The organism is Mucilaginibacter sp. Bleaf8, assembly GCF_018390515.1.
Classification (GTDB): Bacteria; Bacteroidota; Bacteroidia; order Sphingobacteriales; family Sphingobacteriaceae; genus Mucilaginibacter.
On the sequence record NZ_JAHBBK010000001.1, the window covers coordinates 1,960,834 to 2,018,504 of the forward strand.

The window sequence follows — 57,671 nt, forward strand, 5'->3', positions numbered from 1 at the left end:
ACTGTGCTTACCAGCATATTGCGTGGCGACATCTGGCCAGCCTTCGATGTGCTACCTACAGCCCTTACGGTAGTATCTTCGGCACAGTACATACTTTTGCCGGTAGCCTGCACAATAAAATCATTCCCTGCAATACCATGTATAGCCGGTACCGAACCGGTATAAATACAGGTGTGCCCGGCTGCGGTTACGGTTGGAATGTAATCAATATTGGTGTTTTCGCAGGTAAAGCCCTCGTTAAGCATACGCTTAAAGCCGCCCGTTTGGTAGCGATCATAATAACGGTACAGATAATCCCACCGCATTTGATCTACCACAATACCCACCACCAATTTAGGCCGGGGCAAAGCAGTGCTGCTTGCTACTGTTGTTGTTTTTACTTTTTGTGCTGATGACAATAAAGGTACGATAGCTATACCTATCGAAATCCAATTCCTTAATTTCATTCTACTGATTTTAAAGTGCCAAATATCAGCAATGTAAATCAGAGGTTATGTGATTTTTTTGTTATCTAAAACCTAAAAAGCAGCATTACTGCTGCTTTTTAGGTTTTAGGGCCGTGGTATCTTGCACGGGTTTTGCTTTTACCGAATCTTTAGCAGCTGGTTTTACTGCAATAGAATCCTTTACTGCCGGGGCTTTTGTTGCTGTTGAATCTTTAAGTGCAGGCTTACCCTTTGTTTGGGCTGGAGGTTTAACAACCGGCAACTTACCTTTAGGGGTAGCTTTTTTCACCACAGGCTTTTGCGGCTTAGGATGAATAACCTCCTCTTTAGATGCCGGCCGCTCTTTTGGCTTCCACTTAAAGTTTTTGAGCAACTTATCCTCATCCTTCACTTTGGGTATTGGTATTACGTGATCTTCTACCTTGGTATACTTGGTTACGTTAATGGCCTTATTATCCCTAAAGTTTACGCGTATGCGGCTACTTACAGATCTCGTCAGGTGATTGATCTGTATACTGTCCCGGTCATAATATATAGTTTCGGCATTGCCGTCCACAAACATGCGCTGCAATTTACTATCCACAAAAAAGCCGCGCATCTTTTTACCAGCTACCTGGTTAAAGTTCACCGAGTCGGCTTTATCAATATTCACAATCAGTGCCGACGGGAATATATCCATATTGTCGAGCTTTTTATTTTTTAGCTGCAAGTAAATAGTATCTCCCGATAGCTGCGAGTTCTGTGTCCAGAACATGGGCTCCACATAGCAACGCATAGTCGAATCACTGTAGCTGTAAAACATCGAATCGGACTTGGCCTGCAAATCTGACTTGAAAATTTTAACATGATGATATGCACTCAGTATACGTATCCGTGAAGTATCGCTCAATTCAAACTTGCGCGTCATGTAAACTGAATCGGGCTTTAAGTTTTTAGGCGGTGCTTTTACAGCCGGCTTTTTAGCCGCTAAGGCAGCTTTAGCTTTTTGGGTTGTATCAACCGGCTTAGGTTTAGGCGCACCAAAAAAGTTGCGCCGCAAAAAGCTGGTATCTTTAGGTATACCTGCAAAAGGTGCCATAATCAGATGCTTTGAGGTTGACATCGGTACCTTTTTAAGTTCGGCAGCCCGGGCAATGGCAGCTGTATCCTTAATATGTGCGGTACGCATGCGCTCCTGCAGTTCTTTTAGTTTTTTATATACCAGTATCTGGGTTTCCAGTGTATCGGCGGCAATAAATATCGAGTCGCGCTTTACTTTTTGCGGCTTTTCTGCAGGTACATTAACTTTAGCGCTATCCGTAGCAGCCATAATGGGCTTATCAGCATTATCAGGCACCTTTTTTAAGGGCACAGTATTAGGTGGTGCATTTTTAATCGTCACCTTCTTTTCTTTCTTCGCTTTTGGAGCCGGCGTAGCTTCAGCAGTATCTTTTTTAGTCGTGTCGCGGTTTTCGGTTACTATTATTACGTAGGCATTTTGGGTAACAACGGCCCGCTCCTCACTCTTATAATAGGTACCCAAATCACCTTTCAGGGTAATTTTCTGTTCTTCATCGTTAAAAGTGATATTCTTTACAGCGCGACCATAACCTTTCAGGCGGTCATAAAACAAGCTATCACCTTTAAGCGATTTGGTGCCTTGGGTATACAAGTTCTTCTTTCCGAAAAATGCCTGCTCTGTAATTGTGTTATAATTACCGTTTTCCGTATACAGCGTGTCTTTATCCGTTTTACCCAAAATGCGCGTTGGGCCATAAAAGAAAGCTATGCGCGAGCCGGAGTTATACCGCAATGTATCTGTTTTAATAACAGCATCGTTAGTAGTAAGCACTACATTGTAACGAAAATAGGAATCGCGGGAGTTGGCAAAGTAATATCCGTTTTGACTTACCAGCGTATTGGTTTTATTAATAAGCTTACCACCGCCGGTATACGTACCTATACGGGTTGCCGTATTATAGGTAAGATAATTGGTTGACAAGGTCGCATCTTTATCCACCATACGTACATTGTCTGTAAGTATGGCAAGGTGTGTATTGCCATTATAATTTAACTTATCAGCGTATACATTTAAGGTATCGCCTTGGTTGATGGTTACATGCCCAAAAGCATCGCACGTATTTTGTGCTTTGTACAAGTAACCACTGTCACAGGTAAGCACGGTGTTTTCATGCTTAAAAACACCTTTATATATTTTAATTATATTAACACCATTACGTGTAAAACCCTGACTACCTTTTGAGCTTAATATTTCAAGCTGGCTCTTTTTCTGGCCAAAAACGGTCAGTACGTTTAACAACAAAATACAGAATACGAGACATTTCCTCACGCTGCAAAATTAGTTTTTTGGTTGCGGTTATTAAATTAAATAATTTTGGCCATGCTGCCGGTTGATCGCTTTAACAGTTTTATACAACAACACCAATTGCTTGACCAGCAAAGCCGCATACTGGCCGCCGTTAGCGGCGGTATGGATTCGGTATTAATGGTCCACTTGCTTAGAGCGGCCGGATATACCTTTGGTTTAGCCCACTGTAATTTTCAGTTACGGGGAAGCGAAGCCGATGCCGACCAGCAGTTTTGCCGGCAACTGGCCGAAACCATGCAGGTGCCGTTTTATACTGTTAACTTTGATACTGGCGCTTATGCCCGCGAACATCGCATATCTATCCAGATGGCTGCGCGCGAATTGCGCTACCAATGGTTTGAACAGACAAGGCAACTACATCAGTATGATGCCATTACGCTGGCTCATCACCAAAACGATACAATTGAAACTATATTGCTGAATCTTACCCGTGGCACCGGTATTGCCGGTTTGCATGGTATTATGCCTAAAAACGGCAACCTGGTAAGGCCCCTCCTGTTTTTAACACGGCAAGAGGTAGCAGATATGATCGCACAGAATGCATTACCTTACGTTGAGGACAGCTCAAACGCCTCTACCAAGTATGCCCGCAATAAAATACGGCATGACGTAGTTCCGAAGCTGCGTGAACTTAACCCTAATCTGGAAGCTACTTTTCAACGCAATCTGAATCATTTCAAGGAGTTGGAAGTATTGCTGAATGCACAGTTAGTTACCCTACGCAATAAGCTACTCTTACCAATTGGCAACGAAATTCATATTGCAATTAACGAGGTAAAGCAACTGCACCCACAACATTTGCTGCTGCATGGCTTGCTTAAAGCCTATGGCTTTAATGAAACAACAGTTGATGATGTGATCAGCGCCCTTTCCAAACATGCCGGACGGCGTTTTGAATCACTGCACTATAGTTTACTGCTGGACAGGGAATCATTAATACTGGCTCCAAAAACACCTCCCCAAGTCGCAGCTGTATCTTTAAGCGAAAGCACCCAAGAAGTAATTTTTCATAATTACACCTTACGCATCAGCACCAGTATTGATACTGTGCTAAAGCCTGACCCAATGGTGGCAATGGTTGATGCCGGCCTGCTCACTTACCCGCTTACTTTGCGTACATGGCAACAAGGCGATTATTTTATCCCTCTGGGCATGCCGCACCGCAAGAAATTGAGCGACTTTTTCGTTAATCAAAAAATCCCCTTACTACACAAATCGCAGGTTCCGTTGTTGGTAAACGGCAACGGCGATGTGATATGGGTGGGCGGCTACCGGCTTGATAACCGTTACAAGGTAACGCCGCAAACTAAAAAAGTTGCTATATTCGAACTATTAAAATCATGACAGCTACTAAACCGGTGTTTACCGAGAAACAATATTTAGGCCGCGAATGGATTCCGGTAACCATCAGGCTTGTACTGGCCATGATTTGCTTTGCGCTCTATTTTTTCACAGATTATGAGATTGATCGCAACGCAGATTTGCTGGCTGTAGCAGGTTTCGGTATCATTATTATTTCCATCATAATGGGCTTCTTGCTGCATTTCAGAACGCGGGTAATGAATAAAAGCATTTTACTAGATGGCTTATGGACAACCCGCCTGGTAAAAATTGACTTGAACAGCATTGTTAAAGTTGAAAAAGGCGACTACAGCCGCTACTTTTTTAACAATCCGGTATACAACCTGCACCGCAAGGGCACCATCCGGTTTTTTACTGCAGGTAACTGCGCCGTTCACCTTACTGATCGCGACGGCCTGGTATACATCATTGGCTCGCAACGCATGGAGGAGCTGATGCGGGCTATAGAAAGTGAAATGAACAGCTAAATCTTGTTCTTGATATACTAAACCGTTATATGGAACCGGCATAAATACTGGTAATAAAAAAGCCGCTTTATTTACAAAGCGGCTTTTTTATTAAAACAATTATTTAGTATATGGAAAGTTCCTGGCTAACTTTCTCATTTGTCTTTCCATTATATCATCTGTGGAAGACATTAAACTTTCATTCATTCTTTTGGTATAACGCCATAATAGCTCCCCGTCTGCGCCGTCTGCAATCTGGATAGTAATGCCACCCTCACCGGTTTTTCCGCCTAAGCCTCCGAATAATGCTGCGGTTACAATTGCGCCAGCCTCTGTTTTGGTACTTTGTTGTTCATAATTACCAAATATTACCGCATCAACACCTAATGCTTTGGCAATTTCATCTTTGGTATGTACATCTAAACTATCCATAATTTTATTTTTTTTCAGAAGCACATTCGTTTTTTCCACATCCTGGAAACTAACACTGTAATTATCTGCTTTACGCAACAGGTAGGTAAACATTCCGGATTGTACTGCCTTTCCTAATTGCAATTCCTGGTCTTTGTTAGCGGCAGCATCAAAATTTTTAGGTGGCCTTTTATAAGTAATCCGTGCGGTAAAAGGCAAAATAGCTACAAGCTTATGCTTTTTAATAGCTTCAACAAGTTTAGGGCTTTCAAAGATCTGCTTGGTAGTTTCAAACTGTGCAGAAGCACTTAGCGCAATAAAACAAATTGTGATAATAAGTAAGGTTTTCTTCATATTATTTTTTTTGCAAAAATAACATTTTCTTACTCTTTGATATTATGCGATGGTGTAATAATACCTGTATTATAAAGAAAACGGGCTGTATTCTATATTCAATACAGCCCGTTTTCTTTATGAGAAATACTACTACTTATTATAAGTTAATCATAAGCTTATTTCTTCAAACCTATCTCGCGCAGGCGCTCATCCAGATACTCGCCGGCAGTCATGTCGCTGTACAATTTTGGATGCTGCTCATCAATGCATGATTCCAAACTGGTCAGATCCATAGCTGATTTTGGGTGCAGGAAGAAAGGTACCGAGAAACGCGACTCTTTCATCAGCTCACGCGGCGGGTTTACCACACGGTGTGTAGTTGATTTCAGTTTGTTGTTGGTTAAACGCTGCAGCATATCACCAACGTTTACCACCACATCTTCGCCATGTGCTTTGATAGGGAACCACTCGTTTTCGCGGGTTAATACTTCCAAACCATCGGCGCTGGCACCAATTAGTAAGGTAATCAGATTGATGTCCTCATGTGCACCGGCACGTACCGCATCAGCCGGAACTGAATCCGGATCCTGGATAGGGAAATAATGCAGGGTGCGCAAAATAGAATTACCATTGTGAACCTTATCATCAAAATAGTTTTGAGGCAGGTTCAGGTAAACAGCAATCGCTTCCAATAATAATTTACCGGCAGCTTCCAGCTTTTGATAAATTTCGCGGGTTACGGTATTAAATTCAGGCAGTTCATCAACATATACGTTTTCGGGATACTGATCTTTAACCGGGTCATTGTCGGTTACGGTTTGGCCAATTTGCCAAAACTCTTTCAAATCGGGCACCTTAAACCCTTTTGCAGTTTCTTTACCCTTGCTGGTATAGCCACGCTGACCCGCCAGTTCAGGCTTTTCGTATTTGAGTTTTACATCCTCGGGCAGGGCAAACAAGGCTTTTACCTGCTCATACAACTTATCAATCAACTCCTTGCTTAAACCATGGTTGGTGATGGTTACAAAGCCCGTTTCATTGAAGGCCTTACCAATATCGTCCGAAAACTTTTTACGGCTTTCGGCATCACCATTTACATAGGTATTTAAATCGAGCCGTGGAATATTTACAGTACTCATAAAAAATGCTTTTTATAAAATTGGGTAAAATTATTTAATTCAGGATACATCATGGCAGAGATGCAGAAAATTTCTTTTCTGATACACCGTTCTAAATAACAAATCTGCGATAAAACAATTAACTGATATTAAACGATTTTGCTTGGCGCAAGTCTGAATAATATATAACCAATAATAATGAAACCTATATTCAATATACTTAAACTATACAGCCTGGCATTACTGATGCTGCTGGCCGTACAGCACAAAGCCGCCGCTCAGGATTATGACGATGGCGGACCGGTAACTTTCCAGGAGTTTTACGATGCCCTGGAACCCTACGGTGTATGGGTTGATGACCCGCAATACGGCAGCGTATGGGTACCCGATGTAGATGAAGACTTTAAACCTTACGCCACCAATGGGCATTGGGTAGTAACCGATTATGGCAATACCTGGGTATCTGACTATGATTGGGGCTGGGCGCCTTTCCATTACGGCCGCTGGCGCTTTGATGATTACTATGGATGGGAATGGATACCCGATTATGAATGGGGACCAGCCTGGGTAAACTGGCGAGAAGGTGATGGCTACTACGGCTGGGCGCCGCTTGAACCAGGTATAAGCATTAACGCCTCATTTGGCGGCGGGTATAACGCGCCCGACTTTTACTGGGTGTTTGCCCCACAAGCCTACATTACCAGTCCGCAGATCTATAATTATTATGTACCAACACCGCGGGTGGTTAACTTTATACACCGCACTACCATCATCAACAACGTATACGTGAACAATAACCGCCGTTATTACAGTGGGCCACGCGTAGTTGATATTGAACGCTTTACCCGTAACCGGGTACCTGTTTACCGTATTAATAACAGCGGCAGACCAGGTGGTACCCGCATTTATAACAACCAGGTAAACATTTACCGTCCGGCAATTATTCGCAGCAACAATGCCCGCCCAAGCAGGATTGTAAACGGTATGGCTTACCGTCAGGCTAATCCGGGCTTGAGGATTGGCGACCGTAACAACTTTGGCCGGTACAACCGTGACAATGCCAATCGTCTGGCCCAGATTTACCGGAACAACGATAGCAACAACGGTAATTTTGTACGGGTAAACAACGGGAACGACCGCAGCCGCGACAACAACAGATGGAATAATAATGGCAATAACCGTCCGCAGCGCGGTAACCAGCCTGTTCCAAATAACAATAGCAATTCAAATAATAACAACTGGCCGCAACGAGGCAACGCGGACAACAACCAGCCCGACCGCCCCGACAGGAATAATAATAATAATAATACCCCGGGCCGCAGGCCAGGCTGGCGTCAGCAGGATCCTGCTATCCGCATCCCCGACAACAATAACAATCCTAACAACACACAGCAGCCAACCGACGAACAACGCAGGCAACGTGCTGATCAATGGCGTCAACAACAGGAACAAAACCGTCGTCAGGAGCAAAACTGGCCGCAACGAAATGAACAACAGCCCGGCAGACAACCTCAGCAGCCGCAAAGTAATCAGCCTGTTAACGATCAATCAAGACCACAGCGACCATCCGGCATGGGTGGCTGGGCACAACGGCAACAGCCGGGCGGCCAGCAGCCAACCGATCAGCAACGCCAGCAATGGGCCGAGCAAATGCAACAGCACCGCCAGCAGATGGAGCAACAGAGGCAACAACAACAGGTTCAGCAACAGCAACGCCAGCAAGCCGATCAGCAAAGGCAAGAGCAGCAACGTTCACAACAGCAAGAACAACAGCGGCAGCAAATGATGCAACAACGTCAGCAACAGGCCGACCAACAACGCCAACAGCAAGAGCAGCAACGCCAGCAAATGATGCAGCAGCGCCAGCAACAAATGGAACAGCAGCGGCAACAGCAAGAGCAACAGCGTGCACAACAAGACCAGCAACGTCAGCAGCAGGAGCAGCAACGCCGCCAGCAAATGCAGCAGGAACAACAGCGGCAACAGCAAGAGCAGCAAAGACAGCAACAGGACATGCAACGCCAGCAACAAGAACAACAACGCCGCCAGCAGATGGAGCAGCAAAGACAGCAACAGGATCAACAACGCCAGCAACAAATGGAACAACAGCGCCAGCAAAGAGATCAGCAACGGCAGCAGATGGAACAGCAACGCCAACAGCGCCAACAGGATCAGCAGCAACAGCAACGTCCTCAACGCGCGCAGCGCCCATAAACTTATAGCGTTGCCTTTGCACAGCAACATATCATTTACAATAGCACCTTCGTATAAGGTGCTATTTTTATATAAGCACTAAAAACAATTATTTTTTATGATAAAGCATATATGCACGCTGGCTTTAGCCCTATGCCTTTTTATTACAGTAAAAGCGCAAACCAACAACAAACAAATTAATTTTATTGAAGACTCCTGGACGACGGCCCTTAAGCAAGCAGCGGCACAAAACAAATATATTTTTGTAGATGCCTATGCTACCTGGTGCGGCCCGTGCAAAATGCTTAAAGCAACCACTTTTAAAAACAACAAAGCGGCCGAGTTTTTTAACCGCAACTTTGTTAATGTAGCCATTGACATGGAAAAAGGACAAGGCCCCCAACTGGCCAGGCAATGGCGCATGCAGGCGTACCCCACTTTGCTGGTATTTGACGCTAAAGGAAACTTTGTATCAGGAACGGTAGGTTATATAGGTGCAAAAGACCTAATCAGGTTTGGCGAAGATGCTTTGCAGAAATAGGTAAAATAAAAAAAGGTCGGAAAACACTCTCGCAGTAATTCCGACCCTACATCTACCTATGAAAAACAGCCCTTTGAGTAGGGCAATAATATATAGACAAATGTTGTACCAATAGTTAAAAACGGCCCTACAGCTTAAAATAATTGCTTTTTAAGCCGTGCCGAAATAAACTTGTAGAAAAATTTTCTGCGATTTGTGGAAAATACGGCGAATTATTTCCACGTTTTGAAACCGGGGAAGTAAAATTATTCCCTTTCAGTACGGGTACCGATAGAGGATGTATCGCGTTGGGAAGCTGCGGTATCTTTGGCTTCGGTAGGGCCGCCAAACGTGTTATGTGGATTTTCGCCACAAGCATTTAACAGCAATACAACAAGTCCGGTAATTATTATTCTTCCTGCACATTTCATACAAACAAAAACAGCAGGTAGCAGCTTATTGTTTTTACCTGTTTCGTACTTTAGCTAAAGTATCAAACAAATATTTTTACCAATATTAAACCATCTGCAACACACAACGTTTTAGTTTTATGGACCACAATGTGTATTTATTAGCTACCGATCCGAATGACGCTTGCCGTGATGTAATACACTCGCGTGACACTACTCTGAAAGTAAAGGTATTTTGCGTAAGCGAAGAGACCTTTATACCCAATTCCAACGAAATTCAGCTCTATGGCTATGCGGGTAAAAAACTTTATGCGTTTGAAACTATCAACATAACTCCAGACGATGCTTTGGATGTGATTGGCGCCATACAGTGGTATGCCGAATATATTGATTGCCCTGATATGGAAATACTACCTGAAGACCCTCGCCTTGATGAAAGCGTAGCCATGTAAACCGCTTTGCAGCTGCAATATACCCTGTTTAAACATTTTTTAACGCCCAATTGTATGATTAAGAATAAAACAATGTCTTAATCATACAATGTTATGGCAAACGTTACCGAACAGGATATTATAGATCACTTAGAAGAGAAAATCAAATTCCACCAAAAGGAAGCCAAACGGCTGGAAAATTTATTGAGCGCTTTTGTGAGCGACGGCTCTACGCCGCGCGTGCGCAAAGCCAAACTGGAAGCGGTAGATGAGGCTATTGACCCACTACCGGTTAAGCAAACCAAGCCGGTAGCACGTAAAGGCAAGGCAGCCGAACAAGCGGCACCTGAAGCCCAAACGGCCAGCACATTAGAGATACCGGCCAAATACACCGATAACTTATCGCCGGAAGCAAAAATAGCTTTTGCACTTAATGAAATAGGCGGCTCGGGCTTTGTTGAGGATATAGCCAATGCTATGGCGCAGTACGAACCAAAATCGGACGCTAAAAAGATAAGCAGGCAAATAGCGGGAACACTAACCGACTTAAAAGAGCAAGGATTAATCAAAGCCGAAAAATCAGGACGCAAGGAGCAGTATTCTCTGGTTGTTTAAACCAACAGATCATTAATCTTTACTGCTAACTGGCCTTACAGCTATTGTTACTCGTAAATCCGGAGCTTATTTCTTAGTGCCTGTACCTCTTGCTGGGTACGTTGTAGCCGCCGCAACAGATGGGTTATAGCCTCAATACCGGCTACATTAATGTTCAGATCTTGATGCAGCCTTATCATACGCTCTAAATCAGGCAGTTGGTTCTGCGAAATATAGTGAGTTTGGTTAACGATGGTAATTTCTACCAAACCGGCATTAGCCAGATCCTGAACAAAGGCATATTCAACCTGGTGATAGCCGCAAAATACCTGCGCTTCGGTTAAGTTTTCTGTTTGCATCATGTTATCAGGAATTAGCTAATTGTTTAAATAAATCTTTTTGTTGCTCGGTTAAGTTAGTTGGCAGCTGCACATCAAAAGTGAGGTACAGGTCGCCAAATTCGCCATCCTTCTTATATACCGGAAAACCCTTACCCTTCAGTTTTACTTTGGTATTATTTTGTGTTTCGGGCTTCACTTTTAGCTTAACCTGGCCAGTTAAGGTATCAACAGTAATTTCGCCACCTAAAACAGCTGTGTAAAGGTCAATTTTAGTAGTTGCTATTAAATCGCTGCCATTTCGCTTAAAGCGCAGATCGTCAGCAATTAAGAAAGTAATATACAGATCGCCATTAGGGCCACCGTTTGCACCGGGTGCGCCATGACCTGAAATTTTAATGGTTTGTCCGTTTTCAACACCGGCAGGTATGGTGATGCGAATACTTTTGCCATTAACCGTAAGCGTTTGCTTGTGGGTTGTGGCTGCTTCTTGCAGGGTAAGCTGTAACTCGGCATTGTAATCTTGCCCGCGGTAACGGGCCTGCCTGCGGCCACCTCCGCCGCCGGCACCGCCAAACATCGACTGGAAGAAATCTGAAAAATCTCCACCCTCATTACCGAACGATTCAAAGTTAAAGCCGCCACTACCAGGCTCGCTGCCCGAATAGCCACTGTAAGTACGGCTTTGCTGTTGCTGCTGTCTGGCTTGCTCGTAGGCGTCGGCATGCTGCCAGTTTTCACCGTACTGATCGTACTTTTTACGCTTTTCGGGATCGGTAAGTACTTCATTAGCCTCATTTATCTCCTGAAACTTGCGGTTGGCTTCCGGGTCGTTTGGATTTAAGTCGGGATGATACTTACGCGCCAGTTTGCGGTAAGCATTTTTAATATCCTTTTCGGTTGCGTTTTTATCAACCTCCAATATTTTATAGTAATCAACAAAAGCCATATGCTAATCTGCGTATATAGAGCCGTTTATTATATGATTAACATCATTAATTACCGTATGGTTGTGAAACAGTTTGTAATTATTAAGAAATACCTTTTGTTACAAACTAATAGTTAAAGCTCTTGTTTAAAAGTTAGTTACAGATTAAACGAACACATGGCAGAAGAAAGCGAAGAGCAGAAGCTCACCGAGATATACCGGGTAAGCCGGGCACAAATTGAACATCATGACAATGCCGTTAACCAGCGGGTGATTTGGTTATCCATCGGGCAATCATTCTTTTTTAACGTGTATGCCATGCTGGTAACAGCCAAGGCCCCCACCCCCGAACTGTTTAACAAACAAAAAATGCTGGGCATTATCTTTCCGATAGCCGCTTTGCTGGTTGCAGTTTTTAGTTTGATTGACGTGATGGCGGGCCTGTTTTACATGCGCAAGCTACGCCTCAATTATAAAAAGGCAACCGACGGCAGTTCGCACGAAGGCTACTACCCCATGCTGAACGGTAATAAGTTCGACCGCAGTTTTCAGCGGATATCACCCATTGCCATACCCATTATATTTATCATTACATGGGCTTACTTATTGTTTATTGATCACTCGAAATAAAATTAAAAAGCCGTTAGTGATTTACTAACGGCTTTTTAATTTATACAGCTACTGTTATTAAACGCCGCTGAAGATGGAGAAACCACCATCTACCGCAACTACAGTACCTGTTACAAAGGCAGAAGCATCGCTAAGCAGCCAAATCAAGGCCCCAATCAATTCTTCGGCTTTACCAAAGCGTTTAAATGGTGTGTTTTTTACCACCAGGTTTCCGCGCTCAGTATAATTACCATCGGGCTGCGTAAGCAGGGTGCGGTTTTGCTCGGTGAGAAAAAAGCCGGGAGCAATGGCGTTCATGCGAATGGCATCGCCGTAACGGTTGGCCGCCTCGGTAGCAAACCATTTGGTATAGTTATCAATAGCAGCCTTGGCCATGCTGTAACCCAGCACTTTGGTAATAGCCTGTTGTGCCGCCATTGATGATATATTGACAATGCTTCCCTTGCCACCTTTTGCCATTACCTGTCCAAATACTTGTGTTGGTATCAGCGTTCCCCAAAGGTTTAAGTCCATCACCTGGCGCATACCATCCATATTCATGGTAAAAATATCCTGATCGGGCTGAATAACACCACCAGGCATATTACCGCCGGCTCCATTTACCAGGCCATCAATGCGGCCGTAGGTATTTAAAACCTTGTCGCGGGCGGCTATAAGGTCGGCTTCCTGCATTACATCAGCTATCAGGGCAATGGCTTTGCCACCATTGGCATTCACGGCATCGGCACGCTCCTGTGCTACCTTTTCATTTCGGCCCAATACACCTACTATGCTACCGGCAGCGGCAATGCCTTTTATAAATGCATCGCCCAGTATACCTGTGCCGCCCGTTACAATAATGACTTTATCTTTTAGTGAGAAGTTTTCCATCTATTGGTCTGTTTCTGCAAATCAAGTAAAAGTTCGGCAGGTTTACAGAAGCGCGGGCATGCTAATTGCAATCGATTTTACGACATCGTTTGCGTACTTTGCTCCTACCAATCCTATTATTCAACCATCCATATTGCATCCAAAAACCAACCTTTACTATCCATAAAGTGATTTATTGGTGCAAAGCCAGCCTGTATGGCCATCTGGTCGGTTTGCTCAACGGTATATTTTTGTGAGATTTCCATGTAGATGTATTCATCTTTTTGGAAACTGATGGTAGTATCGCACAAATGCACTTCCTGATCGGTTAAACTGATCAGATAGCTTTTGCATGAACCGGTTTCAGGATCGTAAGTTGGGTAATGCTCAAACTGGCCCAGGTCAAAGTTAGCTTCCAACTCACGATTGATGCGTGTAAGCAGATTCAGATTAAAATCCCGTGTAAAACCCTGTGCATCATTATAGGCAGCCAATATGGCTTTCGGGTTCTTTTTCAAATCAACACCTATCAATACACTATCACCGGCCGACAAATGCTGGCGAAGCTCCTGGCAAAAATCTTCGGCATCGGCAACCGGCATGTTACCAATATTGGAACCTAAAAACATCACCACTTTGCGCCTGCGGGATAACTTTTCGGCCTGCTTCAGCATATCAAAATATTCGCCCGTTAGGCCGGTCAATTTTAGTCCGGGTAAAGCATCAGGCAATGTATCGTTTAAGTATCCAATCACATGGCCCGATATATCAATAGGCACATAAGTAAATGCAGCCTGTTTTTGCAGCAAACAACGCAACAGGTGAGTTGATTTCATGGCATCGCCTGCGCCCAGTTCAATCAGGTCAAACGGTGAGCCATCGGCAATTATAGCCTCGGCAAGGGATGTGGTTTGCTGGGTGAATATTTCCAGCTCGCAATTGGTTGGATAATATTCGGGGCTGCCCATTATTTTCTGAAACAGTTCATCACCTGCTGCGTCATAAAAATATTTAGCTTGCAGGTATTTGGGCGTAGCTGTTAAGCCAGCTATCACATCATCACAAAACTGCTGGGTATAATCGGGTTCCATAATAGCCGTTTCGGTTGGGGTGTTGTCGGTATTTTTCATAAGTAGCGGAAATCAATATTTATCTGGCTAAACGTATGCCAGAAAACAGCCAGCGCAGGTTGGGATGAAAAAAGTTACGATAAGTGATACGGCCATGCCCCGGCGGCGTAGCTTCTGAGGCACCACGCAATACTTTTTGGCTTACCATAAACTTGCCATTATATTCGCCAATGGCACCCGGCGCTTTGCTGAAACCAGGGTAAGGCAAATAGGCACTTTCCGTCCACTCCCAGCTTTTACCCCAGTTAAATTGCGTTGCCGCTGCTTCCCATTCAAACTCGGTAGGCAGGCGCATGCCTTTCCAGGAAGCATAGGCATAAGCCTCATAATAGCTTACGTGCTGTACGGTATCGTGTAAATGCAACGGTTCCAATCCTCGGAAGGTGTACACAAACCATTCGCCGTCAATTTGGTGCCAGTATAGCGGGGCTATTACCTGGTTGGTTTTTACCCATTCCCACCCCTCAGCGTGCCAGTGACGAAAATCCTGATATCCGCCGCTTTGGATAAACTCCAGGTATTCGGCATTAGTAACCGGCGCTTTGCTGATCTCATAGCCATTCAGGTACACTTTATGGCGGTTCAGTTCATTATCAAAACAAAACCCTTCACCCTCAAAACCTATCTCATATATACCTTCGTTTATGCTAACGAAGCCTGGCTCTGCATCAATCTTAGGCGAGCTGTATTCTTTATTATAAGCCGGGAAAAGCGGGTTGTGGCCTAAAATATATTTAATATCATAGTACAACAACTCCTGGTGCTGCTCCTCGTGGTTGAGACCCAGCTCAAACAATTCGGCCACCTCGGGCGATGGTTCCTGGCACAGAAACTTATAAATAGCCTCATCCACATATTCGCGGTACTGGTAAACTTCCAGAACGGTTGGCCGGCTCAGGTTGCCCCGGTCGGTACGTATTACGCGTGCACCTACCGTTTCGTAGTAGCTGTTAAAAACGTAATTGTACTCAGGATTATATTCCTGATAACCCATAAAGTATGGCTTGAGGATAAAGGTTTCAAAAAACCAGGTAGTGTGCCCAATGTGCCATTTAGGCGGACTTACATCCACCACAGGTTGCACTACATAATCTTCGGTTTGCAGGTGCGAGCAAATTTGTTCGGTTCGCTGGCGCACAGCCTGGTATCGTTCGGCTAAGGTCATTTGCTATGGGGTATTGCTCAGATAGTTTTTCAGATCTGATATGGTATGTATCTTCAATTCATTGGCTTGTTGTCGCCGCATCATCAATGCATAAGCATTGTTAAATCCTATGGGGTTTAACCATTTAATATGGTACTTGTTTTGAAACTGCTGCTTCACATAGCTGTAGGTTTTATTTTTATTTATCCCAACCGAATCAAGCACCTGCTTAGTAGGTTGTAGGATAACCAGCAGGCCGGTTCCGGTATATTCCGGGTAAAAATCAATCTCATTGTTGGTAAGCGCATCAAAGCAAATTTTAGTACCGCCCAAACCGGTTTTGGTGGCTACATTGTAATTGGTATAGCCCTGTATGAGCATACTGTACATGCTGGCCAGTATATACTGCTCGCCAAATATTTTTGATCCAATGCGCACGGTGCCGCCGTTGCCGTTGCGGGCCGGGCGGTACAGCTTTTTATCGATCAAAAAATCGCGGGCTACCTGTTCGGGCGTTTGGTGGCGGTAATCGGTACGGTAGTTCAGCTCGGTCATTACCGAATCGGTAATGTGCCCGGCAAGCAGGTTAAGCGTTTTTTCCAGCTCCGGAAACTTTTGCAAGGCATCCTGCCGTACAATAGGCGCGGCATAATAAGGCGGAAATATCTTTTTATCATCATCCAGCACCACCAGGTTAAATGCCTTGAGCCTACCATCGGTGGAGTAGCCGCTGATTACATCCAGTTGTTTCTCGTAAGCGGCATTGTACATCACCGCATCGTTAATAACGGTGGTATGAATTTTTAAGCCATACTTTTGCTGCAGGCCAAGGTTACCATCGTGCCTGCCCATAAACTCGGGTGTAAAGCCGGCCGTTAACTTACCGCCATAGGCCGAAGGCACAAAGTAGAAGGATGCCATCAGCAGCAATATTACAGGTAAGGCATAGGCTCCTGCTTTAAGTTTTTTGATATTGAGCTTTTGCACCACTGATAACAACAGATCAAACAAAACGGCCAATAAAGCGGCGGGTATAGCCCCGGCTAAAATCATGTTGGTATTATTAAGCGATATGCCACCAAATATAAATTCGCCTAACCCGCCGGCGGCTATGTAAGATGCCAGCGTAGCCACGCCCACATTAATAACCGTTGCCGTGCGGATACCTGCCAGGATAACTGGCATAGCCAAAGGCAATTCTACTTTAAACAACACCTGTTTGCTGCTCATCCCCATAGCTAATGCGGCTTCTTTCACGGAGGCATCTACCCCGATAATGCCGGTATAGGTATTGCGGATAATGGGCAGCAGCGCATATAGTAGCAGCGCTACAATGGCCGGTTTAGCACCTATGCCCAGCAATGGAATCATGAAACCCAGCAGCGCTATACTGGGTATGGTTTGCAGCACACCGGCTATGCCTAATATAGGACCGGATAAAGGATGCCTACGCGCAATAAGCACACCTAAAGGCAAGCCTATAAGTACGGCAATAAGCAGGGAAATAAAAGTGAGGCCGATATGCTCCAGCGTTTGTGTAAGCAGCTTGTCAGACTGCTGCTGCATGAACTGCCATAAGGTTTGCTGCGCCTCATTCATGATGTTGCAGGTTATTTTGGTATTGATGATAGGCGGCCATCAGCTGATCAAAAGTTATAGTTTTAGCCTGATCAGTGCCAGGTTTAGTAACGGTTATAAATTTAACAACACCTGCTTCAAAACTTTCCATCGCTGCCCAGATACTGGTATCTGCAGGCAGTACTTTTATTGCTTCGGTAGATGTTGTGGTTGGTAGATTATCCCAAACCTGTTGTAACAATACGGCTTTCAATTCCAACTGCAGGCGCTGTGCCTGTAAAAATTCCCTCACAAATTTATTAGCAGGCTTAAACAGCAATTCTGCCGGGGTGCCTATTTGCATAATGGCCCCTTGGTCCATCAAACAGATGCGGTTACCCAGCTCAAATGCTTCCTGCACGTCGTGCGTTACCATCACTATGGTTTTACGCTGCAGCTCATCCAAATCTTTAAATTCAGCCTGTATTTTGGAGCGGGTAATGGTATCCAAAGCACCAAAGGGTTCATCCATCAGCAACACCGGGGCATCGGCCATCAGCGCACGGGCCAGGCCAACACGCTGCTGCTGGCCGCCACTTAGTTGTTGCGGGTATAGTTTGAGAAAAGCAGCACTCAGATGCAGTTTTTCCAGCAGCTCATGCATGCGGTTTTGAATGCGTGCATCATCCCACTTTAACAGCCGGGGTACAATGGCTATATTTTCGGCCACGGTATAGTGCGGAAACAGGCCATTGTTTTGCAGTACATAGCCAATATTGCGGCGCAGTAATTCGGCCGGTTGCCGGGTTACATCCTGTCCGGCAATTAATATTTGGCCGCGCGTAGGCTCAATGAGCCGGTTAATCATTTTAAGCGTGGTGGTTTTGCCGCAGCCACTGGTGCCCAGCAAAACCAGGTTTTCGTGTTCGGCAACTTCAAACGATATATTGTTGACTGCACGGTTGGTGCCGTAATGCTTACTTACCTGCTGAACACTGATCATGCACGTAAGTTACGACTCTAACTTCATAAATAAATTATTGAGCGATTCGGAATAGGTAGGATGTGCAAAAACACAATACCGTATCCTGTCATACGTAATGCCACCTTCCATAGCCATTTGCAGTACCGACATAATTTCGCCGCCCTCTTCGCCCAGTATAGCCGCACCCAAAATTTCCTTGGTATCGGCGTTCACCACAGCTTTCATAAGTCCGCGCGTTTCGCCTACTTCTACCGCGCGGGCAACGCTTTCCATTTTGAGTACAGCCACTTCAATATTGTAGCCCTGCTCCCGTGCCTGCTTTTCGGTTAGGCCAACGCGGCCCAACTGCGGATCGGTAAACATGCAGTAAGGCAAGGGGCGGTCATAGGTGCTCAGATCAGCGCCTTCAATAAGGTTTCGGTAGATGATGGTAAAATCATTATACGCAATATGGGTAAAAGCAGGGCCGCCGTTAATATCGCCTAAGGCATAAATGCCAGGCACATTGGTTTGCAGTTTACCATCAACTTTAACATAACCCTTCTCATTAAGCTCCACATCTGTGGCAGACAAATTTAAGGCATCCGTTTGCGGGATGCGGCCTGCGGCAACCAGTACATGCGAACAGGTTATTTCATCGTTTCTGCCGTCGATATCAATAGTTGCCAGAATTTTACCATTGCTGTCTTTTTTAAAAGCTACGGCCTGGGCCTTGCTGTGTATAGCAATACCTTCTTCTTCCAATATATTATGCAGCTCATGGGCCACATCATCATCCTCGTGCGACATGATACGTTCGCCACGCTCCAGCATGGTGATCTGGCTACCAAAGCGCCTGAACATCTGGCCAAACTCCAGGGCTATATAATTACCACCGATGATGAGAATATGCTCGGGTACTTCTTCTAAATCCAAAATTGTGGTTGAGGTTAGATACCCCACCTCCTGTAAACCTTCAATCTCAGGAATCATGGGCTTGGTGCCGGCATCAATAAAAACCTGTTCGGCAGTAAGCTCTTCCTCGCCTCCGGCGTTCAGTTTTACCATAACTGTTTTATGGCCGGTGAAACGGGCTTCGCCCATCAGCAAGTCAATATTCGGATCTTCGGACAGGCTTTTCTCGTTTCCGCTGCGTGAACGTTCCACAATGGCATCGCGCCGTTTTTTGATTTGCGGCATATCCACCCGGTAGCCATCAATGTGTACACCTAAGTTGTTGCAGCGCCCTGCCAGGTAAGCGGCCCTTGCCGATGCTACCATGGCCTTGGTTGGCGTACAGCCATCGTTGATACAGGTACCACCCACCAGGCGTTTTTCAATCATGGCCACCTTTTTACCGGCTTTGGCCATTTTACGCGCCAAGGGGTTACCGGCCTGCCCCGAGCCGATAATAATTACATCATATGTTTTCATAAAATCAGTCGGTAACTTTTACACCTTTCCAAAATGCAACATAATCTTTTATCTGCGCAGCGGCTTCTTTAGGTTCGGGGTAATGCCAGGCAGCATCTTTGTTTTGCTGGCCATCCACCTCAATAGTATAATAAGAAGCTACACCTTTCCAGGGGCAGGTGGTATGCGTAGCCGACGGCTTTAATAAATCGGCGTTTACGCTGTTTTTTGGAAAATAGTGATTGTTTTCGACCACGATGGTTTGGTCACTTTCGGCAAGTATCTGGTTGTTCCATACGGCTTTCATAACAATGCATCATCCGCTTTTGTGATGGGGCAAAATGCCATTATCCGGATGACGTATCTACAATAGGTAAATTCTGTTTTTTGTTTTCTCAGAGCTGTTGCTGACGCAAACAAAAAACAGCTAAAAATATTTTAAAATATTTTTTGATTAAATGAAATAACGCATATCTTTGCAGACCCAAAACAAGGGAGACAGTTCTTTAACAGCAAGCAAAATCAAGGTTATAATAAGTTCATTTATAACTTTTGTAAACTACCAATCAACCATTTAATAATGGCCCGTTCGTCTAGGGGTTAGGACGCCAGATTTTCATTCTGGAAACAGGGGTTCGATTCCCCTACGGGCTACTTTGATTGATAGCACTTCTATAAAAAGTTATTTTACCCTGATTAAGCTGTTGATTGTAACTGTTCTTTTGGCCCGTTCGTCTAGGGGTTAGGACGCCAGATTTTCATTCTGGAAACAGGGGTTCGATTCCCCTACGGGCTACAAGCCGCTTTACGAAAGTAGAGCGGCTTTTTTTATGTATCCATTTTGGATTGCCCCGCGTTAACGTCAATCCTATACTAAAAGATAAGTCTATCATTACCAAACCAATCAGGGAATTTCGGCGTGAATATTGCTATTGAGTGAGTAGAATTTAACTGCTTATATCACATTAATAATCACTCTCTACTACGAAAAACCTATGGCTAATACCCTTACTCACACGCTCAACTTTACGTATACAAAAATAAGGACCTCAAAACTGGTAAATAGATTAGGCGCAGTGCTGATATTTTTACTTGTTGCGGCATCATCATGCAAAAAAAATAAAAATGATGAACCTAATAATGCGGGTAGTCCCGATAGTCCAACTACCCCTGCCAATCCTGCTAATCCTAAACCAGAAACGGGCGTTGATGCCCATTTTATAGCTGTATACACCACCTACAGGCACACCATGGCTATTGATGACAAAGGAGTTGTGTGGGGAGTAGGTGAAAATTTCAGAAAAGTTTTGGGTACAGGCAACGATAGCCGCCAACTAAAGTTTGTGCGGACAATAGACCAGGTAAAAAGTATTGCTGTTGATGATTCCCGATCACTCGTTATAAGGAATGACAATAGTGTATGGGCCGCAGGCTCTAACCCTTATGCCAATTTTGGATTGGATGACGCTCTGGCCAAGGGCACGTTTACTAAAGTTTTTAACGGCGCCGAACAAATTGAAGTAAGCGAAGACAATGCATTTGTTATTAAAGCCGACCGTACACTTTGGGCTGCGGGCGTTAGTAATTATGACGCATTCCCGGTTGCGCAATTTGGTGTAATGAAAACTTTTACCAAGGTGGCCGATAATGTGAAAGCTGTTTCGGCCAGAATGGGCCACATACTGCTGTTAAAAACAGACAACACCCTGTGGGTTTGCGGACTAAATGTTAACGGAGAACTTGGCCTGGGGCACAATAAAGAACAAAAAGGTTTTGTGAAGGTAACAGACAATGTAAAGGCCATCAAATCGCTTGAATATCATTCCCTAATTATTAAAACAGACAACAGCCTATGGGCTACCGGCCATAATGAATACGGCGAATTGGGCATAGGCAGCAAAACCAACCAAAGCCGCTTTGTAAAAGTAATGGATAATGTATCGGCTCTTGCCGGCGGTCGTTTCTTTTCAATTGTTATTAAAACAGATAATACCTTGTGGGCTGCAGGCTATAACGGTTTCAGGCCATTTGGTATTGAAAGTCCGGATCAGACCAAGTTTATTAAGGTGATGGATAACGTAACAAAAGTATCGGCGATAGACTACAATACTATTATCATCAAAGCAGACAAAACCGTATGGGTTTCCGGCGCTAATACCTTTGGCCAGTTAGGTGTAAACAACCGCGATGATGTTAGTCTTTTTACCAAGATAAAGCTGGACAAGTAAGTTCATATTCTATAAACAACAAAAGCCTTCAGTTTAATGCCGAAGGCTTTTGTTGTTTATATATGTGCCGCTTTAGCCTTCCCCGATGTTCCTTCAAAGTTCCTTTATCTGCAAAGGTTAAAGTAAACATATATTCATTCTGCCTTTAATATCTTCTTTTGTAATGCTAATTTTAAATCGGCAGTAAAACCAATTCACCTATACCCATCCAAAAATCATGAATAATAAAGACCTATCAGCAGCACAACGTGAAGAGCTTTTCAAGACCCTGAAAATTCGTTTTGAGAAAAACACAATTCGTCATCAAGGTATATCCTTCACCGATGTGCAGGCAAAACTGGAGGTCAGCAACGATAAATTATGGTCGCTCCACGAGATGGAAGCTACCGGCGGTGAACCTGATGTGGTTGACTACGATGAAAAGACAGGTGAATACATTTTTTATGACTGCTCGGTTGAAAGCCCAAAAGGTCGCCGGAGCTTATGCTATGATATGGAAGCCTTGGAATCACGCAAGGACTTTAAACCGGAAGATACAGTAATGGATATGGCAGCAGCCATGGGCCTTGAGCTTTTAACTGAAGAACAATATCAACAGTTACAGAACTTAGGCAAATTCGACTTAAAGACCTCAAGCTGGTTAAAAACACCGGACGAGGTAAGAAAACTGGGCGGCGCTATTTTTGGAGACCGCCGCTATGACCGTGTATTTGTATATCATAACGGTGCATCTTCCTATTATGCGGCGAGAGGTTTTAGGGGTATGTTGAAAGTTTGATTATAAAAAAAGCGCCTCTCTGGTTAGAAAGGCGCTTTTTATAAGATGAGATATTAATAACTGATCTACATCTTTGATATAGCTGATTATTACTGCAATTTCTTTTTTAACCACGCTCTCACTGGTTCGTCATACAACTTTAAACAGGCATAAGCTACTACAACGGCGGTTACAAAAGTCAATAAGGCATAAGGTAGCGCTTGGGCAAAGCCAACGCCGCGGTGGTTGCTAACCCAGCCTGTATAAATGTAAATAAACGGGTAATGCGTAATATAAATCGGGTACGATATATCGCCCAGAAATTTACAAACCTTTGATTCTGTTTTACCCTGCACAATGCCGCTGGCGCCCAAGTAAACAATAATTGGGAAGATAAATATGATGGTCAGCGAATCGTACAGGCCATTCATCCATAAATGTTCTGCACCGCCTATGCGGGGTATAAACAAGCAAATAGCCAGTAGTACACTGCACCACAAAAATGCATTTTTGATATGCGTAGGTTTTGCTATGCGCGATAATAACAACCCTGCAAAAAACGGATACATCATGCGGGTAAAGCCCACTCGTATCTGCTCGCCCGTGAGCGACCAGCCACCAATTACATCGCCGTTTTTGCTGGTTACCGCATAATGAATGAGTGCCGCTCCGGCCACAAAAACCAGTGCCGCTAAAGCAGGCTTAGGCAGCTTGCGTATACCAAGAGCATATAGGATATTGGCGATGTATTCATAAAAAAGCGACCAGCCCGGTCCGTCAAGCGGGTGTAGTTCCTGCCAGCCCCGTATATCCCATGATACCGGTACCGGGATAAGGGTAAACCCGATTAGCATAGTAAGCACAACCTGCCATACCGGTACGGTATGAATGTTGGGAAATGCGGCCGATGCAGAAAAGTAAAAGCATATAGCCCCAATAACCATCCCTGCAATTACCATAGGTTGCAGCCTTTCCAGCCGGCGTTTAAAAAAACCTCCGATGGTAAGCTTGTGCCACCGGTCATCATACGCATAGCCAATTACAAAGCCCGAAAGCAGGAAAAAGAAATCGACCGCCAGGTAACCGTGATTAATAATCTGATCAAGGTGACTGGTAGAATGCGTTTCAAAAATGTGAAAAACAACAACAATTAATGCCGCCACACCACGCAACCCATCCAGAATAGGGTAATGCGGTTTGGAGGTTAAGGTTTGGTTACTCATAATTCAGGCTTAATAAAATAATATGGTGAAGATAAATTTTATTAACTAACCTGTTATAAAAAAATCAACTATCAGGCACACTTACAGCATGAGTTCCATCTGGATGTTGCACCGCTCATAAGGTGAAGGCACGCCGGTAATTTTTTTAAAGCCCAGCTTATGGTACAAATTTATGGCCGGCTTTAATATGGTATTACTTTCCAGGTACACGCGTTTTGCTTTTAATTCACGGGCTTTGGCAATGGCTGCATTACCCAGCATCCAACCCATACCCATGCCTTGTGCTTTTGGCGATACCGCCATTTTAGCCAGTTCAAAAGTATCGTTATCCATTTTTATCAGCGCGCAGGCGCCCAATGGCTCACCCTTGTATAATGCTAAAAAAATATGCCCGCCCTTGTTCAGTATATAATCTTCCGGATGATCAAGCGATTTATAATCGGATTCTTCCATCTTAAAGTAAGCAGATATCCATTCTTCGTTCAATTGTTTAAAAGCAGCTTTAAACGCCGGCTCGTAACTCACAATCTGCACGTCCTGGCTTTCGCGAAGTTTCTTTTCGCTCAACACCCGTTTGTAAAGGTCTTTTTGTTCCAGCAAAAACTCCCATTCCTCAATCGCTTTCCAAATGTTGTGCTGCGTTTCATTCAACGCTGTTTCGACGGCAGCATTCACATCAGCATACTGCGCCTGTATACGCTCATTAATAGCCTGGCCTTGCTCACTTAACTGAATAAAGTTTTTGCGGCCGTCGGTCTTGTTGGCACTTTCTGTAACAATACCCTTCTTCATCATTTCCTTCACAATAGTGCTTACAGACGGATGCGAATGACCAATTTCCTGCGCTATCTGGGTAATCGATTTTTCGCTCCCTGCCGATAGCGCATAAAATACCGGGAACCATTTTGGTTGCATATCAATATCATACAATGCGTATACACGCGCGGCTTGCTCAGTCAGCATTTCACTTAAACGGCGTAAACGGCTTCCTAAAGCCATTTTACCAACTTGGTTATAAAAGTCCATAGCCTTATTTAATTAATTACGTAGTTAATTACGAATATAGGAAAAGAAAAAGCATTTATGCAAATTGTTTTGCAAATGATGGTGGATGAAAGGTTAATATCACTGATATTTTTTAATATAGCTTTTTGTTGCAAACACATATTAATTAACCCCATGTACGATATTTGTTGCGTAGGACATATTACCCTTGATAAAGTAGTTAACCAGACAGGCGAATTCCACATGGCTGGCGGCACTGCCTATTATTTTGCCAACGCTGTTCATAACTTGCCGGTAAACTTCAGTTTGGTTACCGCTGTTGGCCCGACCGAAACAACGGTAGTTGATCAGTTGAAAAGCCAGGGTATTCACATTGTGCTGCAACCCAGTACCTATTCCGTTTATTTTGAAAACATTTACAGCGGCAATCAGGATCATCGCACCCAACGTGTTTTGCAAAAAGCGGATCCGTTTACGGTGAGTGGCTTATCAAACATTAATGCCCGTTTTTTTCATTTAGGTCCTTTATTAGCCGATGATATTTCGCTGGAAATGATTCAGTTTCTGGCAGGCCGTGGTTTAGTTTCGCTGGATGTGCAGGGTTACTTGCGCGAGGTAAAAGAGTACCAGGTTGTTACTACCGACTGGGCGTTTAAGCGCCAGGCACTGCAACACATCACCATTTTGAAAGCTAATGAGTTGGAGTTGGAAGCCTTAACCGGGCATACCGATATGGAAGCCGGGGCCCGCTTACTAAACCAGTGGGGCGTTAAAGAAGTAGTAATCACTATGGGTAGCAAGGGTTCGGTTATTTATACTGACAGTACATTATATACCATCCCCGCCTACCCGCCGGCTGTTGTAAAAGATGCTACCGGTTGTGGCGATACTTACATGGCCGGCTACCTGTACCAGCGTGCTAAAGGTGCTGATGCAGAACAGGCCGGCAATTTTGCAGCTGCCATGGCCAGCCTTAAAATTGAAGCGGCTGGTCCATTTACCGGTAGCGAGGCCGATGTATTGGAAGTTATTGCCAGAAACAAAATACAGCTACCATAAAGCCTTATTATACAAAGGATTGATGCTTACTATCAAGATAAAATTACTATCTTTATAAAAAGCCTTTTTAACCTTTTATCATGAAAAAGTATCTCTTTTTGCTACCAGCGGCACTGTTGATGGCCTGTCAGCAACAACCTGCATCCATTACGGAAAACAATACAAGCAAAGCAACCATACAAGCACTATTCGATGCTTTTAACCGGCATGACTGGAAAAAGATGGCCAGCTATTATGCCGATACCACATTGATGCTCGATCCGGAATATGGTACTGCGTATGTAAAAAAGAGCCAACAGGATATTATTGCCACACATCAAAATCTGCAAAAGTTTTCGCCTGATGTAAGAGACAGCATTACCAGCTTAACTATGGCTGGCAATACAGCAGTGGCTGAATTTGTTTCGAGCGGAACAACTGCAGATGGCACCAAATGGACTTTACCCATCTGCTCGGTAATCACATTCAAAGACGGCAAGATTATTAAAGATGCCACCTACTATGACAAGTAGTACACCTATGCTACCATTTGCTTATTATATTTATTGCGATACTCAACGGGCGACAGGCCGGTTATTTTTTTGAATATGGTACGAAAGGCTTTTGGATCGGTATAGCCTACATTATACATCACCTCATTTACGTTTTCACGTGATGATTCCAGGCTCATCTTGGCAGCTTCTATTTTTACACGTTGCATGTACTCCAATACGGTATTGGAGGTAGCTTTTTTAAACCGCCGTTCCAGGTTACGCCTGCCGATGGCCAGCATATCGGCCAACTGATCTATCGTAATTTTTTCCTGAAAATTATGTTCGATGAATTCCTGTGCCTTGCGGATGGCTTCGTCTTCATGCTCCTTTTGGCGGTGAAAAATAATAAAAGGAGATTGGCTGCTGCGGTCAATATCTATTTCAAACACTTTAGATGACAGGATGGCCAAATCACGACCCGCATGTTTTTCAACCAGATACAAGATGAGGTTAAGCGACGAATAGGCACCGCCGCTGGTATAAATGCCTGCTTCATCAGTAACGATGCGGTAAGGCATCAGGTTCACCAGAGGAAACATCTTTTTAAATTCATCGGCCATCAGCCAGTGTGTAGTACAACTTTTACCATTTAGCAAACCGGTAGCTGCCAGTATAAATGCACCAATACACAAAGAAACCACCTCGGCCCCTTGCTGGTAATGCTGAACTATCCAAGGTAAAAAGCTTTGGTTGGCGGCCAGTATCTGTGATATATCTCCATGTACGGCCGGAATGATAATCAGATCTGTTTGGGTAACTTCACTAACAATCTGGTCGGGATTGATGGTAAATATCCCGTTCCCTAAACGCGTTTCCTTAGCCAGGCCTACCAAATGAATATCAAATAATGCCGGTTTCCCCGCCCGCTGCATAGCATCATTTACCCGTGAAAACATTTTATAAACGGCTTCGATGTTGCTAAGGCTGGTTTCGCCCGAAGGGATAAGGATAGAAACATGTTTCATATTATCAAATCTACCTGAAAACCTTGTCGTTATCAACCCTTTATTTGTCGTTTTTGTACCTTACGGTACCGCTTGCAGTAAGCTATGTTTGCTAAACAAATAAATCTAAAAACTCAACCATCATGACACAAATTAATGCTTACCTGATTTTTGACGGCCAGTGCCGCGAAGCGCTTACCTTTTATAAAGAATGCCTGGACGCCCAATTGGAACTTATGCTGGTTAGCGAATCGCCCATAGCACAGCAGTTCCCTGAAACCATGCAGAAAAAAGTAATGCATGCTACACTAACCAAGGGCACGTTATTGCTCATGGGTTCTGATATGGGCTGTGCAGATAACAGTGCCTATGCAAAAGGTAACGATTTTTCTTTATCTTTAAACTGCAGCAGCGAACAGGAAATCAACCGTTTATATAAGGTGCTTACAGAGGGTGGCGAAGTGCTGGAAGCTTTGAAAGTACAGTTTTGGGGCGACTGGTTTGCTGCATTTCGAGATAAGTTCGGTATCCGGTGGATTCTGAACTATGCAATTAACAAACCTCAATAACCTGCTTACACACCATGAAACCGCAAGCCATCAAAACGTTGTACTGGATTCTTACTATCCTTTTTGCTTTAGCCATGCTGGGTGATGGCTACGGTGGTATTACCCGGCAGCAAGCCGGGGTAGAGGTATTGAACCACCTGGGATATCCAATATACTCAATGGTGATATTTGGCGTAGCTAAGGTGTTGGGTGCATTAGCTATTTTACAAAACCGCTTTGCTACCATTAAGGAGTGGGCTTATGCAGGCTTTACATTTAACTTCATTGCAGCAGCAGCCTCAAGGGCCGCAGTGGGCGATCCGGCTGGCCAACTGGTGCCACCTGTTGTAATGCTGGTTATATTGTTTGTAAGTTACTTTTTATGGAAAAGGTATAATAAACTAAACGCTGTAACTTATACCACATCAGCTTTTGCTTAATCTGTTAAATACTAATTATAAAACCTGCACAATTATGAAAATCGCCGTTATTATTGTTCGCGTTCTGATGGGGCTTATGTATCTGTTTGCCTCGGTAGTTGTACTTTTCAAAATCAATATGGGCCCGCAGCCCGAGTTACATGGAGGTGCCAAGTCATTTATGGAAGGCATGATAGCTACCGGCTATTTTCTTACTTTGGTTAAAGTAACCGAGCTGGTATGTGCCATCGCATTTATAACCGGCTTTTTTGCACCGCTGGCTACTGTGGTTATCTTCCCTATTACACTGAACATTTTCTTGTACCATGCATTTCTTACCCCCGGCGATTTATTAATGCCGGCCTTGCTGCTGTTGGGCAACCTGCTATTAGCTTATGCTTACCGTAAGCACTACGCCAAACTGGTAGTAGCTAAAGCGGAATTGTAACTTCATGAATATATTTTACTTAAGGAAAATGCCTGCGTTGCATTTCCCTTAAGTAAAAATCAGTTTATAAAAAGGTGTTTTCACCTTTTTGCACAACTTGTGCTACTACTAGTTGACAGGCACCTGCATTTTATTTATAATTAGCCTATTATACACTAGTAAGGTAAATGCTTATCTTTATGTATAAAATTTATCACCCTAATTAATCTTGCTATTACTCAACCAACCGGTAATATCATCTAATGAGGGCTACACAACCAATTAACCTAAGTTTTTATACATAAACGCTGCCCGTGCTATTAGTCGGTATACTGACTTTATACAGGGCGGCATTTTGTTCTTGTAAAAAAGTATGATGTTGCCATCACAACTATCAGCACATAATAAGGCTAAACGTACCAGGTATAGCGCCATAAAAATAGCCTTGCTTTATATTGGGATCAGCTTAATGTGGATTGCGTTGAGCGATCAGGCATTGTTCTCCCTGGAGGGTAAGCTTCCGCACAACTTATTTCTGTTTCTTACCAGCGCCAAAAGCTTTCTGTTTACACTGGTAACCGGCCTGGTGATATTTAACCTGGTACGGGCAGATCAGAAGAACTTAATTGATAGTGAAAACCAGTACCGCAATATTTATGAAGGCAACCCAAACCCGATGTGGATTTATGATTTAGCCACATTGCAATTTGTTTCAGTTAACGATGCGGCCATCACTAATTACGGTTACTCGGAAGAAGAGTTTTTAAGTAAAAGCATTCTCGACATCCGGCCAACCGAAGATTGGAAGCTGTTGAAAAAGGATGTAAACCAACTGAATAACCTATACCAGGATTCGGGCGTATGGCGGCATGTAAAAAAAGACGGCACAGTAATTTATGCCAGCATTTCCTCGCACCGCATTATTTTCAACAACCGCTCCTGTATGATGGTAGTAGCGCGTGACACTACCGAGAAACTAATATTTGAGAAACAGCTGGAAAAAATCAATAAAACACTTTTGGAACAAAGGAGCAAGCTGAGCGAAACCCAAAAAATAGCCAAGCTGGGCGGTTGGGAATATGATGTAATGAACAAGCACTTATCATGGGCTAAAGAGCTGTACTTTATAACCGGCCTTAAACCGCAAACCGGGCGCAGATTACTGGATGTTTACCTGGATTACATTCATTCTGAGGATATTGAAATGGTTAAACACGAATCGTGGACAACCATCCAAACAGGTAAACCATTAGATATAATTTACCGCCTGAAAGCGCCTACCGGCGACACCAAGTACGTAAGGCAATTGGGCCAAGTAGAGTATGAGGGCGAAACGCCGGTTAAAGTAGTAGGCTCACTGCAGGATGTGACCGAAATAAAGGTACTGGAAGAAGAAAAGAACAAATATTTATTCAACCTTGAAGATACGGCGAATTCTATCAATGAGATATTCTTTACCCTAAACCATAACATGGAATTTACGCTGGTCAATAAAAAGTTTGAGCAGGAATATGGCTTAAACGCCGGCGAGGTAAAAGGCAGGAAACTGTTGGACGTGTTTCCGGCTGGCATTGTAAATCTGAATTTTTATACGGCTTATGAGCAGGTAGTTCATGAACATGTTGTTGTTAACATTGAGGATTACTCACCCCGTCTGGGGCAGTGGCTCAGTATGTCGGGGTATCCTACTAAGGAGGGCGGCGCTTTTTACCTAACCAATATTACTGAGCAGAAGCAAAAAGATCAGCAGCTACAGGAAGCTGTTGAACGCTTCAATTTTGTAACTAAAGCCACCAAGCTGGCCATCTATGATTACCTTATACCTGAAAAGCATTTAAGGTTTGAGGCTGGCGCCTGCGATTGGATGAACGACTCACCAGCACCGGGCACCAACGGTGCCGAATGGTGGACGCAGCACATACACCCCGACGATGCTGCGGAAGTAATAAGCCAGCAAAAACAGGCCATTGCTCAAAAAAGTACTGCCTGGAACATGGAATACCGCCTTTACTGCGGCACCGATACTTACCACTATGTACTTGACCAAGGCTACTTCATCTTTAATGAAAACAATGACCCGGTAAGATTAGTAGGCGCTATCAGGGATATTGATGAACTAAAACGATCGAACGAGGAAAATAAACGGCTGGCTGGTATTATTACCCGCATCAACAACATGGTTATTGTGATGGATGCCCAAAACCGGGTAACCTGGGTTAATAAAGCTTTTGAGGATTTTACCGGTTTTAAACTACAGGAAGTAAAGGGCCAAATTTATGGCACTTTTATGCGCGGGCCAGAAACATCTACAGAAGTTACCTCCTACATTCAGGAACAAAAATCCCAACTGAATGCATTTAACGTAACATTGGTTAAATACAACAAAGCCGGGGAACGCTACTGGGCGCAGGTTGAGTTTACACCTACTTTTGATGACAACCGGCAGCATACCGGTTACATAGCCGTTTACCAGGATATTACACAACGTAAGGCACATGAAGAAACATTGCAACGGCAAAACGACGCATTACGATCAGTAGCCTGGCTTAGCTCGCACGAAATACGTCGTCCGGCCGCATCTATACTGGGGTTGATTGACCTGCTGGAACATTCATCAGAACCAACAGAGCAGCAGCATTTAATAGGGCTGGTAAGCCAGTGCGCTCATGAACTGGACAGCATCGTTCATGACATTACCCATAAAGTAGAAGCAGAGCTGCAAATCAAATAACCATTATTGCAATAAATAGCTTTTTAGTGCATCAAAACTATTAGGTAAGCTTACTGCCTGGGATATTTTAGCTTCCAGTTCTTTTACCTGTTGCGGCACATCAATATGCTGTGTCATAGCCGGTGTAAATACATCCGGAAACTTACAGGGATGCGCTGTGGATAGGAATACCCCGGCAACGCCTGCGTGCGCTTGCTGCCATTCTTTTAGCGCGCGCCAGGCTATAGCCGTATGCGGACAAACCACATATTGGTACGCATCAAATACCTGCTGCATAGCTTCACGGGTTTGCTCGTCAGTGTAGCTATAGCCGGTCATCAACTGGCTTAACTTTGCCATATCTTCCTTAAACATATCGGCAATACGCATCCAGTTGCTGGGATTGCCTACATCCATTGCATTGGCAATGGTTTGTACCGAAGCCTTTGGCTCGTATACGCCGGTTTTAAGGAAAGCCGGAACGGTATCATTAGCATTGGTAGCTGCAATAAACTGGTGCACGGGCAGGCCCATTTTCCAGGCCAGCAGGCCGGCACCTATATTGCCAAAGTTCCCGCTCGGAACGGCAAAAGCGACCTGCTTTTTGCCCTGGCGCAGCAATTGCGCATAGGCATTAAAGTAATAAAAGGTTTGCGGAATCAAGCGGGCTATATTAATGGAATTGGCTGACGTTAAACGTAAAGCCTCATTCAGCTCAGCATCGGTAAAGGCTTGCTTAACCAGCGCCTGGCAATCATCAAAAGTACCGTCAATTTCCAGCGCGCGAATATTTTGCCCGTTGGTGGTTAATTGCAATTCCTGAATGTTACTTACTTTACCTTTAGGATACAAGATGGTAACACGGGTATTGGGCACACCTAAAAAGCCCAAAGCCACCGCCCCGCCGGTATCGCCCGAGGTAGCTACCAGCACATCCAGCTGCTTTTCACCGGGCTGTAAAAAGTAGCTCATTACCCGGCTCATAAAGCGGGCGCCAAAGTCTTTAAAAGCCAGCGATGGCCCATGAAACAGCTCCAGCACATACGCATCCTCCTCCAGTTTAACTACCGGCGCCGGGAAATTAACCGCATCATCAATCAGCGCCTGCAAATCCGGACCAGGTGTAGCATCGCCCAATAGCGTTTTAGCTACCTCAAATGCAATTTGCGGCAGCGTATAATGATGCAGATTGTGGATAAATTCATCACTCAGGCGGGGAATGTCTACAGGCATGTACAAGCCCCGGTCTTGTGGCATACTGTTAAAAACGGCTTCTTTAAAATTTACCTGATGTGCTGTATTGTTGGTACTATAAAGTTTCATGGTGATTTTGGATGTTTGATTTTGTCCTGACTTTTAATTCCTGGTTCTTGTATCTCGACGCGAACACCTACCCTATTACCCGCGGACCGGCATCATTAATGGTTGATACATAAGCAAAAGAGCCAATTTTGAGCGCTGTTAAATGCCGCTGTAATAGCTGGGTGATTTGCCGTGCAGTATCCTCATGGCGGGCAAATGCAAACACCGACGGCCCCGAACCGGATATACCAAAGCCTACAGCACCGGCATTCATAGCCAGTTCGCGCAGTTTGTAAAAGTCGGGAATGAGTATGGAGCGCACAGGTTCAACCAGTACATCCTGCATACTGCGGCCAATCAGGTCAACATCCTGCATAAACAGGCCGCTTACCAGGCCGGCAATGTTGCCCCACTGGGTTACAGCATCTTTCATGTTAATTTGTTTTCGGATAATTTGACGGGCCTCACGGGTAGGTACATCCACATCCGGAAAAACAATAGCACAGTATAAATCTTTTGGATGTGGCAACCGGATTACATCCAGCGGCTCGTAGCTACGGATGAGCACAAAGCCGCCTAATAAGGCGGGCGCAACATTATCAGCATGCCCGTGTCCGCAAGCCATCTCCTCACCTTTCATGGCAAAGGGCAGCAACTTGGCTACGTCGGTATCATCCCCCAATAACGTTTTAACAGCAAACAAACCGGCCACCGTACTGGCCGAACTGGAACCGAGACCACTACCAATAGGCATTTTTTTATGCAGCTCAATATCCAGCCCCACATCTGGCCTGCCTACACTTTCCAGGTAATGCTGCACGCTTACACTTACGGTATTCCTGGCCGGATCAAGCGGCAAACGACCATCATCACCGGTTATTTTACTGATGGTGATACCCGGTTTATCGGTAAGGCGCATAATTACCTCATCGCCCGGCTCGTTCACGGCAAAACCCAGCACATCGAACCCGCAAACTACATTGGCTACCGTGGCAGGCGCAAACACGTGGATGCTATCGCCCCCCAGCCCCCTTAAGGGTGAAGTTTTGATTTGGGAGGATGAAGTATTATGTAATATTTCTTGTTCCATTTTTGGATGCTAAAACTTTGTTCTTCTTAATTATAATTATTGCCTCTTGGTTCCAACTCCGGAATCTAATCAATTCGCCCCTACATTTATTAAATCAGCAAATACACCTGCTGCAGTCACCTCCGCACCTGCGCCGGGGCCTTTTACCACCATAGGGCGTTCCTTGTACCGGTCTGTGGTAAAGGCAATAATGTTATCACTGCCCGACATGCTGAAGAACGGATGGCTTTCATCAACCATTTGCAGGCTAATTGAAGCTTTACCATTATCTAATTTGCCAATATAGCGCAGTACCTTACCGCTGCTTTCCGCCTGTTGCTTAATATCGTTAAAGTAAGCTTCCTCGGCCAGCAGGGCGGCGTAGAACTCATCTACGCTTTGCGCATCCAGGCAGGCTTGCGGCAGTATATTTTCAATCTCTACATCTTCGGCCTCCATCTGGTAACCGGCATCACGGGCAAGGATCAGTATTTTGCGCATAAAATCTTTCCCGCTCAGGTCGTCGCGTGGATCGGGTTCGGTATAACCTTTTTCCTGCGCGGTTTTTACCACGTCATGAAAGCTGGCATCACCCTTAAAGTTGTTGAAGATAAATGATATGGTGCCCGACAGGATAGCCTCTATTTTTTGTACCCGGTCGCCGCTTGACATCAAATCTTTCAGGGTGCGGATGATGGGCAGCCCTGCCCCCACGTTGGTTTCGTAAAAGAAATCAACGCCATGTTTGCGGGCTGTGTCTTTAAATGTTTTATACTGATTGTAAGCTGCCGAGTTACCGATCTTGTTGCAGGTTACGATAGATATGGTTGCTTTAAACACCTCCTCATAAAAAGTAACCGGTACCGGACTGGCCGTATTATCAACAAATACGCAGTTAGGCAGGTTCATGCTTTTCATGCGGTTAACAAACTCTTGCAGATTGGCCGGCTGGCCGTGTTGTTCCAGCTCGTCCTGCCAGCTGTCTAAAGACAAGCCGTCTGAATTGAACAGCATTTGGCGAGTGTTGCTTATACCAGCAATTTTAACCTGGATGCTGTTATTATGCTGTAAAAACTCACTGTGTTCTTTTAACTGCCTGATGAGCGTTTTACCAATATTGCCGGTACCTAAACAAAATACATGCAGCGTTTTGTTGAATTGCACAAAAAAGGCATCGTGTACAGCATTCACCGCCTTGGCCAAATCGGTAGCTGAGATAATTACGGAGATATTGTATTCTGAAGATCCCTGCGCAATGGCCCGTACATTGATACCATTACGGCCCAGGGCATGAAATAACCGGCCAGACATACCGGGTGTTTGCTTCATATTTTCGCCTACAATGGCCAAAACGGCCAGGTTACCTTCAATAACAGGCTTATCAAGCTTTTTGGCAGCCAGCTCCAACTCAAATTCCTGTTCCATTAGCTGGCATGCCTTTTCGGCATCGGCAGGGTTTACTGCAAAAGTAATGCTGTGCTCGGATGATGACTGCGTAATCAGCACCACATTAATCTGCTCGCGTGCTAGCAACGAGAACAAGCGGCCACTAAAGCCCGCCTTACCCACCATGCCGCTTCCCTGCAGGTTAATAATACTTATTTTATCAATAGAGGATATGCCTTTAATAGGTAAGTTGGAATTTTGACAATCGTGCCGGATAACGGTACCTGCAAAGCCTGGCTCGAAAGTATTTTTGATAACAATGGGTATCTTTTTCAGAAAAGCCGGAATCATGGTTGGCGGGTATATTACTTTGGCGCCGAAGTAAGATAGCTCCATGGCCTCTGTATAAGTAAGCTCAGGCAGCGAGAAAGCTTTTTTGACGATGCGTGGGTCGGCGGTCATCATGCCGTTCACATCAGTCCATATCTGAATTTCGCTGGCATGTAACGCAGAGCCGAAAATTGCGGCGGTATAATCGCTGCCGCCACGGCCCAAAGTAGTTACCTGGCCGGCATCATTACTGGCTATAAAGCCGGTAACAAATAATAACTTGCCTTTATTCTCGTCAACAAAGCTACGGATCAGTAAATCAGTAAGCTCGGTATTCACCTTAGCCTGACCAAAACTACTGTCCGTTTTAATTACCTCGCTGGCATCAACATAAAGCACTTCTGGAAAATATTGCAAAGCCATACGGCTCAATAGCAAAGCAGAACAGCGCTCACCAAAGCTTAAAATCAAATCGCGGGTTTTAGGCGTAAGCTCACGCAGCGTATAAACGCCCTGCAGCAAATCCTCTAACTGGTTAAAGTAGATTTTAAGACGGGTAAAAACAGGATTTTGATGCGATATTTCCAGCAATTGCTTAACTACCCCAAAGTGGCGGCTTTCCAGTTCGGCCAGTTGAGCCGTAAACTCTTGACCGGCCGCAGCCTGACCGGCCATTTCGGTAAGCAGGTTAGTTACGCCGCTCATGGCTGATACCACCACAACCAAGCTATCGCCTGCCTGATGCTCCTGTTTAACAATGTCCATTACGGCACTGATGCTTTGTACCGAACCTACAGATGTTCCTCCGAACTTTAAGACTTTCATAAAAGGCTGTTTAAAACAAAAGCGCCTTCCCGTTTTAAAGGAAGGCGCTTTGTTGGTTTTATCTTTTGTTTTACACCATACGGTTACCTTCCTCCATGCTTTATGCCGGTGGTAATAATAATGGTAATAATGGTGTTGTTAATAATCATCAGATTTTAGCTGAACTGCTTTTTGTAAATTAAAACGCTTTTTTTCAGAAATGCAAGCTTTAAGTGTGATTTATTTTCGAGGAGTTAATTGGTCATTAAGGCTGCAATATTTATATACCAAAACCTTTTAGAGCTATAGCTTTCCCAAAAAAAGAAACTAAAGCCCCATAAAAGCAAAAAACCACCTGCATTTTCATGCAGATGGTAGCAATTTATTCTTGTTTTTTATCCCGGTGCAATATTAAATGGCCATTTTATTAAAAAGACCTCAAAAAATAAACAGCAACGACTAAATTTAGTGCGAAAAAATTCAAATTAAACCTTTCCTTCTTCAAACTCCCTCACCAAATTACAACAAATCAGTCGCCACAGCAATTGCAAGACTACTATCTTTCAATTTTCATGCAAAAATAACATATTTTATTTATTAAAAAATCAAATCGTAAGCCATAACAAACATTTAATGTAAATTTTACACTAAGTGTACAAAATTGATCACTACTGAAAAGTATTAATTAAAATCACTAAGCAATGCGCAATAGTTACTGCTTAAAGATTAAATAACAAACAAAAAAGCCGCCGGAAAATTCCGGCGGCTTTAGTATAGTAAGTTATCTATTTCCTTATGCTTCTACAGATTTAACTGTTTTGATGATACGGGCAGCTACTTTGTACGGATCGGCAGCTGAGTTTGGACGACGATCTTCCAGGTAACCGCTCCAGCCTTTTTGTACGGTGAATAGCGGAATACGGATAGAAGCGCCACGGTCAGACACGCCATAGCTATAATCATTGATAGAAGCAGTTTCGTGCTTACCGGTTAAGCGCTGATCGTTATCAGCACCGTAAACAGCAATGTGCTCTGCCACTACCGGACGGAAAGCTTCAAGTACTTTAGTATATGTTTCTTTGCTGGCAGCAGTGCGCAACAAGGTATTTGAGAAGTTAGCGTGCATACCAGAACCGTTCCAGTCTAATTTGCCCAACGGTTTGCAATGCCAGTTAATAGCAACACCATAGCTTTCGCCAATTCTTTCCAGCAGGTAACGTGCAACCCAAATCTGATCGCCGGCTTCTTTAGCGCCTTTAGCAAAAATCTGGAATTCCCACTGACCGGCAGCTACTTCGGCATTGATACCTTCAACGTTTAAGCCAGCTTCTAAACAAACGTCTAAATGCTCTTCAACAATTTCGCGACCGAAAGCATTGTTAGCACCTACTGAACAGTAGTATGGACCCTGTGGCGCCGGGTAACCGTTTACCGGGAAACCCAAAGGTTTGTTGGTTTCTGAATCCCACAAGAAATACTCTTGCTCAAAACCAAACCAGAAATCGTTATCATCATCCTCAATAGTAGCTCGACCGTTTGATGCATGCGGGTTACCCTCCGAGTCTAAAACTTCGCACATCACCAGGTAGCCATTTTTTCTTTGCGGATCTTCGCAAATAAACACTGGCTTCAATATACAATCAGATGAACCTCCCGGTGCCTGCTCGGTTGAAGAACCATCAAAGCTCCAAAGCGGGCAATCTTCCAACTTACCGCTGAAATCTTTTTCAATTTTTGTTTTACTACGTAAACTTTGGGTCGGTTTGTAACCGTCTAGCCAGATGTACTCCAGTTTAGCTGCTGCCATTTTTGATTGTTTATTTATTGGAACAATAATTAGTAAGACACTTTACATAGCATTTACTATGTACCAACAAAATTAATCCTTTTTTAATAAAAAATACAAAACTTTCAACAAAAATTAGTGTATGATCATAAATTCCACTACTTTTTGTTATGAAATAAGAAATTTTTGCATATAAAATTTACTTTCAGAATAAAAAGTGCTTTTTTGAATAATTTATTTAACTACACAAAAGCACTTAATGTAAATTTAACATTACACAGTACAATACATACCGATATAGTAAGCACTTACCATATAAAGTTTTTCAAAAAAGGCTTATTTATGAATTGCGTATTTGTCCATTGCCCTTAATCAGCCATTTATAACTGGTTAACTCTTCCAGCCCCATAGGCCCGCGGGCATGCAGTTTTTGTGTGCTGATGCCTATCTCGGCACCTAAACCAAACTGCGCACCATCTGTAAATGCGGTAGATACGTTTACATAAACGGCAGCAGCGTCAACTTTATTTAAGAATTGCCCGGCTGTCTGTTCGTTTTCAGTAATGATAGCTTCGCTATGTTTGGAACTATGCGCTGCTATATGATCTAATGCCTCCTGCAAACCAGAAACTGTTTTAACAGCCATTTTGTAGGATAGAAACTCTGTACCAAAGTGTTCATGAGTTGCTTTATGCAACAAAATATCAGGGTAATACCCGCTTAAAACCGAGTATACTGCTTCATCAGCATAAATTTCCACCTTTTTTTGCGCCAAATTGTTCACTAATGTTGGTAAATCACTTAAACGATTGGCATTAATCAGAAGACAATCCAGGGCATTACACACGCTTACCCGTCGCGTTTTTGCATTATAAACAATGGCGCTGCCTTTTTCCAAATCACCTTCAGCATCAAAGTAAGCATGCACTATGCCGGCACCAGTTTCAATAACAGGCACTTTACTGTTTTGCCTTACATAGTCTATGAGTTGCTGGCTACCTCTGGGTATAAGCACATCTACATAACCACTGGCGCTCAGCAAAGCTGCCGTCGCCTCGCGTTCGGCAGGTAACAGGGTAGCTGCATTGGTATCGATATGATGTACTTTTAAAACATCGTGAATAACTGTAATGATAGCCTTGTTAGAAAACTCAGCATCACTCCCGCCTTTTAACACACTTATGTTACCCGTTTTAAAACACAATGAAAAAACATCGAAAGTTACATTAGGGCGCGCCTCATAAATAACCCCCACCACGCCAAGCGGCACTCTTACTTTTGACAGCGCCATACCGTTAGGCATAATATTTTGCATTAAAACGTTACCTAACGGGCTATCCATAGCCGCTACATTGCGCATATCCTGTGCAATATCTTGTATACGGGCAGCCGTTAGCTTAAGCCGGTCATATTTCGGATCAGCAACATCCATTCGGTCCAGATCTTTTTGATTTTCGGCCAGTAAAAAGTCTGTTTTAGCAACAGCAGCTTCGGCAACATCCAGCAATATTGATTTAATTACAGTTGCCGGCAGACCAACAATGGCACGACTGGCTTTCACCGCATTTTCAAAGTAGGCAGTATAGCTCATAAAGTTTAGTAATTTAAATGCAGATAATCATAATGAACCAAAGGCTTCTGATTTTTTTGCCCCACGCGCTCGCGTGCCTTATCCGAGCCATATTCGGCAATACCCTGGCCAACGAGTGCATTTTGCTCATCAAGCAGTTTTATAATGTCGCCCTTTTTAAAATCGGATAATACGCTATTTAAACCGACCGGCAACAAGCTGGTTGCCTTGCTGGATAACAGCGCCGCCTTGGCCCCATCATTTACCTGCACAGCGCCGGTGGCAAAATGTGCGGCATGGGCAATCCATTTCTTTTTGCCCGATTTACTTTTTTGCGGTACAAAGCGTGTATGCTGAACGGTATTTTGCAACACGCCGTTCAAAATACTATCTACCGTACCATTGGCTATATGTACGGCTATACCCAGCTGTGCTACCTTTTGCGCCATGGTTGATTTGGTAATCATGCCCCCGCGCCCAAACTGTGATTTACCGGAGCTGATAAAGGCAGAAAAATCGGTACCGCCGTCGTTGATCTCCTCAAGCAGTTGCGAGCCGGGCAGTTTAGGATCACCGGTGTAAATGCCGTTTACATTGGTAAGGATAATCAATGCGTCGGCATTCAGCATGGAGGCTACTAATCCGGCCAGCTCATCGTTGTCGGTAAACATTAGTTCAGTTACCGATACCACATCGTTTTCATTTACAATGGGAACTACCTGGTGTTGCAGCAGTATCTCCAGGCAGTTTTTCATATTCAGATAATGCACCCGGTCGCGGAAATCTTCTTTGGTAACCAGCACTTGCGAACACAGCAGCTGCTGCTGTTCAAACAGGCTGGCGTAAGTATTAATCAGTTTTACCTGACCGATTGAAGCCAGCAACTGCCGGGCGGCAATGTTATCTACCTTATCAGTTACCTTAATTAAACTACGCCCTGATGCTACCGCGCCTGACGATACCAAGATCACCTCTTTACCCTGTTTCTTTAAAGCGGTAAGCTGTTCCACCAAATGACCGATGCGATAATAATCGGGCAAACCATCGGGCTGTGTAAGCACATTGGAACCCACTTTAACAATAAGGCGCTGGTAGTTGAATTTCATGATATGGTACCCTTAAAAACAATGATACAATTACACCATAGCAAATGCAACACTTATAAAGCTTTATAAAAATTATAAAGCAAAATACTGACCTTTTAAATATTTGAATATATTTGTCTACTTATTACATAGACTTTATATAGTTTAAACAAGATGAATTATACAAAAGCCCCTTTATTACCTACTTGTTGTTGCTGAGCACAGCAGACTATATACACATCAGGAAATAAATACACCCTCAATTTTAACCTTACTTCATGAAAATTTATACTTACACTCCCTTAGCATGGCTACGCTTAATTAGCACGGCAGCTTTATTTTTAATTGTCACGGGCAGGTTTGCATTTGCACAGGAAAGCACACTGATTGTCATATCCGGCAGGGTGATCGATCAGACTACGCAGCAAGCGCTGCCCGGCGTTAGCGTAAATATTAAAGGTACGGTAGCCGGCACTTCCACTACCGATAAAGGCGACTTTTCCATCAAAACCCGCTTGAAGTTCCCCCTTACTCTGGTATTTAATTATGTAGGCTTTCAACAACAGGAATATGTAATTAAAGATGCCCGCTCCAAGCTGAACATCGAATTGGTTACCCAAACCGTTTTAGGTAAGGATGTGGTTGTAACCGCATCGCGGGTTGAAGAAAGTATACTGAAATCGCCGGTAGCTATCGAAAAGCTGGATATCCGTGCCATTCGCGAATCGCCGGCTCCTTCTTTTTATGACGCGCTTGAGAATGTAAAGGGTGTACAAATGACCACATCCAGCTTAACCTTTAAAGTACCCAACACGCGTGGCTTTAACATTCCTAACAACTTCCGGTTTATGCAACTGGTTGATGGTGTGGATATGCAGGCGGCAACCCTGGGCGTACCGTTGGGTAATGCCATTGGCCCTACCGAGCTGGATATTGCCAGTGTTGAAATTACCCCCGGCGCGGCATCAGCCCTTTACGGCATGAACGCCATTAACGGCATGGCCAACCTCATGACCAAAAATCCGTTTGTGTACCAAGGCTTAAGCGTTTACCATAAAACAGGTGTAAATCATGTGGATGGTAAAGATCATGATCCAAGCGTACTGACCGAAAGCGCTATCCGCTACGCTAAAGCATTCAACAACAAGATTGCCTTTAAGATTAACGCCAGCTACATGCAGGGCACCGACTGGATTTCCAACACCCGGCTTGACCAAAACCCAAATAACCTGAATAGCGCTAATCCGGGTTTCCCGGCCCTGAACAATGCCAATGCCGCGTTTGACGGCTGGAACAAATATGGCGATGATGCCTTAGCAGGTAGCAACCTTGTATCTATCAGCGGCCTGAATATTGACGGCAAAGCCAACCAAACCCTGCGTGTGTCCCGTACCGGTTACTGGGAAAATGAACTGGTAAGCCCTAAAGTATCCAATTTAAAGCTCGACGGATCACTTCACTATAAACTGAACGACAAAATAGAAATAGCTTATGGCTACCGCTATGGTAAAATGGATGGCGTGTTTCAGCGTGGCAACAAAATACGGCTGGACGGGGTAACCGTACAAAACCACAGCTTGGAAATAAAAGGCAGTAATTTTAAGGTATTAAGCTACGTTTCGTTAGAAAATACCGGCAACTCATACAATGTAAAACCACTGGCCGATAACCTGGATCTGTACAGCGGCGGCTCATCGGGCGCATGGGGCACTAAATATAAAAATGCATTGAATGCGTACGCAACAGCAAATGGCGGCACTTTAACATCAGCTAATTTGGCTGCTGCCAACAACTATGCACGGCAAATTGCAGATGCAAGCCGTGTAATACCTGGCACCGATGCTTTCAATCAACTTAAAAACACGATCATTGGCATCAATAACTGGGACATTAAATCAAGCCAGATACCCGATGCACCTGAAACGGGCGGCGCTGCCCTGGTACAACATAGCCGCATGTACCACACCGAGGCCCAGTGGGATTTATCCAAACAGGTAAAGATTTTTGATTTGCTGCTTGGCGGCGATGCCCGCGTTTACCAGATCATTCCGGACGGCAACAACTTTGTTGATTTTTCGAGACCGATTGCCGAGCGTAACAAGCCACTGGCCGACGGTTCTTTTGGTGATAATGTTTATTATAAAAAGTTTGGCGCTTTTTCGCAGGTTACTAAAACCTTTTTTGATAATACACTAAAAGTATTCGGCTCGTTACGTTTTGATTATAACCCCGAGTTTGACCCTAAATTTACGCCGCGCATTGCTGCCGTATACTCGCCGGTTGAAAATCAGAACTTCCGTGTTACCTATCAGCAAGGCTATCGTTTCCCGGCACTGTTCGAGGCGTTATCTTACGTAAATAACGGGCGGGTAAAACGTGTGGGCAGCCTGTCTTACATCAACGAGGGCTTGGGCTATTTAGAAAACAGCTATACCCAGGCATCCGTTATCAACTTCAATGCAGCTGTAAGCGCAGCTGGCAATACCGATGCTGCCGCCTTGCAAAACCGTGATATACTGCAAGTGGCTAACCTGCCTAAAGCACGCCCCGAAAAAATCAATTCTTTTGAGATTGGTTACAAAAGTGTATGGGCCGATCAGAAAGTAATTGTAGATATTGATGCCTATACCAACAAGTACAATGGCTTTTTAGGTCAGGTGCAGGTTTATGTACCCAAAGGCACAACCACCGGTACCGATGCAGCCGTTTTGGCCATGCTCGACAGGAACCGCGATGCTACGGCAGCCACCAGTACTACCGCCGCCAGCAATGGGCAAGACCGCTACCGGGTATACACCAATGCCAAAAACGATTACGTAAATTATGGCTCGGCCATTGGCGTTACCTACAACTTTTATAAAAAATTCACCGTTGCCGGGAATGCCAGCTTCAATAAACTGAAGACCAATAAGACCGACGATATTTTTGTAACCGGCTTTAACACCCCACGCTGGACCACCAACGTATCTTTTGGCAACCGTGAGATCGTGAAAAACTTAGGCTTCAGCGTAGTATACAAATGGCAGGAATCCTTTTTGTGGGAAAGTCCGCTGGTAACCGGTACGGTACCTGCCTTTAGCACTTTTGATGCCCAGGTTACCCTGCGTGTACCGGCTTATAAAGCTAACTTTAAACTGGGCGGATCTAATATTTTCAACAAGCGCTACATACAATATGCCGGTGGCCCTACCATTGGCGGATTGTATTATTTAGCCGTGACGTTGGATGGGTTATTGAGGTAGAGACTCTCACCTAAAAGCCCCTCCCAAACCCTCCCCGGTAGGGAGGGCTTTTGATCTGTAATATATAAAAAATAAATGGTCATTTCGAGTGATAACGAAAAATCCTATACGCTTAACTTAATCACCGTATAGGATCTCTCACTATCGTTCGAGATGACCTTTTCGTTTACAACCTATTATGCAAAGCCCTTTCTACCGGGGAGGGGTAGGTAGGGCTATTTTTCAATCAAACAAACCGCGTAGGCTACAACGCCTTCTTCACGGCCAATAAAGCCCATTTGTTCGTTGGTGGTGGCTTTGATCGAAATATCTTCTTCGGAAATGCCAGCCGCCGGGGCAATGTTAGCCTTCATGGCCGGGATGTGCGGATTGATTTTGGGAGCTTCAAGACAAATCATGGCATCGATGTTGCCAATTGTCCAGCCTTTTTCTTTAAGCAGGGCTACCACGTGTTGCAGCAGCACCAGGCTACTGATACCACGCCAACGTTCATCTTTGTTAGAAAAATGATAGCCAATATCGCGAAGATTGGCAGCGCCTAACAGGGCATCGCAAATGGCATGCACCATTACGTCGGCATCAGAGTGGCCAAAAGCGCCAGAGTGGTGCTCAAGCGTTACGCCGCCCATTACAAAAGGATGTGCTTCTTTCAACTGGTGCACATCAAAACCAAAACCTACCCTTATTTTACTCATGGCTTTTTATTGGCGCCAAAGTTAACACTTACTGTAAAACGCAGGGTATTGGCCAGCGCACTTCTTTGCTGCGTAGCTGCTAAATAAGCCAGATCAAGGTTAAAAATATCGTATTTAAAGCCTGCGCCCATTGTTACGTACTGGCGGTTACCTTTATCAGGATTCTCGTAAAAGTAGCCGGCACGTAAAAAGAACTGCTTGTTGTATCCATATTCAACGCCCGGCGCATAGCTAATCTCTTTTATTTCTTCTTTAAAACCACCCGGTGCATCGGCAAACGATTGTATAATGCCCGATGGTACCGACACATTATCATCATATCCGCTCACAATATTGCCTTCCATATTCCGAACCGGCGGCGTAGGCACCAACAGTTTATTAATATCAAAGGCCAAAGTAACCTGGTTATAACTATCCAGGTACCATGTATTGGCAGCGCCCAATTTTAAATTAGTAGGTAAAAAGTATTGCTGCCCGCCGTCGGTATAACTTATTTTAGTACCAATGTTAGAAATATTAACGCCGAAAGCCAGCAAGGCGTCTTTTCCAAACTGTTGCGTAGGCTTACGATAAAAGGCTGATACATCGGCAGCAAAGGCATTGCCTGCCTTGGTTTGCTGGCCGGCCACAAAAGCGCCGTTGGTTAAACTGGAATGGATATACCTGAAAGTAAGCCCTAACGAAAAGTTTTCGCCAAACTTACGGGCAAACGAACCATCGAGTGAAAATTCATTAGGGCGGTAAGTTCCCTGATCGTTCTGATTAGCATCAACCAGCTGTATGGCGCCCAAATTAAAATACCGTAATGACAGGCCTATCGTATTACGATCATCCAGTTTGCGGGCATAGCTTAAATAAGCCAAATTAACATCCGATACCAGACGGCGAAGCCAGGGGCTGTAAGCTACCGACATATTATCGCGACCTTCAATAAAAGCCAGCTTGGATGGATTCCAGTAAGTTGCATTGGCATCCGGGCTTATGGCCACGCCAGCATCCCCCATGGCACCCGAGCGTGAATCGGGCGTAATATTTAAAAAGGGCACAGCGGTAGTAATAGCATTGCTGCTGCTGCCATTGGTATTGGTGCCACCTGTACCAATAGTTTGTGCTAACAGCGGTACCGGTATAGATAAGAGCAAATAGGTTATGATGCGATAGGTAAAAACTCTCATTGCCGCAAATTAGCTGTAATTTTTTGTTAAATATCTATCCTACTACGATAAAGACTTATAAATGTTAAATTGATTAAAACGATATTTTTAAGCAATTTGCAAAACTTTAGTGAAACTGCTACCGTAAAAAGACGCATACAAGATATATTAAATTTCTGTCAACCGAAAGCAAATTACTGTTTGAACGAACGTTGTACTTTTATTGACTATTTTAACAGAGATGAGCAATTATTTTACTAAAACTGCTTTAGTGGTACTGGGGTTAGGCGCGTTGCTGAGCAGCTGCAGTAAACCTATGCGGTCGCAAAAAACCGGCATGGCTTACAATGACCGTAACAATGGCGGCTATCTTCGCTTTAAGCAAACACACCCTGCACCGGGCCCGGGCTTAATTCCAATTGAAGGAGGTACCTTCGTTATGGGTGGCAGTGCCGATCAGGACATGGCTTACGAAAATAATAATGTACGCCGCCGTGTTACTGTAGCGTCTTTTTACATGGACGAAACAGAGGTATCGAACCAGGACTGGTTGGATTACCTGCACTGGATCAGCATCACTTTCCCGGACGACCGCGAGTTGTATTACAATGCTACGCCCGATACCCTGGTATGGCGCAGACCATTATCTTACAATGAGCCTTATGTTGATAACTACTTACGTCACCCGGCATTTCAGGATTACCCGGTGGTTGGTATTACCTGGGAGCAGGCACAAAACTACTGTACATGGCGTACCGACCGTATGAACGAAAATATTTTGCGTGAAACAGGTCGTTTAGCCAGTTGGAAAGATGCATCGGGCAATGGCAAAAGCAACGGTAAGGGAGGCGGTGCACAACCATCCATCACCGATCCGTTTAACACCGATATGTACCTCAACGGCCAGTACAGAGGACAGGGTATTGATGGTAAGAACATGATACGCGACCTGAACCCACGTGCACAAGCCGGCGCTAATGGAAAAGGCAAACCTACCCGTCCGGTACGTGTAGAGGATGGTATCCTGAAACCAGGCTACCGTTTACCAACCGAGGCCGAATGGGAATATGCAGCCTTAGGGTTGGCGGGTAACACGCAATATGAAAACATTGAAGATGGTAAGATGTATCCATGGAATGGCATGGGCGTACGCTCAGCCAGCAAACGTACCCGTGGTATGATATTAGCCAACTTTAAACGTGGCGAAGGTGATAACATGGGTGTGGCCGGATCATTGAACGATAAGGCTGATATTACAGCCCCGGTACGTTCTTACGAGCCTAACGACTTTGGCCTGTACAACATGGCAGGTAACGTAAATGAATGGACAGGTGATACCTACCGCCAGATGTCGTTCGAAGACTTTGAAGACTTCAACCCGTTCCGTGGTAATGAGTACACCAACAAACGTTTGGCCGATCCTGAAAAAGGTTTATATGCGAAAGATAAATATGGCCGTCCAATTAAAGATGCAGCTAAATCATCACGTAAGTTAACCTGGAATGAGTTTGTTGCACAGCAGCAAGGCGGCCAGGGCGGTAATGGTAACGGCGCTCCTGCTCCAAACACCACAGCAAGCACCAACCCAATTGCTGGCAAACCGTACAACGCCGACCAACGCGGCTATGCCGACTCGGTAAACAACAGCCTGTATGGCGTAACTACCTTGGTAAATGACCACTCAAAGGTTTTCAAAGGTGGCTCATGGAATGACCGTGCTATGTGGCTAAACCCAGCTACCCGCCGCTTTATGGACCAGGCTGATGCAAGTGCTGAAGTAGGTTTCCGTTGTGCGATGACCATGGTTGGTGCACCAGAGATCAATCCTAATGGCAAGCCACACTTCAGAGTGAGCAAACCACGTAACTATAGCTCAAAAAGCAGATAATATATAGCTTAATAAGTTAGGTTAAATAAAAAGGGATGTTACTGTAGTAACATCCCTTTTTGCTTTTTATCAGTTAATCAAAGCTTATTTTACCTACATCTTTCAACTTTATTGCGTAAGCGCATATTGTACCAGATTAGCACCCATTCTAAGGGCTTTAATACGCGTTTCCTGACTATCGCCAGCATAGGTGCCATAATCTTCCCAACCATTACCTAAATCGCACTCCACATCATAAAAACACACCAAGCGGCCTTTGTAAATCAGCCCAAAGCCTTGCGGGCGCTTGTTATCGTGCTCGTGAACTTTAGGTAGCCCGTTCGGGAAATCAAACTTTTGATGATAGATGGGATGGCTGAGCGGTAGTTCAACAAAATCGAGTTCAGGGAAAACGCGCTTCATTTGCGGGCGTATGAATTTATCCAGCCCATAGTTATCACAAATGTGCAAAAAACCGCCACCGGTTAAATACTTACGCAGATTGCGCACATCCTGATCGGAAAAGATAACGTTGCCATGCCCGGTCATAAACACAAAGGGATAATTGAAAAGCTCGGCACTGCCTGCCTCAACGGTTTCGTCCTGCGGTTTAAAATTGGTTTTAAGATTTTGATTGCAGAATCTGATTAAATTGGGTAGCGCGGTACGGTCGCCATACCAGTCGCCACCGCCATTATACTTTAATCGCGCTAGCGTGTAGGTAGGTTCGGGCCGGTAACTGCTCAGCAACAGGCCGGTTATCAGAATTACAAGTGATTTATACTTCATTCGCCACATAAGCATTTCCCCTTTTACTCGTTAAATGCCTTACCAAACAGGTTTAGCCGGCTATCTGTTTAAAAAGTTTACTTCAAAGCAAGCCTCAAGCGCCGCGGTTTCGGTACGCAGGCGGCTTTCGCCTAAAGTTATGGGTTTGAAGTTGTTTTGCAAAGCCTCATCAATTTCCTTCTCGGTGAAATCGCCTTCGGGACCAATGAGTATCAGGCTGCGTCCATGCAATTCCAGTTGTGAAGCCAGGCTTACTTTTTCTTCTGGCAGGCAGTGGGCAATAAACTTTTGCCCATCAAAGGGAGCCTGCACCAATTTACTGAAAGATTGTATATCGTTCAGTTGTGGGTGATAGGCTTTAAGGGATTGTTTTATGGCAGAAGTTATAATTTTATTCAGGCGGTCAACCTTAGCTTCCTTACGTTCGGATCGCTGACATAACAAGAGAGAAACTTCATCAATACCAATTTCGGTAGCTTTTTCCAAGAACCATTCTAGCCGCTCTATATTTTTGGTTGGTGCTACAGCAATGTGCAGGAAATGGTTGCGCTTGCCATATTGTTGCCGGGTTTCAACAGTTTGCAATTGTGTGCGCTTTGGATGCGCATCAGTGATACGGGCCGTATAAAAGCCACCCCGGCCATCTACCAGTTGCACATGATCGCCTGCTTGCAGGCGCAATACACGAATGCAATGCTTACTTTCCTCCTCGCTTAAACTGTACGTGGCAAGTTGTGGATCAATGTCGGGTGTATAAAAAATTTGCATCAGCTTGCGGCTTAATGTAAATCTTTCATATCTTCCTCGTTCAGCAGTATCTCCAGCTTAACTGACTCTACATTCTGATCCGATTTTTTCAATACCGTAATATTGTAACCGTTTGATTCGCGTTGCTCGCCTACATCCGGTATCTTACCGAATATTTCGCTTACCCAACCCGATATGGTATCAAAGTCACCATCTTCCGGCAAATCATGCGGCAGGTGCTCATTTACATCATATATAGTGGCAGAAGCACTGATGATAAACTCACGGTCGCTTACCTTATCTACAATAGGTTTCTCTTCGTCAAACTCATCCTGTATCTCACCTACCAGCTCTTCTACAATATCCTCAAGGGTTACCATACCAGCCGTACCGCCAAATTCATCCAGTACAATGGCTATCTGAATGCGTTTTTGCTGCAATTCGGCCATTAGCTCATTGATCTTTTTGGTTTCGGGGATAAAGTAAGGTTTACGGATAATTTCCTTGATCTCGAATTCCTCTTTACGCGCCAGTAATGGGAGAATATCTTTGGCGTGTACAATACCCACAATCTTGTCAATGGTATCGTCATACACCGGCATACGTGAATAACCTTCGGTTATCAGGCATTCGAGCAGTTCGTCCGTGTTGCATGACAGATCTACGCCTGATATTTTGGTACGGGGTACCATGATATTTTTAACCACGCGCTCATTGAAATCAAACACGTTCTTGATCAGTTCGTGTTCGTTTGAATCAAGCGCACCGCTTTCTTTACCTTGCTCCAACAGGTATTGCAACTCTTCGGAACTATGATGCGCTTCGTCGCCATGTACGGCGGTTACGCCAAACAAGCTCAAAATAAAGTTAGCAAAAGTGTTCAGTACCCAGATGGCTGGCCTGAAAACCACAAAGAAGAAACGTAGCGGATAGGATACTGCAAGCGTGGTGCGTACAGAACGCTGTATGGCCAGTGTTTTAGGAGCCAGCTCACCAAATACAATATGCAGTATGGTGATGGTGATGAACGCAACAACATGGCTGATGTTGATGATTAAACTTGAGGTAATAACCAAACCAAACATGGAAAAGAGTTTCAGCATGATGGTGGTTACCACTTCTTCGCCCGCCCAGCCCAAGCCCAGCGAGGCAATGGTAATACCTAGCTGCGTTGCAGCCAGGTATCCGTCCAGATTATGCATTATACCCCGGGCTATCTTAGCAGTTCGGCTTCCGGCCTTTGCCTGAATTTCAATTTGAGAACCGCGAACGCGCACAATGGCAAACTCCGCAGCCACAAAAAAGCCGTTCAGTAAAACCAAAAATATGGTAAGAAATATATGAAAACCGTTAATATCTAAGTCGGGGCCCATGTAATAGTTATTGGTACGCAGGGAAAGTGGAATTGTACAACTCCAGACCTTCGTTAATTACCTTGAGCGCATACGGCTTGCCCATTAAGTGCTCAATTGTTACGTTTTTACCTTCCAGCTTTTTGTAATCCTGGAAGAAACGTACGATCTCTTTCATAGTATGCGGAGGCAATTCATTTAAATCATTGATGTAGTTTACCGACATGTCGTTTTTAGCTACGGCAATGATTTTATCATCCTGCTCACCATTATCTACCATGTGCATCACACCGATTATTTTGGCTTCGATCATTGACATTGGGAAAACATCAACAGAGCAAATAACCAGGATATCCAATGGGTCTTTATCATCACAATAAGTTTGCGGAATAAAGCCGTAATTGGCCGGATACATTACAGACGAAAACAAAACACGGTCTAATTTCAATAAACCAGATTCTTTGTCGATCTCATATTTGGCTTTTGAGCCTTTAGGAATTTCAATAATAGCATTTACCACGTCAGGTATGTTTTCGCCAGGCGAAACCTGATGCCAGGGATGTTGTGTACTCATTTAGTAGAATTTGTTTGAATAATTAATAAATTAATGTTCGTCAATTTTGTTTTTCACATTGCCTTTTTTAAAAAAAGCAATCAGCAGTGGTATGGTAGTCACTGCTATCAGGGCAAACACTATATATTGCAAATAATGCCTGAGTTGTGGGTACTGCCGCCCCAGAAAATATCCGGTTAGCGTTAAAGCCACCACCCAGGCTACGCTGCCAATAACATTGTATAACGTAAATCGTTTAAAATTTACTTTTACTACACCTGCAAAGATAGGTGCAAAAGTTCTGATTATAGGGAAAAATCTGCCCAAAACCAGTGCCATGCCGCCATATTTCTGATAAAATTCTTCGGCCATGGTTACATAACGCTTCTTAAAAAAGAAGGAGTCGGGCCGCCGAAGCATTACAGGTCCGGTTCGGTAACCAAACCAATACCCGGTAAAGTTGCCTAAAATGCCGGCTGCTATGAGCGATAACACCAGTACCGTGATATGTACGTCCATGAATCCGGTAGCACATAACAGGCCTGCCATAAACAGCAGATAATCGCCAGGTAAAAAGAACCCAAAGAACAACCCGGTCTCGGCGTATACCACCACCAGCAACAGGTAAAAGCCACCTTTACTGAGTATGGCTTGTGCATCCGTTAAGTTTTGGAGATGTTCCCAGAGACTTTCCATTCACAATATCTGTAAAGCTACAAATATTATAACAATTTGCCGTATTGCCCAAAATTAAATAAGCTTAGACACTTGCCTGATAATACTGTATTATAATATAACTGCAATCATTCGGTATAGCTTAAATACCATTAATATTGCTATTGCGGTGAGTGATGTAGTCACCGCCTTGTATTTTAAGATGATGTTCTTCAATTGGCTGCTGGTATACATATACCCAGCAGTCTACCACCTGCCCTCCCGATAATGTTACAGGCTTCAATTCACGGCTGTATAAGGCCGGGCTATCATTTACACCCTCGTACTCATCTAAAATATCGAATACCATTTGGGCGTCTGTTACAATGTATACTTCGCCTTTTACAGTGTCGGCATTATTGCCGGTTTCAACCAAAGCAGGGTATTCGCCCAAATCATAAAGTGCACCGCTTGTTTGCCCATGGTCGCCCAGTTGCATTTTAGCTGCAATACTGCCTACTATTTGATGGCCTATATCATTCAATAGGGTTCCATAAACAAATAAGTATGCCATTACTATAATTGATATTCTTTTTGGCAGGCACCGCTACCCTCCTGAGCCTGCAAAGCCATCTGCTTTACCTGCAAAAAGCCGGCATCTAAAAGTAGCGGACGGATAGTTTTATAAAGCAGATCGCCATCAGTGGTAGTCAGGTAAAATTCGCCATTACCACCGGTTTCGGCATCCAACTCGTAGCCCTCATAAGTACCTATGCCATGAAAGGTAACGGCTCGTTCCAGATGCTCTTCAAAATCATCCAGCTTTTCAAAGTCGTCAGGGTTAAAGGAAAATTTTACAATTAAATCTTGTGGAGTATCCATTTTAAATTGATTACGTTGCTAATATAATGGGTTGTGTTTATCTGATCATTAAGGTTTTGAACTATTCTATTATTGCCCATGTATATAAACAACAAACCAAGCAATTGTTATAAATAAAAAGGCCACCTTTAAGGTGGCCTTTTCTATCTCAATAAAAAGCAATTTTCTTATTTACCCTTACCGGCAGCTTTACCAGTTGCGGCTTTTTTAGGGGTGAAGAAACGTTGTACAACTGAGTTTGATGGATCAAGCTCTCTTGCTTTAGTGAAGTTTTCGGTAGCTTTTGCAGGGTCTTTCTGTGTAAACTGATAGTAAGTACCTAAGTAAGCATAAGCCTCGCCTAAGTTTCTTTTATCAGCATCAGTAACGCCTTTTTCAGTTATCACCTGGATGTATTGCTCATAAAAAGGTTTAGCTAATCCCTGGCTGGTTTCCCGGCTTGGCTCTCTTAAATCCTGAATACGGGCACGGTATAAGATTACGTTTGCATTAGGCTTGTCAACCTTTGATGCTACGTAAGCAAAAGCCGCATCTGCTTTACCTAATAAACTGGTATCCGCAGCTACTTTAGTTTTAGTGCTGTTAGCATACTGATCTGAGAAACCAAAGTAGTAGCTGATACCTTCATAGAAATAATCATTCAGGGTAGCTTTTCTTGATTTGGTTACATACTGATGGTAAGCATCACCCGCCTGAACGAATTTTTTCTGACCATAGTAAGATTTCGCAATATCAGCATAGATATCAGCTTGGGTAGTATCTAACTGTGCAGCTTTTTGCAAAGTATTGATACCTACTGAATCCTGACCAGATTTCATTTGCAAACGGCCTAAGTACAGGTAATCATAAGGAATTATACGTTTAGGATCTGCTTTTGATAACCAAGTGTTCATGGCAGTTAAACCGTTGGCATAGTCGCCATTTTCATAAGCGGCATAAGCGATATAACGGTAAACTTTCAGGTTAGCGTTTGGCGTTTTAGAAATAGCAGCAGCTTCTTCCTGCAGTTCCTTGAATTTACCTGCCTGATATAAGAAGTCAGCGTAACGTATACGAGATTCTACCGACATATCAGTTAAGCTTAAGTACTTACGGTATTGCTCAGCAGCCTGGTTTACTTTAGCTGATGCTTGTGCAGGCACTTTTTGAGCCCAGCGAATATCAGTCTCAGCCCACTCGCGGTAAGCCGGACCAAAGTTAGGATCAATAGCTAAAGCTTCCTGGAATTGTTTTTCTGAATCTTCAAAGTTATCAGCGAAACGCCACAGCACACCGGTTGATACTTTTGGAGATGGTGATTTAGGATCTAAATCAAGCGCTGAAGTATAAGCCTTGTAAGCTTCAGTGCTTTTCAACTGTGAACGGTAAGCATCACCTAAAGCGATGTACAACTCAGGATCTTTAACCTTATCGTTCATCACTTTGTTGATGGTAGTGATGGCAGCATTTGCATCAGCAGGAGCCAGCATATAACCTTTAGCTACGTATACATATGGCTTGGTATCTTTACCTGCCAAAGTAAGAGCTTGGTTAAAGCTATTTTGAGCACCTGAGTTATCTTTATTTACGTGGGCTACAGCACCTAAACCGGCATAGTTTAAAGCAGATTTAGGATTGGCTGCAATACCTTTATCAAATGCAGCTTTTGCTGAATCCGGATAGTCTTGTGCTAAATAAACCCAACCCAGGTAAAAGAAATTCTCATCTTTACTTGGTTGTGTAGTAGTCAGGTTTTTAAGCATTGATTTAGCTTTCTGATATTGTTCGGCGTCAATAGCTTTCTTGGCGTCGGATAGACTTTGCGCAAAAACTGATGAACCTATAAATATCAGGCCTAATCCTGTTCCAGCGATTTTTTTAATCATCTTCATGGGCTTTAATTTATAGTGTTAGAGATTAGTTACTTATTTAATATTTATTTCTCTTGCAGGAATTGAATCGGGCAACAATCCGGATTTTAAAATAATTCGTTGTCCTCTCTCACTTCCTAAAAACACCTGGAATGCAGATGCTAATCCCGTGCGGCCGGTGCTGTTGTACACGTACAAATCGCGGCGTAGCGGATATTGTTTTAGAGCTAAAGTTTCCTGCGAAGGTTTAAAGAACTGATTGCCATATTTTTTGTCGGCCTCATCCTTTACACCAACCAATTGCACTTTTGCCACTGCGTCGGCATAATCCTTATCCGGATCATCCAACCAACTGAATCCTACAATGCCAATGGCGTTTCGATGTTCACTAACATATGTGATCACATCCTTGTTTGATTTCAGCGCGTATATATTTTTCTGCTTAAGCTCTGTATTACCCGAAAATTGCTTCAGATATCTCACCAAACTTGAGCTCGGGTTATCAAAAACGATATCCCTGTCGACCATTGTTTTGCCGTTAAGCATTGCTTTGATCTGGCTTACCGAAATAGCTGTATCTGCTGATTGCTTATTGACAATCAATACAACAGCATCAACGGCAAACTTATTGATTTCTGGAGGTAATTTGCGGTCTTTAAAAACCTGCAATTCGTCTTGTGTTAACTCCTTGGCTAGTATCGCGGTTCTAATACTATCATTCATGTACAACTTTAGCGCCTCTATTTCCGGCTTGTAAATAAACTGGATGTTAGTTTGAGGATAAAGTGCCTTAAAAATATAAGCCTCCTCATCAAGTATAGGCTTAAAAGACTCATCGGCTAATATTTGTATAGTGCCTGATGTTGCGGTGTCTTCGTTATTTTTAAAATTTTTGCCACGCTGCCTGCAGGTGATGAATACAGCGAGCACAATAAAGCAGCCTATAATTATCTTAACGCTATTTTTCATAGATTCTTGTATTGACGATGCGAATAAAACGCATTATACCATATATGATGAATAAAGCGCCAAACATATACCGCTGACTTTGCGATAAATTAAGCGGCAGCTTATTCCAGAACATGATTAACAGGCCTAAAATAATAATTGCAATAAATAAGGCTGCTCCTAAAATAAGCAAAAACCGCCTTGTGGGCGATTTTTGCTTATTGTTTGATATATTATTTTGCATTAATCTGATAAAAGCTTATTGATCTTGCAAAGTAAATACTACTGGTACGGTGTATTGTACACGCACGTCACGACCGTTTTGTTTACCTGGTCTCCATTTTGGAGAAGATTTTACGGCACGTACAGCTTCTTCCTCTAAACCAGAACCTGGTCCGCGTAAAGCTTTCACGTCAGTTAAGCTACCATCACGTTCCACAACGAAGGTTACGATTACACGACCTGATACGTTGTTTTCGCGGGCAACAGCCGGGTAACGAATTGCTCTACCTAAGAAAGCGTAGAATTTATCCATACCGCCCGGAAACTCTGGCGTAACCTCAACCGAGGTAAAGATTTCGTTAGTTGGCGCAGCCTCGGTAACCGCTTTACTTACCGGAGCATTACCTACCGGCTCGTCAATCCTTACGGTTTGAGTAGGATCGCCTTTGATATCTTTCTGACCTGGGTCAGCAGTTTTCAAATCTTCCTGTGTTGGCGGCTCTTTCTCGCGCACCTGCTGATCCGGCTTTACAACCGGAGGCGGGAACCTCACCTGATCAACCTTAGGCTTTTGCGGCTCAGGTGATGGTGGTGGTGGTGGCGGCGGCGGTTCATTTTGTTGAATTGGTGGCGGTGGCAACAAAGGCACCTCCTGAATTTTCACTTTCTCCGGAGCTTTCGGGATAAACCCTTTAACCATATTGATAATTGTCGGAATAGAAACCACCGCAATAAACAAACCTGTAGTAATCAGGAGTGCATATATAGTGTTACGGCCATTATTCTTACGTAACTGGTACGCGCCATAGGCCTTGTTTCTGTCCGCAAATACAACGTCAAGCCACTCCGTCTTAAGTATGTCTAACTTTGATCCTAGCATAGCTATGGCTTTTTGTTTATTAACGTTACAAAACGTTGATTGTTATTAATAAATATTGTCTCTTTTCAATAGCCCTACTTCTTCTGGCAAAATGTCCACAATAGCGTAGGCTTTAATATCGGTAATGTGCAGCTCATCTAAAATATCTACTACGTTTTTGTAAATAGATTTTTCGCTTGGCTTAACAAGTACTAAGATATCTTTACCGGTTTGCTGCTTTACTTTGGCAGCTTGCTCAACAAATACTTTACGTATACCTTCTTTGCCATAACCTTCTACAGTAGGCGGAGTTAAAGATTCGCCCGGTACACCCATAAACCATTCCAGCTTATTGTTGCTACCCAACAATACCGTTAAGGTTTGTGATGCTTTTACTGGCAGCTGATCTTTTGTCTTCTCATCTTTGTCCGGCATGGTTAAATCCATAGCCTTGGGTTTGTTCAGGGTGGTAGTAAGCATGAAGAAAGTTACCAGCAAGAAAGCCAAATCCACCATGGCAGTTAAATCTACACGTGTTGATTGTTTCTTACTTCTTACTTTCCCGCCTTTCTTGCCACCCCCGCCGGAGGTGTCTAATTCTGCCATCTTCTTATTTTCCTTTTAAAGTAGTTATTAAACTAAATTTATTTACTTTTTGCTTTTGCAATATGGCAATGATGCGCTGCATAGTAGGATATTCTTCCTTGCTATCACCTTTAATACTGATACGCAGCTCTTTGTCGTACAAGTTTTTGGTTACCACACGTGCGTCATGTATCCAGTTGTAAAGTTCATTACTTACCGAATCGGTTGGTATACCAGAGTTCATACGCTTACGATCTTCAGTTGAAGCGTTCAGGTACTGTTTCAATTGGGAAACCGGCACTGTAACGTTATCTAAAGTTGTAAATGCTTTAGCTTCACTTGGCGTAAAGCTAATGTTGCTTCGTTGGCCTATTTGCAATAACAGTTCTTTGCGTGCTTCGGCGCCTTCTAGGTTAAAGAACGCTTTGCCGCTACCCACGGTGATAATGGCGATATCCTTTTCTGGCAACGTTTGTTCTTCAGTTGCAGCAGGCGTATC

General features: G+C 43.9%; 54 protein-coding genes and 2 tRNA genes (2 of these 56 only partly in view). 19 read left to right on the forward strand and 37 right to left on the reverse strand.

What is annotated here, in order from left to right; translation table 11 throughout:
- Both pafA and KHS38_RS08535 read right to left on the reverse strand, forming a co-directional pair.
- A protein-coding gene (pafA, locus tag KHS38_RS08530; protein ID WP_213488071.1) for an alkaline phosphatase PafA crosses the window boundary here: on the reverse strand, nucleotides 1–446 show its beginning. 1,213 nt of this gene lie to the left of the window's left edge; only the first 446 of its 1,659 coding nucleotides appear in the window; the start codon lies at nucleotides 444–446; the stop codon falls past the left edge of the window.
- 85 nt (nucleotides 447–531) lie between these two features.
- A complete protein-coding gene (locus KHS38_RS08535) occupies nucleotides 532–2,775 on the reverse strand; it encodes an OstA-like protein (RefSeq protein WP_213488072.1) in 2,244 nt (747 codons plus the stop codon).
- 51 nt (nucleotides 2,776–2,826) lie between these two features.
- Here KHS38_RS08535 and tilS point away from each other — a divergent pair, with 51 nt between their 5' ends.
- Together tilS and KHS38_RS08545 are read left to right on the forward strand one after the other, a co-directional pair.
- Nucleotides 2,827–4,158, forward strand: a complete 1,332-nt coding sequence (tilS, locus tag KHS38_RS08540) for a tRNA lysidine(34) synthetase TilS (protein WP_213488073.1) — start codon at nucleotides 2,827–2,829, stop codon at nucleotides 4,156–4,158.
- Nucleotides 4,155–4,643 (forward strand): hypothetical protein, encoded by a 489-nt coding sequence (locus tag KHS38_RS08545; protein WP_213488074.1) that lies wholly within the window; start codon nucleotides 4,155–4,157, stop codon nucleotides 4,641–4,643. Before tilS ends, KHS38_RS08545 begins: the two co-directional genes overlap by 4 nt.
- Nucleotides 4,644–4,742: 99 nt before the next feature.
- Here the strand turns inward: KHS38_RS08545 and KHS38_RS08550 are convergent, their stop codons facing one another.
- The gene (locus KHS38_RS08550; RefSeq protein WP_213488075.1) at nucleotides 4,743–5,387 is read right to left on the reverse strand and encodes a hypothetical protein; all 645 of its coding nucleotides are present in this window, start codon (nucleotides 5,385–5,387) and stop codon (nucleotides 4,743–4,745) included.
- A gap of 158 nt (nucleotides 5,388–5,545) precedes the next feature.
- Nucleotides 5,546–6,508 carry an isopenicillin N synthase family dioxygenase gene (locus KHS38_RS08555; protein WP_213488076.1) on the reverse strand — a complete coding sequence of 321 codons (963 nt, stop codon included), beginning with the start codon at nucleotides 6,506–6,508 and terminating at the stop codon, nucleotides 5,546–5,548.
- 177 nt (nucleotides 6,509–6,685) lie between these two features.
- Here KHS38_RS08555 and KHS38_RS08560 point away from each other — a divergent pair, with 177 nt between their 5' ends.
- A complete protein-coding gene (locus KHS38_RS08560) occupies nucleotides 6,686–8,701 on the forward strand; it encodes a DUF6600 domain-containing protein (RefSeq protein WP_213488077.1) in 2,016 nt (671 codons plus the stop codon).
- Between the two features lie 97 nt (nucleotides 8,702–8,798).
- On the forward strand, nucleotides 8,799–9,221 hold the full coding sequence (locus KHS38_RS08565) for a thioredoxin family protein (protein WP_213488078.1): 423 nt from the start codon (nucleotides 8,799–8,801) through the stop codon (nucleotides 9,219–9,221).
- Between the two features lie 245 nt (nucleotides 9,222–9,466).
- Here the strand turns inward: KHS38_RS08565 and KHS38_RS08570 are convergent, their stop codons facing one another.
- Nucleotides 9,467–9,631 (reverse strand): hypothetical protein, encoded by a 165-nt coding sequence (locus tag KHS38_RS08570; RefSeq protein WP_213488079.1) that lies wholly within the window; start codon nucleotides 9,629–9,631, stop codon nucleotides 9,467–9,469.
- A 119-nt stretch (nucleotides 9,632–9,750) separates the two neighbouring features.
- Between KHS38_RS08570 and KHS38_RS08575 the strand changes: the two genes are divergently transcribed.
- On the forward strand, nucleotides 9,751–10,062 hold the full coding sequence (locus KHS38_RS08575; protein WP_213488080.1) for a hypothetical protein: 312 nt from the start codon (nucleotides 9,751–9,753) through the stop codon (nucleotides 10,060–10,062).
- A gap of 93 nt (nucleotides 10,063–10,155) precedes the next feature.
- Nucleotides 10,156–10,656: a PqqD family protein gene (locus tag KHS38_RS08580; protein WP_213488081.1), complete on the forward strand. Its 501-nt coding sequence runs from the start codon at nucleotides 10,156–10,158 to the stop codon at nucleotides 10,654–10,656.
- A 47-nt stretch (nucleotides 10,657–10,703) separates the two neighbouring features.
- Here the strand turns inward: KHS38_RS08580 and KHS38_RS08585 are convergent, their stop codons facing one another.
- Both KHS38_RS08585 and KHS38_RS08590 read right to left on the reverse strand, forming a co-directional pair.
- Complete coding sequence (locus tag KHS38_RS08585) at nucleotides 10,704–10,997, reverse strand: chaperone modulator CbpM (protein WP_213488082.1); 294 nt, start codon at nucleotides 10,995–10,997, stop codon at nucleotides 10,704–10,706.
- Nucleotides 10,998–11,001: 4 nt separating this feature from the next.
- Nucleotides 11,002–11,922, reverse strand: coding sequence for a DnaJ C-terminal domain-containing protein (locus KHS38_RS08590; RefSeq protein WP_213488083.1), 921 nt, complete (start codon nucleotides 11,920–11,922; stop codon nucleotides 11,002–11,004).
- Between the two features lie 156 nt (nucleotides 11,923–12,078).
- Between KHS38_RS08590 and KHS38_RS08595 the strand changes: the two genes are divergently transcribed.
- Nucleotides 12,079–12,531 (forward strand): hypothetical protein, encoded by a 453-nt coding sequence (locus tag KHS38_RS08595; RefSeq protein WP_213488084.1) that lies wholly within the window; start codon nucleotides 12,079–12,081, stop codon nucleotides 12,529–12,531.
- Between the two features lie 57 nt (nucleotides 12,532–12,588).
- On the opposite strand, the gene KHS38_RS08600 is transcribed toward KHS38_RS08595, so the two are convergent.
- The 7 genes from KHS38_RS08600 to KHS38_RS08630 all read right to left on the reverse strand — a co-directional run bounded on the left by KHS38_RS08600 (nucleotide 12,589) and on the right by KHS38_RS08630 (nucleotide 19,895).
- A complete protein-coding gene (locus KHS38_RS08600) occupies nucleotides 12,589–13,401 on the reverse strand; it encodes an SDR family oxidoreductase (RefSeq protein ID WP_213488085.1) in 813 nt (270 codons plus the stop codon).
- A 116-nt stretch (nucleotides 13,402–13,517) separates the two neighbouring features.
- Nucleotides 13,518–14,510 carry an L-histidine N(alpha)-methyltransferase gene (gene egtD, locus KHS38_RS08605; RefSeq protein ID WP_249665307.1) on the reverse strand — a complete coding sequence of 331 codons (993 nt, stop codon included), beginning with the start codon at nucleotides 14,508–14,510 and terminating at the stop codon, nucleotides 13,518–13,520.
- A 19-nt stretch (nucleotides 14,511–14,529) separates the two neighbouring features.
- Nucleotides 14,530–15,675 (reverse strand): ergothioneine biosynthesis protein EgtB, encoded by a 1,146-nt coding sequence (egtB, locus tag KHS38_RS08610; RefSeq protein WP_213488086.1) that lies wholly within the window; start codon nucleotides 15,673–15,675, stop codon nucleotides 14,530–14,532.
- A 3-nt stretch (nucleotides 15,676–15,678) separates the two neighbouring features.
- Nucleotides 15,679–17,253 (reverse strand): ABC transporter permease/substrate-binding protein, encoded by a 1,575-nt coding sequence (locus tag KHS38_RS08615; protein WP_213488087.1) that lies wholly within the window; start codon nucleotides 17,251–17,253, stop codon nucleotides 15,679–15,681.
- Nucleotides 17,246–18,214 carry an ABC transporter ATP-binding protein gene (locus KHS38_RS08620; protein WP_213488088.1) on the reverse strand — a complete coding sequence of 323 codons (969 nt, stop codon included), beginning with the start codon at nucleotides 18,212–18,214 and terminating at the stop codon, nucleotides 17,246–17,248. The genes KHS38_RS08615 and KHS38_RS08620 overlap by 8 nt, the downstream gene beginning before the upstream one ends.
- 9 nt (nucleotides 18,215–18,223) lie before the next feature.
- A complete protein-coding gene (locus KHS38_RS08625) occupies nucleotides 18,224–19,609 on the reverse strand; it encodes a mercuric reductase (RefSeq protein ID WP_213488089.1) in 1,386 nt (461 codons plus the stop codon).
- A gap of 4 nt (nucleotides 19,610–19,613) precedes the next feature.
- Entirely contained in the window at nucleotides 19,614–19,895 is a 282-nt protein-coding gene (locus tag KHS38_RS08630; RefSeq protein WP_213488090.1) for a DUF427 domain-containing protein, read from the reverse strand.
- Nucleotides 19,896–20,170: 275 nt separating this feature from the next.
- Between KHS38_RS08630 and KHS38_RS08635 the strand changes: the two genes are divergently transcribed.
- The 4 genes from KHS38_RS08635 (at nucleotide 20,171) to KHS38_RS08650 (ending at nucleotide 22,594) form a co-directional block, all read left to right on the forward strand.
- A tRNA-Glu gene (locus KHS38_RS08635) sits at nucleotides 20,171–20,242 on the forward strand.
- Between the two features lie 70 nt (nucleotides 20,243–20,312).
- Nucleotides 20,313–20,384 (forward strand) — tRNA-Glu (locus KHS38_RS08640).
- Between the two features lie 199 nt (nucleotides 20,385–20,583).
- Complete coding sequence (locus tag KHS38_RS08645; protein WP_213488091.1) at nucleotides 20,584–21,816, forward strand: RCC1 domain-containing protein; 1,233 nt, start codon at nucleotides 20,584–20,586, stop codon at nucleotides 21,814–21,816.
- A gap of 217 nt (nucleotides 21,817–22,033) precedes the next feature.
- A complete protein-coding gene (locus KHS38_RS08650; protein WP_213488092.1) occupies nucleotides 22,034–22,594 on the forward strand; it encodes a DUF4256 domain-containing protein in 561 nt (186 codons plus the stop codon).
- Nucleotides 22,595–22,683: 89 nt separating this feature from the next.
- Here KHS38_RS08650 and KHS38_RS08655 read toward each other — a convergent pair whose 3' ends face one another.
- Both KHS38_RS08655 and KHS38_RS08660 read right to left on the reverse strand, forming a co-directional pair.
- Nucleotides 22,684–23,796 carry an acyltransferase family protein gene (locus KHS38_RS08655; RefSeq protein ID WP_213488093.1) on the reverse strand — a complete coding sequence of 371 codons (1,113 nt, stop codon included), beginning with the start codon at nucleotides 23,794–23,796 and terminating at the stop codon, nucleotides 22,684–22,686.
- A gap of 81 nt (nucleotides 23,797–23,877) precedes the next feature.
- The gene (locus KHS38_RS08660) at nucleotides 23,878–24,795 is read right to left on the reverse strand and encodes a bifunctional helix-turn-helix transcriptional regulator/GNAT family N-acetyltransferase (RefSeq protein ID WP_249665308.1); all 918 of its coding nucleotides are present in this window, start codon (nucleotides 24,793–24,795) and stop codon (nucleotides 23,878–23,880) included.
- A 180-nt stretch (nucleotides 24,796–24,975) separates the two neighbouring features.
- On the opposite strand from KHS38_RS08660, the gene KHS38_RS08665 reads away from it, so the two are divergent.
- A complete protein-coding gene (locus KHS38_RS08665) occupies nucleotides 24,976–25,860 on the forward strand; it encodes a PfkB family carbohydrate kinase (RefSeq protein ID WP_213488095.1) in 885 nt (294 codons plus the stop codon).
- An 80-nt stretch (nucleotides 25,861–25,940) separates the two neighbouring features.
- Entirely contained in the window at nucleotides 25,941–26,372 is a 432-nt protein-coding gene (locus tag KHS38_RS08670; protein WP_213488096.1) for a nuclear transport factor 2 family protein, read from the forward strand.
- Nucleotides 26,373–26,377: 5 nt separating this feature from the next.
- Here KHS38_RS08670 and KHS38_RS08675 read toward each other — a convergent pair whose 3' ends face one another.
- Entirely contained in the window at nucleotides 26,378–27,358 is a 981-nt protein-coding gene (locus KHS38_RS08675; RefSeq protein ID WP_213488097.1) for a GlxA family transcriptional regulator, read from the reverse strand.
- Between the two features lie 122 nt (nucleotides 27,359–27,480).
- On the opposite strand from KHS38_RS08675, the gene KHS38_RS08680 reads away from it, so the two are divergent.
- From KHS38_RS08680 to KHS38_RS08695, 4 genes are all read left to right on the forward strand, one after another.
- The gene (locus tag KHS38_RS08680) at nucleotides 27,481–27,906 is read left to right on the forward strand and encodes a VOC family protein (RefSeq protein ID WP_213488098.1); all 426 of its coding nucleotides are present in this window, start codon (nucleotides 27,481–27,483) and stop codon (nucleotides 27,904–27,906) included.
- A 14-nt stretch (nucleotides 27,907–27,920) separates the two neighbouring features.
- Nucleotides 27,921–28,325 (forward strand): DoxX family protein, encoded by a 405-nt coding sequence (locus KHS38_RS08685; RefSeq protein ID WP_213488099.1) that lies wholly within the window; start codon nucleotides 27,921–27,923, stop codon nucleotides 28,323–28,325.
- A gap of 34 nt (nucleotides 28,326–28,359) precedes the next feature.
- Complete coding sequence (locus KHS38_RS08690) at nucleotides 28,360–28,752, forward strand: DoxX family membrane protein (protein WP_213488100.1); 393 nt, start codon at nucleotides 28,360–28,362, stop codon at nucleotides 28,750–28,752.
- A 352-nt stretch (nucleotides 28,753–29,104) separates the two neighbouring features.
- Nucleotides 29,105–31,462: a PAS domain S-box protein gene (locus KHS38_RS08695; RefSeq protein WP_213488101.1), complete on the forward strand. Its 2,358-nt coding sequence runs from the start codon at nucleotides 29,105–29,107 to the stop codon at nucleotides 31,460–31,462.
- Between the two features lie 3 nt (nucleotides 31,463–31,465).
- On the opposite strand, the gene thrC is transcribed toward KHS38_RS08695, so the two are convergent.
- The 6 genes from thrC to proB form a co-directional block, all read right to left on the reverse strand.
- On the reverse strand, nucleotides 31,466–32,764 hold the full coding sequence (gene thrC, locus KHS38_RS08700) for a threonine synthase (RefSeq protein WP_213488102.1): 1,299 nt from the start codon (nucleotides 32,762–32,764) through the stop codon (nucleotides 31,466–31,468).
- Between the two features lie 67 nt (nucleotides 32,765–32,831).
- Entirely contained in the window at nucleotides 32,832–33,833 is a 1,002-nt protein-coding gene (locus tag KHS38_RS08705; protein WP_213488103.1) for a homoserine kinase, read from the reverse strand.
- Between the two features lie 69 nt (nucleotides 33,834–33,902).
- Nucleotides 33,903–36,353 carry a bifunctional aspartate kinase/homoserine dehydrogenase I gene (gene thrA / locus KHS38_RS08710; protein ID WP_213488104.1) on the reverse strand — a complete coding sequence of 817 codons (2,451 nt, stop codon included), beginning with the start codon at nucleotides 36,351–36,353 and terminating at the stop codon, nucleotides 33,903–33,905.
- Nucleotides 36,354–37,125: 772 nt separating this feature from the next.
- Nucleotides 37,126–38,139 carry a glutamine synthetase beta-grasp domain-containing protein gene (locus tag KHS38_RS08715; protein ID WP_213488105.1) on the reverse strand — a complete coding sequence of 338 codons (1,014 nt, stop codon included), beginning with the start codon at nucleotides 38,137–38,139 and terminating at the stop codon, nucleotides 37,126–37,128.
- A 319-nt stretch (nucleotides 38,140–38,458) separates the two neighbouring features.
- Nucleotides 38,459–39,709, reverse strand: a complete 1,251-nt coding sequence (locus KHS38_RS08720; protein WP_213488106.1) for a glutamate-5-semialdehyde dehydrogenase — start codon at nucleotides 39,707–39,709, stop codon at nucleotides 38,459–38,461.
- 5 nt (nucleotides 39,710–39,714) lie between these two features.
- Nucleotides 39,715–40,794: a glutamate 5-kinase gene (gene proB / locus KHS38_RS08725; protein ID WP_213488107.1), complete on the reverse strand. Its 1,080-nt coding sequence runs from the start codon at nucleotides 40,792–40,794 to the stop codon at nucleotides 39,715–39,717.
- Nucleotides 40,795–41,051: 257 nt separating this feature from the next.
- Between proB and KHS38_RS08730 the strand changes: the two genes are divergently transcribed.
- A complete protein-coding gene (locus KHS38_RS08730; RefSeq protein ID WP_213488108.1) occupies nucleotides 41,052–44,015 on the forward strand; it encodes a TonB-dependent receptor in 2,964 nt (987 codons plus the stop codon).
- Between the two features lie 215 nt (nucleotides 44,016–44,230).
- Here the strand turns inward: KHS38_RS08730 and ispF are convergent, their stop codons facing one another.
- Both ispF and porV read right to left on the reverse strand, forming a co-directional pair.
- Nucleotides 44,231–44,710, reverse strand: a complete 480-nt coding sequence (ispF, locus tag KHS38_RS08735) for a 2-C-methyl-D-erythritol 2,4-cyclodiphosphate synthase (protein WP_213488109.1) — start codon at nucleotides 44,708–44,710, stop codon at nucleotides 44,231–44,233.
- The gene (gene porV, locus KHS38_RS08740; RefSeq protein WP_213488110.1) at nucleotides 44,707–45,885 is read right to left on the reverse strand and encodes a type IX secretion system outer membrane channel protein PorV; all 1,179 of its coding nucleotides are present in this window, start codon (nucleotides 45,883–45,885) and stop codon (nucleotides 44,707–44,709) included. The genes ispF and porV overlap by 4 nt, the downstream gene beginning before the upstream one ends.
- Before the next feature lie 220 nt (nucleotides 45,886–46,105).
- Here porV and KHS38_RS08745 point away from each other — a divergent pair, with 220 nt between their 5' ends.
- Complete coding sequence (locus tag KHS38_RS08745) at nucleotides 46,106–47,752, forward strand: SUMF1/EgtB/PvdO family nonheme iron enzyme (protein ID WP_213488111.1); 1,647 nt, start codon at nucleotides 46,106–46,108, stop codon at nucleotides 47,750–47,752.
- Between the two features lie 108 nt (nucleotides 47,753–47,860).
- Here the strand turns inward: KHS38_RS08745 and KHS38_RS08750 are convergent, their stop codons facing one another.
- From KHS38_RS08750 to KHS38_RS08805, 12 genes are all read right to left on the reverse strand, one after another.
- The gene (locus KHS38_RS08750) at nucleotides 47,861–48,520 is read right to left on the reverse strand and encodes a DUF4159 domain-containing protein (protein ID WP_213488112.1); all 660 of its coding nucleotides are present in this window, start codon (nucleotides 48,518–48,520) and stop codon (nucleotides 47,861–47,863) included.
- 60 nt (nucleotides 48,521–48,580) lie between these two features.
- Nucleotides 48,581–49,288 carry a 16S rRNA (uracil(1498)-N(3))-methyltransferase gene (locus KHS38_RS08755; protein WP_213488113.1) on the reverse strand — a complete coding sequence of 236 codons (708 nt, stop codon included), beginning with the start codon at nucleotides 49,286–49,288 and terminating at the stop codon, nucleotides 48,581–48,583.
- An 11-nt stretch (nucleotides 49,289–49,299) separates the two neighbouring features.
- Nucleotides 49,300–50,640 carry a hemolysin family protein gene (locus tag KHS38_RS08760; RefSeq protein ID WP_213488114.1) on the reverse strand — a complete coding sequence of 447 codons (1,341 nt, stop codon included), beginning with the start codon at nucleotides 50,638–50,640 and terminating at the stop codon, nucleotides 49,300–49,302.
- Nucleotides 50,641–50,647: 7 nt separating this feature from the next.
- Entirely contained in the window at nucleotides 50,648–51,193 is a 546-nt protein-coding gene (locus KHS38_RS08765; protein ID WP_213488115.1) for an inorganic diphosphatase, read from the reverse strand.
- Nucleotides 51,194–51,223: 30 nt separating this feature from the next.
- A complete protein-coding gene (locus tag KHS38_RS08770) occupies nucleotides 51,224–51,868 on the reverse strand; it encodes a DedA family protein (RefSeq protein ID WP_213488116.1) in 645 nt (214 codons plus the stop codon).
- Between the two features lie 121 nt (nucleotides 51,869–51,989).
- Complete coding sequence (locus KHS38_RS08775; protein WP_213488117.1) at nucleotides 51,990–52,400, reverse strand: gamma-glutamylcyclotransferase family protein; 411 nt, start codon at nucleotides 52,398–52,400, stop codon at nucleotides 51,990–51,992.
- 2 nt (nucleotides 52,401–52,402) lie between these two features.
- Nucleotides 52,403–52,708 (reverse strand): hypothetical protein, encoded by a 306-nt coding sequence (locus KHS38_RS08780; protein ID WP_213488118.1) that lies wholly within the window; start codon nucleotides 52,706–52,708, stop codon nucleotides 52,403–52,405.
- 167 nt (nucleotides 52,709–52,875) lie between these two features.
- Nucleotides 52,876–54,573: a tetratricopeptide repeat protein gene (locus tag KHS38_RS08785; RefSeq protein WP_249665309.1), complete on the reverse strand. Its 1,698-nt coding sequence runs from the start codon at nucleotides 54,571–54,573 to the stop codon at nucleotides 52,876–52,878.
- Nucleotides 54,574–54,612: 39 nt separating this feature from the next.
- Nucleotides 54,613–55,527, reverse strand: a complete 915-nt coding sequence (locus tag KHS38_RS08790; RefSeq protein WP_213488120.1) for a PstS family phosphate ABC transporter substrate-binding protein — start codon at nucleotides 55,525–55,527, stop codon at nucleotides 54,613–54,615.
- 238 nt (nucleotides 55,528–55,765) lie between these two features.
- Nucleotides 55,766–56,608, reverse strand: coding sequence for an energy transducer TonB (locus KHS38_RS08795; RefSeq protein WP_213488121.1), 843 nt, complete (start codon nucleotides 56,606–56,608; stop codon nucleotides 55,766–55,768).
- Nucleotides 56,609–56,653: 45 nt separating this feature from the next.
- Entirely contained in the window at nucleotides 56,654–57,193 is a 540-nt protein-coding gene (locus KHS38_RS08800) for an ExbD/TolR family protein (protein ID WP_213488122.1), read from the reverse strand.
- Between the two features lie 4 nt (nucleotides 57,194–57,197).
- Nucleotides 57,198–57,671: the 3' portion of an ExbD/TolR family protein gene (locus tag KHS38_RS08805; protein WP_213488123.1), read on the reverse strand. The gene runs 129 nt beyond the window's last position; only the last 474 of its 603 coding nucleotides appear in the window; its start codon lies off the right edge, out of view; the stop codon is at nucleotides 57,198–57,200.

What these genes read in the sequence shown, in the direction of transcription:
- KHS38_RS08555 (WP_213488076.1), bottom strand. Translation starts at nt 6,508, where the DNA reads ATGAGTACTGTAAATATTCCACGGCTCGATTTAAATACCTATGTAAAT.
- KHS38_RS08655 (WP_213488093.1), bottom strand. Translation starts at nt 23,796, where the DNA reads ATGAGTAACCAAACCTTAACCTCCAAACCGCATTACCCTATTCTGGAT.
- porV (WP_213488110.1), bottom strand. Translation starts at nt 45,885, where the DNA reads ATGAGAGTTTTTACCTATCGCATCATAACCTATTTGCTCTTATCTATA.
- KHS38_RS08780 (WP_213488118.1), bottom strand. Translation starts at nt 52,708, where the DNA reads ATGGATACTCCACAAGATTTAATTGTAAAATTTTCCTTTAACCCTGAC.
- thrA (WP_213488104.1), bottom strand. Translation starts at nt 36,353, where the DNA reads ATGAAAGTCTTAAAGTTCGGAGGAACATCTGTAGGTTCGGTACAAAGC.
- KHS38_RS08690 (WP_213488100.1), top strand. Translation starts at nt 28,360, where the DNA reads ATGAAAATCGCCGTTATTATTGTTCGCGTTCTGATGGGGCTTATGTAT.
- KHS38_RS08595 (WP_213488084.1), top strand. Translation starts at nt 12,079, where the DNA reads ATGGCAGAAGAAAGCGAAGAGCAGAAGCTCACCGAGATATACCGGGTA.
- KHS38_RS08765 (WP_213488115.1), bottom strand. Translation starts at nt 51,193, where the DNA reads ATGAGTACACAACATCCCTGGCATCAGGTTTCGCCTGGCGAAAACATA.
- KHS38_RS08750 (WP_213488112.1), bottom strand. Translation starts at nt 48,520, where the DNA reads ATGAAGTATAAATCACTTGTAATTCTGATAACCGGCCTGTTGCTGAGC.
- KHS38_RS08545 (WP_213488074.1), top strand. Translation starts at nt 4,155, where the DNA reads ATGACAGCTACTAAACCGGTGTTTACCGAGAAACAATATTTAGGCCGC.
- egtB (WP_213488086.1), bottom strand. Translation starts at nt 15,675, where the DNA reads ATGACCTTAGCCGAACGATACCAGGCTGTGCGCCAGCGAACCGAACAA.
- KHS38_RS08785 (WP_249665309.1), bottom strand. Translation starts at nt 54,573, where the DNA reads ATGATTAAAAAAATCGCTGGAACAGGATTAGGCCTGATATTTATAGGT.
- KHS38_RS08670 (WP_213488096.1), top strand. Translation starts at nt 25,941, where the DNA reads ATGAAAAAGTATCTCTTTTTGCTACCAGCGGCACTGTTGATGGCCTGT.
- KHS38_RS08775 (WP_213488117.1), bottom strand. Translation starts at nt 52,400, where the DNA reads ATGGCATACTTATTTGTTTATGGAACCCTATTGAATGATATAGGCCAT.
- KHS38_RS08560 (WP_213488077.1), top strand. Translation starts at nt 6,686, where the DNA reads ATGAAACCTATATTCAATATACTTAAACTATACAGCCTGGCATTACTG.
- KHS38_RS08650 (WP_213488092.1), top strand. Translation starts at nt 22,034, where the DNA reads ATGAATAATAAAGACCTATCAGCAGCACAACGTGAAGAGCTTTTCAAG.
- KHS38_RS08570 (WP_213488079.1), bottom strand. Translation starts at nt 9,631, where the DNA reads ATGAAATGTGCAGGAAGAATAATAATTACCGGACTTGTTGTATTGCTG.
- proB (WP_213488107.1), bottom strand. Translation starts at nt 40,794, where the DNA reads ATGAAATTCAACTACCAGCGCCTTATTGTTAAAGTGGGTTCCAATGTG.
- egtD (WP_249665307.1), bottom strand. Translation starts at nt 14,510, where the DNA reads ATGAAAAATACCGACAACACCCCAACCGAAACGGCTATTATGGAACCC.
- KHS38_RS08675 (WP_213488097.1), bottom strand. Translation starts at nt 27,358, where the DNA reads ATGAAACATGTTTCTATCCTTATCCCTTCGGGCGAAACCAGCCTTAGC.
- KHS38_RS08575 (WP_213488080.1), top strand. Translation starts at nt 9,751, where the DNA reads ATGGACCACAATGTGTATTTATTAGCTACCGATCCGAATGACGCTTGC.
- KHS38_RS08705 (WP_213488103.1), bottom strand. Translation starts at nt 33,833, where the DNA reads ATGGAACAAGAAATATTACATAATACTTCATCCTCCCAAATCAAAACT.
- KHS38_RS08680 (WP_213488098.1), top strand. Translation starts at nt 27,481, where the DNA reads ATGACACAAATTAATGCTTACCTGATTTTTGACGGCCAGTGCCGCGAA.
- KHS38_RS08585 (WP_213488082.1), bottom strand. Translation starts at nt 10,997, where the DNA reads ATGATGCAAACAGAAAACTTAACCGAAGCGCAGGTATTTTGCGGCTAT.
- KHS38_RS08715 (WP_213488105.1), bottom strand. Translation starts at nt 38,139, where the DNA reads ATGGCAGCAGCTAAACTGGAGTACATCTGGCTAGACGGTTACAAACCG.
- thrC (WP_213488102.1), bottom strand. Translation starts at nt 32,764, where the DNA reads ATGAAACTTTATAGTACCAACAATACAGCACATCAGGTAAATTTTAAA.
- ispF (WP_213488109.1), bottom strand. Translation starts at nt 44,710, where the DNA reads ATGAGTAAAATAAGGGTAGGTTTTGGTTTTGATGTGCACCAGTTGAAA.
- KHS38_RS08665 (WP_213488095.1), top strand. Translation starts at nt 24,976, where the DNA reads ATGTACGATATTTGTTGCGTAGGACATATTACCCTTGATAAAGTAGTT.
- KHS38_RS08695 (WP_213488101.1), top strand. Translation starts at nt 29,105, where the DNA reads ATGATGTTGCCATCACAACTATCAGCACATAATAAGGCTAAACGTACC.
- KHS38_RS08630 (WP_213488090.1), bottom strand. Translation starts at nt 19,895, where the DNA reads ATGAAAGCCGTATGGAACAACCAGATACTTGCCGAAAGTGACCAAACC.
- KHS38_RS08615 (WP_213488087.1), bottom strand. Translation starts at nt 17,253, where the DNA reads ATGAATGAGGCGCAGCAAACCTTATGGCAGTTCATGCAGCAGCAGTCT.
- KHS38_RS08620 (WP_213488088.1), bottom strand. Translation starts at nt 18,214, where the DNA reads ATGATCAGTGTTCAGCAGGTAAGTAAGCATTACGGCACCAACCGTGCA.
- tilS (WP_213488073.1), top strand. Translation starts at nt 2,827, where the DNA reads ATGCTGCCGGTTGATCGCTTTAACAGTTTTATACAACAACACCAATTG.
- KHS38_RS08730 (WP_213488108.1), top strand. Translation starts at nt 41,052, where the DNA reads ATGAAAATTTATACTTACACTCCCTTAGCATGGCTACGCTTAATTAGC.
- KHS38_RS08755 (WP_213488113.1), bottom strand. Translation starts at nt 49,288, where the DNA reads ATGCAAATTTTTTATACACCCGACATTGATCCACAACTTGCCACGTAC.
- KHS38_RS08745 (WP_213488111.1), top strand. Translation starts at nt 46,106, where the DNA reads ATGAGCAATTATTTTACTAAAACTGCTTTAGTGGTACTGGGGTTAGGC.
- KHS38_RS08770 (WP_213488116.1), bottom strand. Translation starts at nt 51,868, where the DNA reads ATGGAAAGTCTCTGGGAACATCTCCAAAACTTAACGGATGCACAAGCC.
- KHS38_RS08565 (WP_213488078.1), top strand. Translation starts at nt 8,799, where the DNA reads ATGATAAAGCATATATGCACGCTGGCTTTAGCCCTATGCCTTTTTATT.
- KHS38_RS08720 (WP_213488106.1), bottom strand. Translation starts at nt 39,709, where the DNA reads ATGAGCTATACTGCCTACTTTGAAAATGCGGTGAAAGCCAGTCGTGCC.
- KHS38_RS08550 (WP_213488075.1), bottom strand. Translation starts at nt 5,387, where the DNA reads ATGAAGAAAACCTTACTTATTATCACAATTTGTTTTATTGCGCTAAGT.
- KHS38_RS08800 (WP_213488122.1), bottom strand. Translation starts at nt 57,193, where the DNA reads ATGGCAGAATTAGACACCTCCGGCGGGGGTGGCAAGAAAGGCGGGAAA.
- KHS38_RS08660 (WP_249665308.1), bottom strand. Translation starts at nt 24,795, where the DNA reads ATGGCTTTAGGAAGCCGTTTACGCCGTTTAAGTGAAATGCTGACTGAG.
- KHS38_RS08625 (WP_213488089.1), bottom strand. Translation starts at nt 19,609, where the DNA reads ATGAAAACATATGATGTAATTATTATCGGCTCGGGGCAGGCCGGTAAC.
- KHS38_RS08795 (WP_213488121.1), bottom strand. Translation starts at nt 56,608, where the DNA reads ATGCTAGGATCAAAGTTAGACATACTTAAGACGGAGTGGCTTGACGTT.
- KHS38_RS08580 (WP_213488081.1), top strand. Translation starts at nt 10,156, where the DNA reads ATGGCAAACGTTACCGAACAGGATATTATAGATCACTTAGAAGAGAAA.
- KHS38_RS08790 (WP_213488120.1), bottom strand. Translation starts at nt 55,527, where the DNA reads ATGAAAAATAGCGTTAAGATAATTATAGGCTGCTTTATTGTGCTCGCT.
- KHS38_RS08760 (WP_213488114.1), bottom strand. Translation starts at nt 50,640, where the DNA reads ATGGGCCCCGACTTAGATATTAACGGTTTTCATATATTTCTTACCATA.
- KHS38_RS08685 (WP_213488099.1), top strand. Translation starts at nt 27,921, where the DNA reads ATGAAACCGCAAGCCATCAAAACGTTGTACTGGATTCTTACTATCCTT.
- KHS38_RS08590 (WP_213488083.1), bottom strand. Translation starts at nt 11,922, where the DNA reads ATGGCTTTTGTTGATTACTATAAAATATTGGAGGTTGATAAAAACGCA.
- KHS38_RS08645 (WP_213488091.1), top strand. Translation starts at nt 20,584, where the DNA reads ATGGCTAATACCCTTACTCACACGCTCAACTTTACGTATACAAAAATA.
- KHS38_RS08600 (WP_213488085.1), bottom strand. Translation starts at nt 13,401, where the DNA reads ATGGAAAACTTCTCACTAAAAGATAAAGTCATTATTGTAACGGGCGGC.